This window comes from Cupriavidus sp. BIS7 (genome assembly GCF_000292345.1).
Lineage (GTDB): Bacteria > Pseudomonadota > Gammaproteobacteria > Burkholderiales > Burkholderiaceae > Cupriavidus.
On record NZ_ALOU01000098.1, the window covers coordinates 1 to 44,588 of the forward strand.

39 protein-coding genes are annotated in these 44,588 nt (G+C 63.1%); 19 read left to right on the top strand and 20 right to left on the bottom strand.

The features are described 5' to 3' along the window. From B552_RS0125960 to rpmH, 8 genes are all read right to left on the bottom strand, one after another. A partial coding sequence (locus B552_RS0125960) for a lysophospholipid acyltransferase family protein (protein ID WP_026036059.1) occupies positions 1-899 on the bottom strand: 899 nt, incomplete at its 3' end. 158 nt (positions 900-1,057) lie between these two features. Continuing rightward, positions 1,058-2,485, bottom strand: a complete 1,428-nt coding sequence (gene mnmE / locus B552_RS0125965) for a tRNA uridine-5-carboxymethylaminomethyl(34) synthesis GTPase MnmE (protein ID WP_019451987.1) — start codon at positions 2,483-2,485, stop codon at positions 1,058-1,060. A gap of 52 nt (positions 2,486-2,537) precedes the next feature. After that, a complete protein-coding gene (locus B552_RS0125970) occupies positions 2,538-3,299 on the bottom strand; it encodes a CHAD domain-containing protein (RefSeq protein WP_019451988.1) in 762 nt (253 codons plus the stop codon). 96 nt (positions 3,300-3,395) lie between these two features. Next, entirely contained in the window at positions 3,396-4,166 is a 771-nt protein-coding gene (tam, locus tag B552_RS0125975) for a trans-aconitate 2-methyltransferase (protein ID WP_019451989.1), read from the bottom strand. Between the two features lie 128 nt (positions 4,167-4,294). Then, complete coding sequence (gene yidC / locus B552_RS0125980; protein ID WP_019451990.1) at positions 4,295-5,962, bottom strand: membrane protein insertase YidC; 1,668 nt, start codon at positions 5,960-5,962, stop codon at positions 4,295-4,297. A gap of 22 nt (positions 5,963-5,984) precedes the next feature. Further along, entirely contained in the window at positions 5,985-6,278 is a 294-nt protein-coding gene (gene yidD, locus B552_RS28640) for a membrane protein insertion efficiency factor YidD (RefSeq protein ID WP_083860360.1), read from the bottom strand. Positions 6,279-6,286: 8 nt separating this feature from the next. After that, positions 6,287-6,724, bottom strand: coding sequence for a ribonuclease P protein component (gene rnpA, locus B552_RS0125985; RefSeq protein WP_085958804.1), 438 nt, complete (start codon positions 6,722-6,724; stop codon positions 6,287-6,289). 145 nt (positions 6,725-6,869) lie between these two features. Continuing rightward, positions 6,870-7,004, bottom strand: a complete 135-nt coding sequence (rpmH, locus tag B552_RS0125990) for a 50S ribosomal protein L34 (RefSeq protein ID WP_008650850.1) — start codon at positions 7,002-7,004, stop codon at positions 6,870-6,872. Between the two features lie 844 nt (positions 7,005-7,848). On the opposite strand from rpmH, the gene dnaA reads away from it, so the two are divergent. The 3 genes from dnaA (at position 7,849) to gyrB (ending at position 13,828) form a co-directional block, all read left to right on the top strand. Continuing rightward, positions 7,849-9,591 carry a chromosomal replication initiator protein DnaA gene (dnaA, locus tag B552_RS0125995; RefSeq protein ID WP_019451992.1) on the top strand — a complete coding sequence of 581 codons (1,743 nt, stop codon included), beginning with the start codon at positions 7,849-7,851 and terminating at the stop codon, positions 9,589-9,591. A 412-nt stretch (positions 9,592-10,003) separates the two neighbouring features. Beyond that, positions 10,004-11,119 (top strand): DNA polymerase III subunit beta, encoded by a 1,116-nt coding sequence (gene dnaN / locus B552_RS0126000; RefSeq protein ID WP_019451993.1) that lies wholly within the window; start codon positions 10,004-10,006, stop codon positions 11,117-11,119. 183 nt (positions 11,120-11,302) lie between these two features. Continuing rightward, on the top strand, positions 11,303-13,828 hold the full coding sequence (gene gyrB / locus B552_RS0126005; RefSeq protein WP_019451994.1) for a DNA topoisomerase (ATP-hydrolyzing) subunit B: 2,526 nt from the start codon (positions 11,303-11,305) through the stop codon (positions 13,826-13,828). Positions 13,829-14,012: 184 nt separating this feature from the next. Here gyrB and B552_RS0126010 read toward each other — a convergent pair whose 3' ends face one another. From B552_RS0126010 to B552_RS0126025, 4 genes are read right to left on the bottom strand one after another with little or no spacing between them, the layout of a single operon-like run. Further along, positions 14,013-15,269 carry a DUF3322 and DUF2220 domain-containing protein gene (locus B552_RS0126010; RefSeq protein WP_019451995.1) on the bottom strand — a complete coding sequence of 419 codons (1,257 nt, stop codon included), beginning with the start codon at positions 15,267-15,269 and terminating at the stop codon, positions 14,013-14,015. Further along, positions 15,244-18,600: an SbcC/MukB-like Walker B domain-containing protein gene (locus tag B552_RS0126015; RefSeq protein WP_019451996.1), complete on the bottom strand. Its 3,357-nt coding sequence runs from the start codon at positions 18,598-18,600 to the stop codon at positions 15,244-15,246. The genes B552_RS0126010 and B552_RS0126015 overlap by 26 nt, the downstream gene beginning before the upstream one ends. After that, complete coding sequence (locus B552_RS0126020) at positions 18,597-19,343, bottom strand: DUF4194 domain-containing protein (RefSeq protein WP_019451997.1); 747 nt, start codon at positions 19,341-19,343, stop codon at positions 18,597-18,599. The genes B552_RS0126015 and B552_RS0126020 overlap by 4 nt, the downstream gene beginning before the upstream one ends. Beyond that, on the bottom strand, positions 19,327-20,790 hold the full coding sequence (locus tag B552_RS0126025) for a DUF3375 domain-containing protein (protein ID WP_019451998.1): 1,464 nt from the start codon (positions 20,788-20,790) through the stop codon (positions 19,327-19,329). Before B552_RS0126025 ends, B552_RS0126020 begins: the two co-directional genes overlap by 17 nt. Before the next feature lie 134 nt (positions 20,791-20,924). Here B552_RS0126025 and B552_RS29410 point away from each other — a divergent pair, with 134 nt between their 5' ends. Then, positions 20,925-21,833 carry a WYL domain-containing protein gene (locus B552_RS29410; RefSeq protein ID WP_026036062.1) on the top strand — a complete coding sequence of 303 codons (909 nt, stop codon included), beginning with the start codon at positions 20,925-20,927 and terminating at the stop codon, positions 21,831-21,833. A gap of 235 nt (positions 21,834-22,068) precedes the next feature. Continuing rightward, on the top strand, positions 22,069-23,307 hold the full coding sequence (locus B552_RS0126035; RefSeq protein ID WP_019452000.1) for a restriction endonuclease: 1,239 nt from the start codon (positions 22,069-22,071) through the stop codon (positions 23,305-23,307). A 97-nt stretch (positions 23,308-23,404) separates the two neighbouring features. On the opposite strand, the gene B552_RS0126040 is transcribed toward B552_RS0126035, so the two are convergent. After that, positions 23,405-24,064: an isoprenylcysteine carboxylmethyltransferase family protein gene (locus B552_RS0126040; RefSeq protein WP_026036063.1), complete on the bottom strand. Its 660-nt coding sequence runs from the start codon at positions 24,062-24,064 to the stop codon at positions 23,405-23,407. 126 nt (positions 24,065-24,190) lie between these two features. On the opposite strand from B552_RS0126040, the gene B552_RS0126045 reads away from it, so the two are divergent. From B552_RS0126045 to B552_RS0126090, 9 genes are all read left to right on the top strand, one after another. After that, positions 24,191-24,517 carry a nucleotide pyrophosphohydrolase gene (locus B552_RS0126045; protein WP_019452002.1) on the top strand — a complete coding sequence of 109 codons (327 nt, stop codon included), beginning with the start codon at positions 24,191-24,193 and terminating at the stop codon, positions 24,515-24,517. 127 nt (positions 24,518-24,644) lie between these two features. Then, positions 24,645-25,643: a DUF72 domain-containing protein gene (locus B552_RS27940; protein WP_085958805.1), complete on the top strand. Its 999-nt coding sequence runs from the start codon at positions 24,645-24,647 to the stop codon at positions 25,641-25,643. A 13-nt stretch (positions 25,644-25,656) separates the two neighbouring features. Next, positions 25,657-26,340 carry a DEAD/DEAH box helicase gene (locus tag B552_RS0126055; protein ID WP_019452004.1) on the top strand — a complete coding sequence of 228 codons (684 nt, stop codon included), beginning with the start codon at positions 25,657-25,659 and terminating at the stop codon, positions 26,338-26,340. Positions 26,341-26,529: 189 nt separating this feature from the next. Next, positions 26,530-26,970: a CBS domain-containing protein gene (locus B552_RS0126060; RefSeq protein ID WP_019452005.1), complete on the top strand. Its 441-nt coding sequence runs from the start codon at positions 26,530-26,532 to the stop codon at positions 26,968-26,970. A 213-nt stretch (positions 26,971-27,183) separates the two neighbouring features. Beyond that, positions 27,184-28,761, top strand: a complete 1,578-nt coding sequence (locus B552_RS0126070; protein WP_157160349.1) for an MFS transporter — start codon at positions 27,184-27,186, stop codon at positions 28,759-28,761. Positions 28,762-28,855: 94 nt separating this feature from the next. Next, complete coding sequence (locus B552_RS0126075) at positions 28,856-29,482, top strand: glutathione peroxidase (protein WP_026036064.1); 627 nt, start codon at positions 28,856-28,858, stop codon at positions 29,480-29,482. Between the two features lie 140 nt (positions 29,483-29,622). Continuing rightward, positions 29,623-30,405 carry an MBL fold metallo-hydrolase gene (locus tag B552_RS0126080; RefSeq protein ID WP_019452009.1) on the top strand — a complete coding sequence of 261 codons (783 nt, stop codon included), beginning with the start codon at positions 29,623-29,625 and terminating at the stop codon, positions 30,403-30,405. Positions 30,406-30,472: 67 nt separating this feature from the next. Then, positions 30,473-31,339 (top strand): fumarylacetoacetate hydrolase family protein, encoded by an 867-nt coding sequence (locus B552_RS0126085; RefSeq protein WP_019452010.1) that lies wholly within the window; start codon positions 30,473-30,475, stop codon positions 31,337-31,339. Between the two features lie 213 nt (positions 31,340-31,552). Continuing rightward, the gene (locus B552_RS0126090) at positions 31,553-32,830 is read left to right on the top strand and encodes a M20 aminoacylase family protein (RefSeq protein ID WP_019452011.1); all 1,278 of its coding nucleotides are present in this window, start codon (positions 31,553-31,555) and stop codon (positions 32,828-32,830) included. A gap of 30 nt (positions 32,831-32,860) precedes the next feature. Here the strand turns inward: B552_RS0126090 and B552_RS0126095 are convergent, their stop codons facing one another. After that, complete coding sequence (locus tag B552_RS0126095; RefSeq protein ID WP_019452012.1) at positions 32,861-33,679, bottom strand: helix-turn-helix transcriptional regulator; 819 nt, start codon at positions 33,677-33,679, stop codon at positions 32,861-32,863. A gap of 144 nt (positions 33,680-33,823) precedes the next feature. Here B552_RS0126095 and B552_RS0126100 point away from each other — a divergent pair, with 144 nt between their 5' ends. Continuing rightward, positions 33,824-35,038 carry an MFS transporter gene (locus tag B552_RS0126100; RefSeq protein WP_019452013.1) on the top strand — a complete coding sequence of 405 codons (1,215 nt, stop codon included), beginning with the start codon at positions 33,824-33,826 and terminating at the stop codon, positions 35,036-35,038. Positions 35,039-35,095: 57 nt separating this feature from the next. Here B552_RS0126100 and B552_RS0126105 read toward each other — a convergent pair whose 3' ends face one another. Continuing rightward, entirely contained in the window at positions 35,096-36,403 is a 1,308-nt protein-coding gene (locus B552_RS0126105) for a M20/M25/M40 family metallo-hydrolase (RefSeq protein WP_019452014.1), read from the bottom strand. A gap of 199 nt (positions 36,404-36,602) precedes the next feature. Between B552_RS0126105 and B552_RS0126110 the strand changes: the two genes are divergently transcribed. Both B552_RS0126110 and B552_RS0126115 read left to right on the top strand, forming a co-directional pair. Then, a complete protein-coding gene (locus tag B552_RS0126110) occupies positions 36,603-36,866 on the top strand; it encodes a hypothetical protein (RefSeq protein ID WP_019452015.1) in 264 nt (87 codons plus the stop codon). Between the two features lie 135 nt (positions 36,867-37,001). Continuing rightward, positions 37,002-37,997 carry a tripartite tricarboxylate transporter substrate binding protein gene (locus tag B552_RS0126115; protein ID WP_019452016.1) on the top strand — a complete coding sequence of 332 codons (996 nt, stop codon included), beginning with the start codon at positions 37,002-37,004 and terminating at the stop codon, positions 37,995-37,997. Positions 37,998-38,075: 78 nt separating this feature from the next. On the opposite strand, the gene B552_RS0126120 is transcribed toward B552_RS0126115, so the two are convergent. Next, complete coding sequence (locus tag B552_RS0126120; RefSeq protein ID WP_026036066.1) at positions 38,076-38,798, bottom strand: response regulator transcription factor; 723 nt, start codon at positions 38,796-38,798, stop codon at positions 38,076-38,078. A 182-nt stretch (positions 38,799-38,980) separates the two neighbouring features. Between B552_RS0126120 and B552_RS0126125 the strand changes: the two genes are divergently transcribed. Further along, a complete protein-coding gene (locus tag B552_RS0126125) occupies positions 38,981-39,763 on the top strand; it encodes a response regulator transcription factor (RefSeq protein WP_019452018.1) in 783 nt (260 codons plus the stop codon). A gap of 12 nt (positions 39,764-39,775) precedes the next feature. Here the strand turns inward: B552_RS0126125 and B552_RS0126130 are convergent, their stop codons facing one another. From B552_RS0126130 to minC, 4 genes are all read right to left on the bottom strand, one after another. Then, positions 39,776-40,918 carry a porin gene (locus B552_RS0126130; protein WP_019452019.1) on the bottom strand — a complete coding sequence of 381 codons (1,143 nt, stop codon included), beginning with the start codon at positions 40,916-40,918 and terminating at the stop codon, positions 39,776-39,778. Between the two features lie 422 nt (positions 40,919-41,340). After that, positions 41,341-41,595 (bottom strand): cell division topological specificity factor MinE, encoded by a 255-nt coding sequence (gene minE, locus B552_RS0126135; protein WP_008645119.1) that lies wholly within the window; start codon positions 41,593-41,595, stop codon positions 41,341-41,343. A 15-nt stretch (positions 41,596-41,610) separates the two neighbouring features. Beyond that, entirely contained in the window at positions 41,611-42,426 is an 816-nt protein-coding gene (gene minD, locus B552_RS0126140) for a septum site-determining protein MinD (RefSeq protein WP_019452020.1), read from the bottom strand. A 46-nt stretch (positions 42,427-42,472) separates the two neighbouring features. Continuing rightward, positions 42,473-43,357, bottom strand: coding sequence for a septum site-determining protein MinC (gene minC, locus B552_RS0126145; RefSeq protein WP_026036067.1), 885 nt, complete (start codon positions 43,355-43,357; stop codon positions 42,473-42,475). Positions 43,358-43,563: 206 nt separating this feature from the next. On the opposite strand from minC, the gene B552_RS0126150 reads away from it, so the two are divergent. Then, positions 43,564-44,535: a magnesium and cobalt transport protein CorA gene (locus B552_RS0126150; protein ID WP_019452022.1), complete on the top strand. Its 972-nt coding sequence runs from the start codon at positions 43,564-43,566 to the stop codon at positions 44,533-44,535. Positions 44,536-44,588 lie beyond the last annotated feature (53 nt).

Genomic DNA, 44,588 nt, shown 5'->3' on the forward strand with positions numbered 1-44,588 from the left:
GGGGCCGGCGGGGCCGTCTGCGAGCCGCAACCCGTCGGTGCGGCCGGAGCGCCCGCAGGCACCTTGTACCGGTTGTAGCCCCACAAATATTGCTGCGGGAAGCGCCTCACCATTTCCTCCATCTCCGCATTGATCCACGCGGCCTGCGCTTCGGCGGTCTCCGGTAATGGCCCTTGAAGACGCTTCACATGCATCCGCCAGCCGCGCCCGCCCGGCAGCCGCTCACCGGCGGCGATGATCAGCGGCGCACCGGTCTGCGCGGCGAGCTTGCCTGGCAGAGTAATCGTGTAGGCCATGCGGCCAAAGAACGGCGCCCAGACACCGTCTCCCTTGGGCGCCTGATCCGGCAACAGTCCAACCGCTTCACCCTGGCGCAATGCCCGTACGAAAGCGCGCACTCCCTGCGAGTTTGCCGGCACGGCTTTCAGGTTTGACGTGTCGCGAACCGTTTCCAGTACGTCGCGCAGGAAGGCCTTGCGGTGTGGCCGGAACATGATGGTGAATGGAATCCGCTCCGCCGCATAGCGCGCGGCCAACTCGAAACAGCCCAGATGCGGTGTGAGCATGATGAGGCCACGGCGTTCGGCCAAGGCTTGCTCGATTACCTCAAAGTCATCGCAGGTGACCCGGGCCATGCAGTCGGAACTGCGAAACCAGACGTGGGCCAGTTCACTCATCATTGCACCGGTTTCCGCAGCGGCCTGTCGGGCAAATGCCGGCGCGGCGAAGCCAGCCTGTGCGGCGTTCTCCAGCAGATGCTGCCGATACCGCCCGGGCAAGGCGTAGACCAGCCGGCCAATCATGCGCCCGATCGAGTGCACAACCGGCAAGGGTAACTTGGCAAACACTCTCAAGACGTTGGTGAGGACGTTTCCCCGGGAATCCGACTTACTTTGCATGGTCTCGTAGTCCTCGCCACATATGTCCGTATGTCCGTATGCGGCAGCCTGACGCGCATCCTTAGCGCGTCCAACCGAGACTGTACAAGCAGCGAGCCGGTGGCTCGCCTACTTCCGTCTCGGGGAATACCCTTACAGGCCAGTATGAAGCGTTACCGTTACTTCCCGATACAGAAGCGCGTAAAGATCGTCCCCAGCAGGTCATCGCTCGTGAACTCGCCCGTGATGCTGTTCAGATGGTCCTGGGCCAACCGCAGTTCCTCCGCGAACAGGTCGAGTGCCTGGGCCTGCTGCGAGGCGCGATCCTCGGCCAGTTCAAGGTGAGACTGCGCGTTGCGCAGCGCGGTCAGATGGCGCTCGCGTGCGAGGAATGTGCCTTCGTTGCCTGACTGCCAGCCGATCAGGCGCAGCAGTTCGCGGCGCATCAGGTCGATGCCGGCACCCGAGCGCGCGGAGATCCAGATCTCGGTTGGATTCGGGCCGTTGGCCGCAACGACGTGCGGGCGGTTGCCGCCAAAGCCCATTTCGCCGGCGGCCGGGGCCAGGTCGATCTTGTTGACCACGCGGACGATTGGCGAGCCCGGCGGCAACTGGCCGCTCAGGCGGTCGTCGATCTGATCATCGATCTCGGAGATGCCACGTTCGAGATAGTCGCTTGCGTCGACCAGGTGGAGCACGATGTCCGCGCGGCGAATCGCATCCCACGTGCGCTCGATACCGATGCGTTCGACTTCGTCGGCTGCATCGTCGCGCAGCCCGGCGGTGTCGATAATATGCAGCGGGATGCCGTCGATCTGGATCGTTTCGCGCACGCGGTCCCGCGTGGTGCCCGCGATCGGCGTGACGATGGCAAGTTCGGCGCCGGCCAGTGCATTGAGCAGCGACGACTTGCCGACGTTCGGCTGACCCGCCAGCACCACCGACAATCCCTCGCGCAGCAGCGATCCCTGGCGCGCCTGCTTGAGAACGCCGGCCAGGTCGTCACGAATGCGCGCGAGCTGGCCGCGAGCGTCGGATGCCTCGAGGAAGTCGATCTCCTCCTCGGGAAAATCGAGTGTGGCCTCCACCAGCATGCGCAGGTGAATGACCTTCTCGACGAGTGCGTGGATCGCGTTCGAGAACTCTCCTTCCATCGAGCGCGCTGCCGATCGTGCCGCGGCTTCGGTGCTGGCTTCGATCAGGTCGGCCACCGCTTCGGCCTGGGCCAGGTCGAGCTTGTCGTTGAGAAACGCGCGGCGCGTGAACTCGCCCGGCTCGGCCACTCGCAGGCCGATGTCCTTGCCCGCTTCCAGGCAGCGTGCCAGCAGCATCTGCATGACCACCGGCCCGCCATGGCCCTGCAGTTCGAGTACTTCTTCCCCGGTGTACGAGTTCGGCGCCGCGAAGTAGAGCGCGAGGCCGTGGTCAATCACGTTGCCGCGGGCGTCGAGGAACGGCAGGTAGGTGGCATGGCGCGGCTGCAGCGCGCGGCCGCACACGGCGTGCATGACGGCGCTGACATCGGGGCCGGAAACACGCACGACGCCGATGCCGCCGCGGCCCGGCGCGGTGGCGATTGCGGCGATGGGAGGCTGGGAAACAGTCATGGGCGGTATTGTCGCAGATCGCCTGAATGGCGACCGCGTGGTGCGGCGCGATTCAGCCCTCCAGGCATTCGCACATCAGCCGTCGCGCAACGGCGTCGTCGATGATGGCGCCGAGTTCGGTCTGCTGCGCGATGAGCTTGTGGTGCAGCCGCTTGCGGTAGCGGTCCGGCAAGACGTCCGCCAGCGCTTCGATCGCATAGCGAAGGCGCTTGTTGCCGATACGGAGTTTGTGCACGTGCTCGGTCTGGCCGTCACGAGCGATGCGCGCCAGTTCGCGCACGCGTCCGCGTGCCTTGCGGATCCGCCTGGGCGCGAACGAGACCATGCGGCCGTGATCGCCGTGACGGTGTCGAGGATCGGAGAGATGCAGCAGGTCTCTGTGCAACGTGGGCAGCGGCGCCTGCCTGTACCCGGACAGCCTGGCGATCATCGTCACGCGTGCCTCGGCGCGCCTGGCATACGCGGTGTCGATCAGTGCGGTCAGTACGGGATTGTCGGGCTGAAGGGCCAGGGCCGGCTGGAGCGTTTCGACGATAAATACGTCCCAGTCGCGCACCGCGCCCGCGGCATCGGCAACGTCACGGAGGGCCTGGTTCCAGCGCCCCTTGATGACCTGCGGCAGGATCGGGCCAAAGGCCCAGGTCACCGCGCGCAAGTGACGCACGGCCACGCGCAGCGCGTGCACGTCCTCCACCTGATCGCGGTGCAGCAGGACGTCGAGCCGATCGTTGACGTTGCGCAAGCCTTCGTCGCCCAGCGTGGCAAAGGCGGCCATGGGGCGCATCTTCCGGTGCAGCACGGGCGGGCGGCTCATGGCGGCATCTCTCTGTACGCAGTCGAGAAGACTGCACGACGCCACTGCAGTGTAGGCGATGGCGCATGTGTCGCCAACGCCATCCCCTCTTTCCGCCTAGCGCGTGGCGACGATGAACACGCGCGGAAACGGCAGCAGCACGGTGCCGTCCGGCATCGCCGGGAATACCTTGGCCAGCGCTGCTTCGTACTGCTTCAGGTAGTCGGCCTTTTCGGCTTCGCTGAGCGGCGCCAGGAACGGGCGCAGGCCGCTGCCCTTGAACCATTCGACGATGGCCGCCGGCCCGCCCTTGAGCGGGTGCTGGTAGATCGTGCGCCAGATGTCCACGCGCGTGCAGTGCGGCTTGAGCAGTTCGTAGTACCAGCGCTCCGTGGCCAGCGGCGTGCGCGCTTCGGCAGCCGTGGCCAGCTTGCCGGCCCATGGTCCATTGAGGGCGGTCTCTCGCATCAACTGGTGCGGCGGTTCGTTGAGGTTGTCAGGCATCTGCACGGCCAGGCTCCCGCCGGGCGCAAGCTTGCTGACCAGCGACGGGAACAGGCGCGCGTGGTCGGGCACCCACTGGAACACCGCATTGGCCAGGATCACATCCCAGGGGCCGGCATCGGCCCATTGCGTGACGTCTGCAATGTCGAAGTGCAGGTCCGGCAGGCGCTTGCGCGCGGCGGCGATCATGTCGGCGTCGCTGTCCAGGCCCGTGACCTCGGCCTCGGTGTAGCGCGCGGCCAGCACCTCGGTGGAGTTGGCCGGGCCGCACCCGACATCGACCACGCGGCGGGCGCTGGCGGTGGGGATCGCCCCGACCAGGTCCCGCACCGGGCGGGTCCGTTCATCCTCGAATTGCACATATTGGCTGGCCGACCACGTCATGGCATTCCCCTCCGGTTGTTGGGCGATGTTCAGGTCTTATATAAGACCTGAAACGCGAAGCATACGCCGGAAACAAAAAACCCGGCACGTGGCCGGGTTTTTCGTGGTCGGTCTGGCAACCGTGGCGATCAGGTCTTGGCTACCGCCGCAGTCTTGCCCTTGCCGAGCATGCGGTTGATCTGCCATTGCTGGGCGATCGACAGGATGTTGTTCACAACCCAGTACAGCACCAGGCCGGCCGGGAAGAAGAAGAACATGAACGAGAACACCAGCGGCATGATCATCATGACCTTGGCCTGGACGGGGTCCGGCGGGGTCGGGTTCAGCCTGGTCTGCACGAACATCGACACGGCCATCACGATCGGCAGGATGTAGAACGGGTCCGGCACCGACAGGTCGTGAATCCAGCCCAGCCACGGCGCGCCACGCATTTCCACGGACGACAGCAGCACCCAGTACAGCGCGATGAACACCGGGATCTGGATCACGATCGGCAGGCAGCCGCCGAGCGGATTGACCTTCTCGGTGCGGTACAGCGCCATCATCTCCTGGTTCATCTTCTGCGGGTCGCCCTTGTAGCGCTCGCGGATGGACGTCATGCGCGGCTGCAGGTCCTTCATCTTGCCCATCGACTTGTAGCTGGCAGCCGACAGAGGGAAGAACACCAGCTTGATCAGCACGGTCAGCGCGATGATCGACCAGCCCCAGTTGTCCAGGAAGCCGTGCAGCTTCTCCAGCAGCCAGAACAGCGGCTTGGCCAGGATCGTCAGCCAGCCATAGTCCTTCACCAGTTCCAGGCCCGGGGCGATCTTCTCGAGCATGCGCTCTTCCTGCGGACCGGCAAACAGGCGGGCATCCGTGCTTGCGGTAGCGCCCGGGGCAAGCTGGCCCAGCGGCTGCTGAATACCCACGCGGTACAGGTTCGGGTCGATCTGCTCGGCGTAGAAGCTGTGCTGCTTGCCGGTCTGCGGAATCCAGGCCGAGGCAAAGTAGTGCTGCACCATTGCCACCCAGCCATTGTCCGTGGCGGCCGGCACGCTGGCCTTGCCCTTGGCGATGTCTTCGAACGTGATCTTGTGGTACTTGTCGGCGTTCGTGTAGATGGCCGGGCCGGTGAACGTGCTGTAGAACTGCGACTTCTCGACCTTGCTGCCGTCACGCGCGAGTTCCAGGTACAGCGTCGGCGAGACCGGCGCGGTGCCAGTGTTGGTCACGTCGAAGCGCGTATCCACCACGTAGCTGCCCTTGTGGAACGTGTAAGTCTTTACAAACTTCACACCGTTCTTCTCGGCGGTCAGCGTCACGTCGAGCTTGTCCTGGCCAGGTTCCAGCGTGCGTGCGCCAGGTGCCACCGTGAACATGGTGGTGTGGTTGGGTAGGTCGCCGCCGATCAGGCCGGAGCGGGCCAGATACGTGCGGTTGGCGTCACGTTCGAGCAGCACTACCGGCTTGCCGTCCTTCTCGTGCTCGTTGAGCAGTTCCAGGCGCGACAGGATGCCGCCGGCCGTGTCGATCTCGGCACGCACCTCGTCGGTCGTCACGATGACCTTCTCGCCGGTGGGCTGGGCGGCGGCCTGCGGGGCTGCCGGAACCGCGCCCGGCGCGCTCGCGTTCGTCACGTTCGCCTTGGGCACATCGCCCTGGGGCGTGGCGCCGGAGGCAGGGGTGGCCTGCTGCTGCGTATTGGCGCTCGGGAAGAACATCGACGCGTGGCCGTTGGCGCGCTGCCAGTTGTCGTAGAGCAGCACTAGGGACATCGAGAAGATGACCCACAGGATGGTGCGTTTGATATCCATGTCTAGCTATGGTCGAAGGAAATCATGGTCTGGGAAGCCGGACCGTGACAGGCTGGCGGCCTGGCGCGGCGGATGCTGCGGGCGCCGCGGCGGCAGTCCCGTATGTAGCAGGCACGGGATCATACCCGCCATTTGCGAAAGGATGACAACGGCAGAGTCTGCACGCAGCCATCCAGGTGCCGCGCGCCGGGCCATGCATCACGATTGCGTCGCGGGCATAGTCGGAACACGTCGGCAGGAAGCGGCACTGCGAGCCCAGGTAAGGACTCAGGGCGATCTTGTAGATGCGCAGCAGGGCTAGCAGGATTCGCTTCATGGTGATGGTCAGGCAGGCGCGGCTGGCGTGGCCGGTACATCGGGGGAAGCTGCCGGCGGAGCGGCCGGCGCGGCCGGTAGTGGCTTGGCTGCGACGTCCAGCAAACCGCTGAGTTCGGCATGGCAGGCCTTGCGGATTGCCAACCGGCTGGAGTACTCCGCGCGCGGAAACTTTGCTTGCAGCCGCAGCAGAATGTCGCGGCCAGCGAATTGGGCCTGCCGGCCCCGAAACAGTTCCCGCACCATGCGCTTCACGAGATTTCTCTCGGCTGCGCGTGGCGCGAACTTCTTGCCGACGACAATGCCCAGCCGGGCCTGAGCCAGGCCGTTGGCGCGCACATACAGCACAAAGTGCGTAGTGCGGCGCCGGGGCCGCAAAGCAAAAACGGATGAAAACTCATCCGTCTTTGTGAGCCTCGCGGCTTTGGGAAAGGCATGGGTCGACACGCTTGGCAAAGCTAGCGGGAAGCTGGGCTTCGACGGGCGGCGTTCCGGGCCATCCTGAGTGCGAGGCGGTGGGCCGAAGACGGCTGCATCGGGCAACGCACGAAGGCGTTGCGACGCTTGCCGTCCAGGCCGGCGCGCCCGGCGCTCAGATTGCCAGGCGCTTGCGGCCCTTGGCGCGGCGGGCGTTGATCACGGCGCGGCCGCCGCGGGTCTTCATGCGCACGCGGAAACCATGGGTACGCTTGCGGCGGGTAACGGAAGGTTGATAGGTACGTTTCATGTTGCACTCTCTGGTTGATCCGGGCTTTCCGGGCGCCGGCCGTTGCCGGGGCGCCTTGGCCGCCGCGTATGGTTCGCATGGGGCTGCCGCTTTGCAGACTCTGGGAAAGCTGCGGCCTTGCCGACGATTCTGGTTCTGTCTTGCTGCCGGCCGCCGCTGGCTTCGCCATATTCAGGCGAGGCACTGGCGGGGATCAGGCCGCTTGCCTGATGCCGCACATGTTTACATGCGCCGCACGGGCCAGACCCGGCGATGCGCATACGTGATCCCCTGCCGCATCGCAGAACCCGCCATTTAACCGATTTTCGTTGCGAGTGTCAAGGCGGCAAATGAAGGTGCCCGGCGAGCGCGCCACAGTGCGCCACGGTGCGTCCAGTATCGCCGTGCGCCATTGTCCACAACAGTCGGTGGGTAACTCTGTGGGTATTCCCGGTCACCCATACGTATTAGCGACGGCAATCAAGTCCTTGTTTCCGATGGATTATCAGCCGTTTCTGCCCCATCCGGCGTGGGGCCCCGGGAGTGGTTGTGCACAGCAATCCACTGAATTTTCACAACTTGTCCACAGGGTTATCCTTTGTGGATAACTTGGCCGGGGGGGTACAATCCCGGTCCAAACACCACACGGGCCGCGTGGCGCACGCACAACCCGGACTTCCTGCCACGGTATACCAGCGACGTATACCGATTGATCGACGCCGTTTTCGCTGCCTTGGGCGCGTGAACGGCGTGTTGCCGTTGACGCGTTCGGGCATGACGCGCCGGCGGTCTGGAGGAAGTCCGTGGCGCGAACGCCGCGACACTCGTGACGCACCTGCAAGGGCGCGATCACTTAAAAGAACACATGCAAGATTTCTGGCAGGCGGCAGCCGCGCAACTTGAGCGCGAACTGACGCCGCAACAGTTCAAGACCTGGATCAAGCCGTTGGCGCCCGTGGCCTTCGACGAGGAAGCGCATGCGCTGCGTATTGCTGCGCCCAATCGCTTCAAGCTTGACTGGGTCAAGAGCCAATTCTCGGGCCGTATTACGGCCCTCGCGTGCGAGTACTGGGAAGCGCAAGTTAGCGTTCACTTCGTGCTCGACCCCGCCGCCTCGGGCCGTGCGGCCGCCTATCCCCAACAGGCGATGCAGCCGGGCCAGGATGCGCACGCTGCAATGGGTACGGCCCACGCGCCCTACCCTGGCAATCCCGGCAATGCCAACCCGGGCTACGGCGCGTCGGCCGCGCAGGGTGCCAGCGGACATCCGAACCAGATGGGGGGCTACCCCGAGTATCGCGGCCAGTCGAACGGCGCTCCGGCAGGCTACGCCGGCGCGGCCGGACACTCGCCCTACCCTGCTGCGCAGTCGCCCGCCCCCATGGCTGGCCGCGGCGCGGTGCCGACGGGCCATCCGCTGCAAGGCGGCGCGGGCGCGCACATGCCGGACATGGGCGAGATCGACGTGGCCCAGATGGACCCGGCCGAAGCCAGCGCCCGCTCGTATCGCGTGCCGTCGCCTCAGCCCGCAGGAGCGCCAGGTGCACCCGGCGCGCCCGGTGCGCAACAGAGCGACACGGTGCACGAGCGTTCGCGCCTGAACCCGATCCTGACGTTCGACAACTTCGTGACCGGCAAGGCCAACCAGCTTGCGCGCGCCGCGGCGATCCAGGTCGCCAACAATCCGGGCAAGTCGTACAACCCGCTGTACCTCTACGGCGGCGTTGGCCTGGGCAAGACCCACCTTATCCATGCCATCGGCAACTTCATGCTGATGGAGAATCCGCGCGCACGCATCCGCTATATCCATGCGGAACAGTACGTGTCCGATGTGGTGAAGGCGTACCAGCGCAAGGCGTTCGACGAGTTCAAGCGCTACTACCACTCGCTGGACCTGCTGCTGATCGACGATATTCAATTCTTCTCGGGCAAGAACCGCACGCAGGAAGAGTTCTTCTACGCGTTCGAGGCGCTGATCGCCAACCGCGCCCAGGTGATCATCACCAGCGATACCTATCCGAAGGAAATCACCGGCATCGACGACCGGCTGATTTCGCGCTTCGACTCCGGCCTGACGGTGGCGATCGAGCCGCCCGAGCTGGAGATGCGCGTGGCCATTCTGATGAAGAAGGCGGCCGCCGAAAACGTGAGCGTGCCCGAGGAAGTGGCTTTCTTCGTGGCCAAGCACCTGCGTTCGAACGTTCGCGAGCTGGAAGGCGCATTACGCAAGATCCTCGCTTTCTCGAACTTCCACGGCAAGGACATCACGATCGATGTCACGCGTGAAGCGCTGAAGGACCTGCTGACTGTCCAGAATCGCCAGATCTCCGTGGAGAACATCCAGAAGACCTGTGCCGATTTCTACAACATCAAGGTCGCCGACATGTACTCGAAGAAGCGGCCGGCCAACATTGCAAGGCCGCGCCAGATCGCGATGTACCTGGCGAAGGAACTGACGCAGAAAAGCCTGCCGGAAATCGGCGAGCTGTTCGGCGGCCGTGATCACACCACGGTGCTGCATGCCGTGCGCAAGATCGCCGAAGAACGCAGCAAGGACGCGCAACTCAATCACGAATTGCACGTGCTCGAGCAGACGCTCAAGGGCTGATTCGGGTACGGGTTGCGCGCCTCGATCGGGGCCGCGCAACTGGCCGAGCAATTGGCTGCGTAATTGGCCGCGTAACTGGCCGAAAAGCGATCTATCGCCGATTTTGAAGGCCGGCCTTGCCGGGCTGGCATACTACTGGGTGCGCGTCCGGCGGCAAACGGACGCCGGAAAACTGTTGGATTGCGGGAATCTGGCCTCAGATAAGGCTTTGCGGTGAGTCGGGACGGATTGGCAAGGGTTGGCGACGGAGCGTGGCATTTTGTGCACAACCAGTCGCCGTGCCGAATTCGCCCCGCTTCACCGCAGCGGCTTATCCTTGGTACAATGCGATATTAACTCCTTGATTCCTAAGTGAATTTGGAGTTGCGCCAACCCTGCGGTCGCTAACGACAAACGACGAAGGATAAATTCAATGCAATTGGTCAAAACCTCGCGAGACAATCTGCTGCGTCCGCTGCAAATCGTGAGCGGCATCGTGGAGCGCCGCCACACCCTCCCGATCCTGGCCAACCTGCTGATTCGCAAGTCCGGCTCGAACGTATCCTTCCTCTCGACCGACATCGAGATCCAGATCACGACGCATGCCGAGTGTGGCGTGGGCAATGACACCGTGGCAACCACCGTGGCCGCCCGCAAGCTGCTGGACATCCTGCGTGCGATGCCCGATGGCGACGTGGCGCTGTCGCTGAACGACAAACGCATGTCCGTGCAATCGGGCAAGAGCCGCTTCGCATTGCAGACGCTGGCCGCAGAAGAATTCCCGACCGTTGCAGAGGCAGCCGAGTTCAACGCCAGCGTGAGCCTGCCGCAGAAGACGTTCAAGCATCTGCTGGCGATGGTTCACTTCGCCATGGCGCAGCAGGACATCCGCTATTACCTGAACGGCATGCTGCTGGTGGTGGATGGCAAGAAGGTCATGGCCGTGGCCACCGATGGTCACCGCCTGGCGTATTGCGGCGTGGAACTCGAGAACGAAGCAACCGGTGCCGGTTCGCGCCAGGAAGTGATCATTCCGCGCAAGACCATTCTGGAACTGCAACGCCTGCTGGAAGACACCGACGATCCCGTGCAGGTGCAGCTGGCCGCCAACCAGGTCAAGTTCACGTTCGCCAATATCGAACTGATCAGCAAGCTGGTGGAAGGCAAGTTCCCGGACTTCCAGCGCGTGATCCCGAAGGGCTACAAGAACGCGTTCGCGATCGACCGCGTGCAGTTGCAACAGGCGCTGCAACGCACGGCCATCCTGACCACCGACAAGTTCAAGGGCGTGCGCTGCATTCTCGATACGCACGTGCTGAAGATCAGCTCCACCAACGCCGACCAGGAAGAGGCGCAGGAAGAGCTGGAACTCGATTATTCGGGCGATGCGCTCGATATCGGCTTTAACGTGACCTATCTGCTCGATGTGCTCGCCAACCTGAAGAGCGAGCAGGTTCAGGTCAGCCTCGGCGACTCCAATTCGAGTGCGCTGATTACCGTGCCGGAAGACGACAACTTCAAGTACGTTGTCATGCCGATGCGCATTTGATGGCCACCATCAGACGCCATCCAGAACACAATCGGGCACACACCGCAGCAGGGGCCGGATCCGCGCGATCCGCCCCTTTTGCCGTTTTTAAGTAACCCGCGAAACGCGGACCGGCCGCTACCCACTGCCTTTGGGAGCAGGCCAGGTTTCCGCTTTTGCCGTGAGTATCGTGAGTAGAAAGACATGACCGATCAGCAGACACCGCAGCAGGAAAACTCTTACGGCGCCTCTTCGATCCAGATCCTGGAAGGCCTGGAGGCGGTACGCAAGCGTCCCGGCATGTACATCGGCGATACGTCCGACGGCACCGGCCTGCACCACCTTGTGTTCGAGGTGCTGGACAACTCGATCGACGAAGCCCTGGCAGGCTACTGCACCGAGATCCAGGTCACTATCCATAGCGACAACTCGATCTCGATCGTCGACAACGGCCGCGGCATTCCGCCGGCCGTCAAGTTCGACGACAAGCACGAACCGAAGCGCAGCGCGGCGGAAATCGCCATGACCGAACTGCACGCCGGCGGCAAGTTCAACCAGAACAGCTACAAGGTGTCCGGCGGCCTGCACGGCGTGGGCGTGTCCTGCGTGAATGCACTGTCGAAGTGGCTGCGCCTGACCGTGCGCCGCGATGGCCAGGTCAACCTGATCGAATTCGCCAAGGGCGAGGTGCAGAACCGCATCGTCGAGACCGTGACCGGTCCCGATGGCCAGCCCGTCGAAGTGTCGCCGATGAAGGTGATTGGCGCGACGGACAAGCGCGGCACCGAAGTGCACTTCCTGGCCGATGAGGAAATCTTCACGAACGTCGAGTTCCACTACGAGGTGCTGTCCAAGCGCATCCGTGAACTCTCGTTCCTGAACAACGGCGTGCATATCAAGCTGGTCGACCAGCGCACCGGCAAGGAAGAAGACTTTGCGTTCTCCGGCGGCGTGAAGGGTTTCGTCGAGTACATCAACCGCGCAAAGACCACGCTGCACCAGAACATCTTCTACGGCAACGCCGAGAAGGACGGCATCGCCGTGGAAGTGGCCATGCAGTGGAACGATGGCTACAACGAGCAGGTGCTCTGCTTCACGAACAACATTCCGCAGCGCGATGGCGGCACTCACCTGACCGGCCTGCGTGCGGCAATGACGCGCGTGATCAACAAGTACATCGAAGAGAACGAGATCGCCAAGAAGGCGAAGGTCGAGACCTCCGGCGACGACATGCGCGAAGGCCTGGCCTGCGTGCTGTCCGTGAAGGTGCCCGAGCCGAAGTTCAGCTCGCAGACCAAGGACAAGCTCGTGTCCTCCGAAGTGCGCCTGCCCGTGGAAGAGCTGGTCAGCAAGGCGCTGACCGATTTCCTGCTGGAAACGCCGAACGACGCCAAGATCATCTGCGGCAAGATCGTCGACGCCGCGCGTGCCCGCGAGGCCGCGCGCAAGGCCCGCGAAATGACCCGCCGCAAGGGCGTCATGGACGGCATGGGCCTGCCCGGCAAGCTCGCCGACTGCCAGGAGAAGGATCCGGCCCAGTCCGAACTGTTCCTGGTCGAGGGTGACTCCGCGGGCGGCTCGGCCAAGCAGGGGCGCGACCGCAAGTTCCAGGCGATCCTGCCGCTCAAGGGCAAGATCCTGAACGTGGAGCGCGCGCGCTTCGACAAGATGCTGTCGAGCCAGGAAGTTCTGACGCTGATCACGGCGCTGGGCACCGGCATCGGCAAGGAAGACTACAACCTCGACAAGCTGCGCTACCACCGCATCATCATCATGACCGATGCGGACGTGGACGGCTCGCACATCCGCACGCTGCTGCTGACGTTCTTCTATCGCCAGATGCCGGACATCATCGAGCGCGGCTACGTGTATATCGCCCAGCCGCCGCTCTACAAGATCAAGCACGGCAAGGAAGAGCGCTACATCAAGGACGACAACGAACTCAACGCCTACATGCTGAAGCTGGCAATGGAGAAGGCTTCGCTGAATCGTCCGGACGGCAGCGAGATCGCCGGTGAGGCGCTGACGGAACTGGCACGCCAGTACCAGCTGGCCGAAGGCGTGATCGGCCGCCTGTCGCGTATCGTCGACGTCGACGCACTGCGCGCGATCGCCGACGGCGTGGCGCTCGACCTCGACAGCGCCGCCGCCGCGGAAGCTTCGGCGGTAGCCCTGAAGGCCAAGCTAGCCGAGATGCACGCCAAGACGCTGATCGGTGCCGCGGTCAACGACGACGGCACCGCCGACGTCTACGCGCAGTTCGACGAAAAGACCGACAAGCATCGCCTGATGATCGCGCGCCGCCACCACGGCAACGTGCGGCTGTCCCACCTGGACGCGGACTTTGTCCACGGCGCCGACTACGCAGCACTGGCGCGCGCGGCCACAACGTTCCAGGGCCTGATCCCGGACGGCACCAAGGCTCGACGCGGCGAAGGCGAGAAGATGCGCGAGCAGACCGTGGCGGACTTCCACCAGGCCATGCAGTGGCTGCTGTCCGAAGCCGAACGCGGCGTCTCGCGCCAGCGCTACAAGGGTCTGGGCGAGATGAATCCCGGGCAGCTCTTCGAAACCACCCTGGACGTGACGCAGCGCCGCCTGCTGAAGGTACAGATCGAAGACGCCATCGCCGCCGACCAGATCTTCACGACGCTGATGGGCGACGAGGTGGAGCCGCGCCGCAACTTCATCGAGTCGAATGCACTGGTGGCGCGGAATATTGATGTTTGAGGGCGGCTGTAGATAGCCGCTTAACCTGAGAAAAACGGACCCATAAGTTGAGAAGCTTATGGGTTTTTCTTATTGATAGCCCAGATTTTTTGGTGAATTCTGCAGCAAGAAACGGCGCAGCAAGGCCAAAACTATGCCCAGCGCGAGAGGGATGAAGAAATGGGTGTCAGTCATGGGTTTTTGCTCAATCCTCAAGTTGCTCTTTCATGGCGGCCGACTCATGGGAGCCACTCGGCGGCGCCCTGTCCAGACCATGAGGCATCGCTACGCCCAGCGCCTGCATCAAAGTCTCCATGGCCTCGATCCAACCCAACCGCTCTTGCTCCATGCGCACACGTTGATCCCACGTATGGGCTCTCAGGTTGTCATAGCAGGCCCGTTCCTCGGTAGTCAACGTTTCCAACGGCACGTTGGGGCACTGGGTTGCTTCTTGTACCCAAAGCGCTCGATGGCGAAGAAGCGTCCACTCATCCATCAACACAGACCGCAAATGCGGCACCGCTCTGCGGGCACGGTCTAGGATGGCAAAACCGTGCGTGTCGATGTCGCCCCAGTACACCGCGCCAGCACTCTGTAGCCATGGCAACGTTCCGAGCGCACTGACTGCATTTCCCAGACGCATGACGACGATCACACCCGGCACGTCCGGAAGCGCTAGCCCTGTCTCGAGGTTTTCAACGATGACCACGGCCCTCGGAGCAATCGGCATTCTTGCAAGCTCGCCTACCGGCGCCTCGATGTCGCACAGACCGCCGACGAGTGTGCGCAGGGAGGGGCAAAGCAGTCGGACACGGACGCGATGCGCAGGCTTGCGCAGCCCGCACAGCTCGCGGAAGTCGCTTTGATCATCTGGGACCGCTACGCGTAAAGCCCGAAGAAGCGTGGACACCAAGCCAGTCCGCTTCTCAAGCCACTTTGTGTCCAAGCCTTCCACCGGCAACTGTCGCAGGTAGAGGCCAGACTTCGGATTTGCCTCCAACCACGCCAGTAGCGACATCAAACGCTCGAAGTCCTCAACGGCATAGTCGGCCAGGACGTCGAATCTCGACGCCAGCGCGTTCCCTTGCCCGAGCAAAGGCCAGCGGCTCACCATCCGTTGGTAGCGTTCTGCCGCTGTTGACCAGCGACTGCTTTGGCCAACGGCCGCTGCGACCTGGCCGGCATCGGAGAAAGTCAGGCTGACCGGTAGCCGATGCTTTCCGAGCCGAGCGAACTGCCGCTCTTCAAAAGCGACCTCGCCGGGTCCGGCTCTGGACTGCCATGCGCTCGCCCAGCTTCTGACCGCGCCGGGGTCTTCGGCAATGTCCTTCTCTGTCGGAGCGCCCAAGGAAACATCCAGTGGCCAACTGCCACCCCCAGCTACCCAAGTCTGGTGCTGGTTGTTGAAGCGGCGAACGAGGAAGTCGCGCGCGGCTTCAGGAGACAGAAGCTTCTTCGGCATTGCGCACGTCCTGTGTCAACCTCAGGCGTTGGGTCTCGCCGTCGTACTCGATAGGGATGACGGCGGATTTCTTGCGGTCCTTGATGTGTACGAAGCACGCGCCGCCGATGAAGGGCTCTAGCGTCATCACCGACTTCAAAGGCGTGGCCACAATCATCTGGAACCCGAAGGTCTTGAATATGTTCATAGCCATCGCGGTGAACTCGGCGTCCGCCTTGTCGAAGGCTTCGTCGAGCACAACGGTGGAGTAGCTTGGAAGTGCCCGCTCTTGGCCGCCCAGCTGGTAGCGAAGAGCTGCTGCCAAACAGGTGGCCGCGAGTTTCTGGCGCTGCCCGCCTGACTTCCCGGCGCCGCTGCGGTAGACCTCGACTTCTATGTCATCCTCATCGAGCTCACGGGCCACGAATTCGACGTGCTGCCTGACATCAAGCACAAGGTTGCGCCAGTTTTTGTCTGCGGTTTCCTGGCTTGCGAGGCGCTTGACGAGCGCGGCCAGCGCGTTGAAGCGCTCCTCGGCCAGGTCGCGGTCGTTTGAGAACGAATGGCTGAGAGATTCCCTCAAGCTCGCGCGGAAGAGCCGGACGTCTTCGAGCGACTTGTCGGTCGTGTCGATGACCAGATGGGTGCCCGGGTTGAACGGCGCGGTTCGCAGGCTCTCGTTGACGAGCTCCATTCGAGCCCGAATGGCCGACCGCTCCTCGTCAAGCTTGGTCGCCAGCAGCATGAGGTTTTGGTCACTCTGCTCGCGAAGCAACGCGAAGAACTTGTCCTCGTACGCAGGGAGGTTGTCGTCTTCCAGACGCTTGAGCTTGGCCAGATAGTCCTCGGCGCTTGCGAGAGTGGCATCCAGCCCACCAGCGACCGCAGGCCACAACCGATTGAACTCAGCAAATCGCTGTACGATGGAGCCCTTTAGCTCAGTCAGTCGGGTGTCGAGCGCACGCAGCTCTGTATTGAGCGCGCGCTCGACAGTGCTGGTCACTTGGTCGAGGTTTTCAAGGGTGACTTCCTTACCCGTAGCGACATACCGGGAGGAAATTTGCTCTGCGAACGCCGGTGGCCGCTCACAACCGGGCCACAGGCGCGTGAGTTCGGCGAGCTTGCCGTTCAGCTGGTCGATTTCCTTGGCGATGCCTCGACCCTTGGCATCTTCGTCGTTCTTCTTGCTGACGGCTGTTGAGTGGACGCCTTCCTGTGCCTTGATGCGGTCGCTCAGGACTGCAAGGTCTGGTCTCGCCTCCTGCTCCGCCCTTAGCCGTGCCTTCAGGTCGTCAATGCGAGTCAACAGGGAGCCAACGTCGACATCGTTCCAGGTCAGATTCGACAGATTCTGGCAGTGCAACAGCTGTTCCTGCTGGAGGTCCTCTTCATCTCCAATCTTGTCCAGCCCCACCTTAAGTTCGGTGATGCGTCCACCGAGCTCCGCGGCCCTGTCCTTGTAGAGGGCCAACTTTTCCTTATTGTCGAAGCCCAGCACCCACTGACTGCGATCATTGACGGAGTGACGGTCGTTCTTCTCATGTCGCATGGTGTTGTGTTTGACCGAGCCCTCACGAGTGACAGCACGAGAGGCGTTGCGAAACGCCTGCAACGTGTCAGCGCACTCGAGGTCGAAAGAGTGCTTCAGTTCCTCTCGCACCCAGTCACCAAAGCTTCCACTGGCCAGGTTCAGCTTGCGGACCAGCGAGTTCGGCCCCGGCGTGCGTCCCGAGGGTTGTAGGATGGTCCGGAAGTACACCAGACGCTCGCCGATATTCCGCCCGTTCAGGTACTCCGAAACCGCCGGGTAGTGCTTGTCATCAACGAGGATGGAGCGCGCGAATCCACCGAGAACACGCTCGATGGCTCCGCGCCATTCGGCGGCATCAGAGCGTACCTCGACCAACTCACCGACAAACGGAAGCTTCTCCTCCGGGATCGAAAGGTCGCGGGCCATGCGCTCCCTGAGGTCCACAAGCCGTGCCGGCAAGTTCGACTTCTGGCGCTCGAGGGCTTTGACTTCGGCCACTGTTTTGGTGAACTCTTCGCTGGCCAGCCTTTGGTCGGTCTTGAGCTGGTCCTTGCGGTCCTCGACCTCCTTCTTCAAGTCCCGCGCCTTCAGCATGCGTTGCTTGGCCGCGTCTACACGCTGAACAAACAACACGACGCTGTCAGGCACCGCCCACCCCATGACCTCGCAGGCGGCTGCGGCCTGGTCGCGCTTGGCCATCCGAACAGGCTTCTCTGCTTCCGCTGCCTTGATTTCGTCATCGAGCCGGTCGAGAACATCCGCACCGAGGTTGAGCTTCTGACGCTGAAGGTCCGTCAGCTTGACGAACTCATCGTCCGCAAGCTGCGTCAGGCGCAAGGCTTCCTGCCTTGAGCCTTCCTTGTCCACCTCCAACTCCGCAATCCGTTCATCGACAAGTAACTTGCGCCGATGTTCACGGTACTGGTCAATGGCGGTCTGGATGGCCTGTAGCCCATTGCGTTCGTTGTTGTCGTGGTCAAGCTCCATATGCTCGACGCGCGCTGGTTTGAGCGTCAGAATCTGATTGCGAGCAGCCACCACCTCTTGGTGGGCGTCCTTGAGCTCGCCAAACTCGTTGACGAGGCTAGTAGCGATGCTGAAAGCCTCGGGCTCGTCGAGCATGAAGTCGCGCAAGAACACGTTGAGGTCACCAAGGTTTTTCGCCGACTGAGTCTTGTGCAGCAAACGAAGCGCGCGCTCGTTGTCAATGCCAAGCAGGCGACGAAAGCGTTCCTGGTAGGCGCTGAACTCTGTGTGAACCTTCGCGTCCGGCAAGTCGTGCTTGAAGCGGCGCGCGTCGAACTCGCTTTTCGCGAAGAACTCTAGCTCCTGGACATCGAACTCACGCTCGAACGTCAGGAATAGCCGCTTCGCATCTCCTGGCGCGGTCGAATGCCCTTTGACCCACAGAACCTGCGCGAGGACGACAACGCGCCCCTGCTCGTTGCGGTACGTCTCTGCAATGGCTGACCAGGTCGTGCCGCTGCGCAGGTACTGAGAAACGTACTCGCCACCGTCACCGGTCTGCTGAGCCCAAGCGCCGCGCAGGTACGTCACGACGTTGCGGTCGCGGCCATGCCGCTCGGCCTCCCGTGCGGCGACGTTGAAGTCCACCCACTTCGGTGGCGTCATCAAAGCTGCATGCGCGTCCAGCACCGTTGACTTGCCGGACCCGGACGGGCCGACAAAGAGGTAGCCTTGCGTCGGGATGGGGAAGTCAAAGACGTTGGAGAACGTCCCCCAGTTGAAGGTCTGAATTCGTGTCAGACGGAACTGGTCGCTCGCGCCATCAAGCGCCAATGTCGGTTCAGCGGTATTCACAGGTCCTCCTCGTCTTCATTCCCACCATCGCCAGCCACGACGACCGCGACGGAGTCGTCCGGCTCGCCTGTTGGCTGGGGCGCTTGTGCCAGCCGTTCATAGGTTCGGGAGAGCTGTTGGATCTCCTCGGCCGAGAACAATAGCTTCAGCGTCGGGGCGACTTCGTAGCGCTCGTCTGAGCTACGGATGCGCTGAAGGAGGCTCAGCTTCTTCGCCTTGTCTACCGCGTTGACCACCTGGCGGCCGAACTTGGCGTGGTCAGGGTTGTTGTCACGCTCGAACACTCCCAGGTGCTCCTGCATGTCCGACAGTGACACCACTGCGCGATCCCCTTGGGCATCGGCCTGGGTCAACCGCTGACGCAGGAAAAGAAGTAGAGCCGTTTCCAGGAAGGTCAATGAGGCTTTGCGCAGAAGGATGGGAACTTCGATTTCCTCTGATGCCACCTGACGGGTGAACGCTACCTGCTGCTCGTGGTCGATGACCACCTCAAGGAATAGCTCGTGCATCCGCGAGCGGATGACCGTTTCATCGCGCAGCAGCACCGGCCAAAGCTTCGTTTGGCGCCGTGCGTCGACCGAAGGGCCGAGCAGCAGTTGCACCAGGACTCGGCGCGTGTCAATGGGCAGTGAGCCGGTATCACCAAGGAAGGTGGCCGTTTCTTTGTGTTCCCCAACGGCTGCGGCGTCGCCAAAAGCAGCGCAGCTCCCAGCCGCATCGGCCTCATCAGTCCACGAATTCAAGATAGCGCTCCCTCATGAAATAGATGGCAGGCACTTTGGCGCGGCGCTGCGCGGCGTCCTCGCCCTGCCATTCGACAACTTCGGAATCTTCGGTGACTTCGCCGTGCTTGGCGCCCAGTGCGACGTAGCCGACGACACTGCCAAGTCCTTGTTCGGCGGGAAACTCCGCCAACACCTGGCCGATGGTGGCTTGCGATTGGCGCTCGAGAACCGAGCGCACATGCTGCTTCAAAGTGCGGAAGTCAATTTCCGATTGCCGAACGAGTTCGCTGACGGTATCGAGGTCGAGCTCAGAAGGCTCTGCATCCAGCATTGAAGAGTCGGTGACCCGCTGCGCCGGGTCGTACAGTACCCACTGCGACACCGAGCGAATGCGGCTGCTCGACTGCATCAGCTCAAAGCTCACCTGCTCGTTCGGGCGAACCATGTTCTTGGCTGCTAGCGCCGCCTGTGTAGCCTCCTTGAGCAAACCATGCAGACGCCGATGCTCAAGGAATTCCCTGCTCTGCACGAAGCTCTTCAGGCTGCGCGCGAAATGTTGAAGCACGTCATGCACGCCTCGCCCTTCGTTCAAGAGCGCTCCCGTCAGGCCCAGCAGGAACTTGCGTTCGTGCGATTCCAACTCGCGGGCAAACGGCCGACTCGTCACATCATTCAGCGACTCGCGCAGGGTGGCAGACTGCTCGCTATCCGTGAGCAGGCGCCAGAAGGCGTTGAAAGTTCGTCCAGCGTCGCTCTCGCCGATGAGGTCGACACCGGCGAACAACTGCTCAAGAACATCTCCACGGCTGCCCTCGTTCTCCATGAGGCTCTGACGCAGTCCACGGTTGAGCCGCTCGAACTCGTCGCGCACGCTCCTGAAGTCAGATGCAAGTTCTTGCGCCAGCGCGATGACCTCTCGGGCGCGCTCGATAGCGCGGTCGATGGGTAGCGTCCTCACCCCACCCCGCTGCGCCTCAGCAATCGCCCTGTCGATTCGGTCGCGTTCCGCGTGCAGCGCGGCCAAGCGCGCCGACGGGCTGCTGTTCGTCTCATCTGCAAGCCGCGATAGTTGATGGATGACAACAGACAGCCGACTCTCAGTGGCGGTAGTTCGAGGCTTGAGCAGTCCCATGACGAAGCGAAGCGCAGTCAGCGTGTCAGCTGAGAGCTCATACTCTTCCTCCGGAGCCCCAGCGGGGAATCTGCGTGTGAGCCAGCCCTGATTCAGCCATTCGGTGACGTAGGCCTGTGGTGTCTGCGGAAGGTCTTCTCCTGACGAACGCAGCGAGTCAAGGTCGCGGGCCAGCCTCTCATGCAAAACCGAGTTCGGGAGCGCCTTTTCGGTCTCGGCAAACAGAGACTGCAGCATGGCAATCACCGCCGGCGCCTTTGTGGCAGCCAGCAAGCGCCACAAAGGCTGCTCACGCAGGTTGCGGAGGGCGGCGGCACCGCGCAGGGCTTTCATCGCGCCCTCGCTCGTGACTGTCTTCGATCACCACAGCACATACGGACCTCCCTGGACCGATACTGTCGTTTGCGCCGAGTGTATGTCTATTTTTTAGACTAGTCTAGTTTTTATACTAATGAGACAATCATTCAATGACGGAACGCAAAAGCCCCCTACCGACCTCCCCACTGGACCGTTTGGGTCGCTCACCCGGTCGCTGGAGCCAAGATCGTCGCCTTGAGTTCATCGATTTCCGGCTCCGATGGGACGGTCGCCTCAATCGCGGCGACCTAACTGAATTCTTTGGCATTTCTGTGCCCCAGGCGTCCCTGGACATTGCCAGGTACTTGGAGCTAGCTCCAGGCAATCTAGAGTACGACCGAAGCTCTAGAGCCTACGTCGCTCCTCCGTCGTTTACGCCACTCTTCCCAGCAAGCGACGCTGGGCGCTATCTCAACGAACTACTGGCAAAGTGCTCTGGGCCGGATGCTGCGCAGAGCAGCTTCCTCGCGTGGGCGCCCCCTGTGGCAACCGTTCCGAGCCCTGGTAGAACATTTCGAGTGGATGTTTTGGTTGCCCTGATCCGGGCGATACGAGAGGGTAGGGCTCTCCGAGTGCTGTACCAGTCGATGACAGGCCCTCAGCCCTCGGCTCGCGTGTTGACTCCTCATGCCCTGGCCCACGACGGGTTTCGCTGGCACGCTCGAGCGTATTGCCATAGTCGCAAAGAGTTCCGCGACTTTGTGATTGCACGCATGCTCGAGGTTCACGGATTCGACATAGCTGCGGTCAAGTCGGATGCTGACAAAGAGTGGCACACCATAGTGCCCGTCGTACTGATCCCACATCCGAAGCTATCCGACTCACACAAGCGCGCTATCGAACTCGACTTCGGCATGGAGGATGGACAGGTCGAATTCCAATGCCGTCAGGCCTTCCTCTTTTACGCCCTGCGGCATCTCCGACTGGACCTAGACGGCTCCGCAAAACCAGAGGCGCAGCAGATTGCGTTGAAGAACCGGGCCGCCATCATGGCCTTCATCCTTAAGACAGCAACTTAGGCAAGACGGCGCCGACCGACGCTGAATTCACTTCTCTAAGGTTAGCGAGAGCGCTTCTTGTGGCGCCCTACGGGATGGAAATGGAGAATGGGCTGTCGTAAGCCGCCGTCAGCCATAGCATCTCTTCAAAGAAAAGGCCTCATTCGAGGTCTTTGGGGTTTCGGCATTCTGTTACAGTTTGTTGCATGGCAGCGGCCAAGTAGGCGATGCCACAACCATCTGACGCCCCATTACGATGACCAAAATCATTCCTTTTGATGCCCTCGCGACGGCCGATCTCGTTGTCGATGCGGTTTATCAGAGTCGTGCAGATGGTCAGATTGCCGGTGAGCCAATTGCTAAGCTCTTACCGGGTTCCGGCAACATGGGGGGGTTCCGTGTCACAGGGAAAGGTGAGCAAAAAAGCTGGGTCGTGCTTTTCACGACTGGCGAGGATAAAGACTGGCCAGACACGCTGGATTTAAGTACTGGCAAGTTTGTCTACTTTGGCGATAACAAGACGCCGGGTCATGAATTGCATGAAACGCGTGGTGGCAACAAGGTTCTTCGATATTCGTTCGAGCGACTCCACGCTGCAGTGAATCCGCGAGCGGACGTGGCTCCGTTTTTGGTGTTCAAAAAGTACCCACTCGCACACGGAGCGAGGTCTGTTCAGTTCAAGGGCCTTGCGGTACCGGGCTTCCCAAGCTTGTCATCGACGGAGGACCTGGTTGCTGTCTGGAAGTCCTCTGAGGGCCAGCGATTCCAAAACTATCGCGCTGTCTTTACGATCCTAGACGCGCCTGTGTTGAGCCGTGCTTGGGTTAACGATCTCAAGGCGGGAAATCCAGACTCTTCCAATGCGCCAAGAGCGTGGCGCCAGTGGCGCGAGTCTGGAAAATATTCGCCGCTTGCTGCGGCGCCGAACACCAACATTCGATCTGCGAAAGCGCAGAGTCCAGATACGCCTCTGAAACGTGAGCTGCTCGAATGTATTTGGCAGCACTACAAAGGCGCACCGATTGCTTTTGAAGCGTTTGCCGCCCTCGTCTTTCAAATGACCGATGAGCGTGTGGTCATCGATGAAATCACGAGAGGGGTAGTCGATGGTGGTCGAGACGCAATCGGGAGATATCGGCTTGGCTCAATGGCCGATCCGGTCTATGCAGAATTCTCGCTGGAAGCAAAATGCTATCGTCCGCCACTAAACGGTGATGCGCCGACTACGGTCAGCGTTAGTGATGTTGCGCGCTTAATCTCGCGTATTCGCCATCGGCAGTTTGGCGTTCTAGTCACAACCTCAGTAATTGCCTCTCAGGCTTACAAGGAGGTGCGCGAAGATCGTCACCCGATTGTCTTTATTTCAGGTGGCGATATGGTCAATATCCTCATCGACAAGGGCTACAACACCAGGGCAAAGGTGCAAGAGTTACTTTCCTCGGACTTTGCGCTTGTTGCGAATGCTAGCAATGAGCCGGCTGATAAGCCGCGCTAGTAGTTCTGCAGGCATTCCCGCTCACGAAAGGGACGCTTGTGGCTTTTCTAATCTCATTGGATTTCTACGGTGCAGCAAGGCGTGGGCGCTTACACCGCTAGTACACCCCCGGCACCATCCGCCAAGTGTGCGCGCAGTACCGCTCATACTCGTCCCCAAACTGCCCGCGCAGCAGGGCTTCCTCGGCCCGGATACGCGCGATTAGCGGCGGGAGCATCAGCACGGTTAGCAGGACGCCTACAAGGGATCGGAACACCAGCACCCAGCCAAGTGAGTTCACCACGAATCCGAGGTAGCTTGGGTTGCGAATCACGCCGTAGATGCCGGTTGTCACGAGCGTATGTCCAGGCTGGATGGCTACCAGGCCGCTGAAGCGTCGCCCCAGCACGAACACCGGCCACAGCCGCAGGGTGCCGCCGACGATATACAGCGCCAGGCCGATCCATCGCACCGTGTCGCCATCGATCGTCCACACGCCGATGCGGTCCGTATAGGCGGGCAGGATTCCCGCCAGAAGGCCGAGCACGCCGAACGCCACCAGCACCCATCGGTTGCTGCGGTCTTCGCGCTCGCCGGCGCTGATGTTGCCGCCCGAGAAGATGGCGATGACCGCCATTGCCATTGTTGCAACCACTGCCAGCGTGCGCGCGGGGTCTGCGAAGTATGGGGCGATGCCACCCCAGGCGATGATGGGCAACGCCAGATAGGCCACGGAGCCCACGATGGTGAAGAACGCCATACCGGGTTTGGGTCGCATGAATGCCTCCGTCTGCTGTTGGCTTCACATGACAGCCTATGCTCGCCCGGAGACGGTGTCGAGAGGCCGCCATTCGGTGCGAAAATATGCCCTCTGTTCCGCGAGCGATTTCCACGCCCTTCAGCAATGCCTCTTATCGATATCAAGAACCTCCAGCATGCGGCTGCCGCCTTTGGCGAGGCCCGGGGCTGGGGCAAGTACCACAGTCCCAAGAACCTCGCGATGGCGCTCAGTGTGGAAGTGGCCGAGCTGGTCGAGATCTTCCAGTGGCGGACCGAGGAGGAGTCACGCGGCATCATGTTGACCGATGAGCGTGCGCACGTCGAACAGGAGCTGGCCGACATCACGATCTACCTGACGCAGCTCGTCACTGCACTCGGGGTCGATCTGGACGCGGCCGTGCGCGCGAAGATGGAGATGAACGCGCGGAAGTATCCGCCGCCGCAGAACTAGGCTCTGCTGCTGGCCGAGAGTTTCGGGCAAGTGTCGGATCACGTGTCGGATCACGTGTCCGATGGCGTCTGCCACGTGCGGCAAATCCGGCTAGACTTCCCCAACCACCCCTCGCGGAGAGATGGACATGGCAGCGGGCAGGCAAGGCAAGTCGGCGAGCAACATCCACATCGGTATAGGCGGCTGGAACTATGCGCCGTGGCGGGACAACTTCTATCCGGCAGGGCTCGCGCAGGCGCGTGAACTCGAATACGCAAGCCGGCATCTGACCGCGATCGAGATCAACAGCACGTATCACGGCACGCAGAAGCGCTCGTCGTTTGCCAATTGGCGCGATGCCACGCCAGACGGCTTTGTCTTCTCGGTCAAGGCATCGCGATTCGCCACCAACCGGCGCGTGCTGGCGGAAGCCGGTGATTCGATCAGCCGGTTCGTCGATAGCGGCATTGCGGAACTGCGTGACAAGCTTGGCCCCATCGTCTGGCAGTTCGCGCCAACCAAGCAGTTCGTCCCCGATGATTTCGAGGCCTTCCTGGGCCTGCTGCCCGATTCGGTGGAAGGCGTGAAGCTTCGTCATGTTCTGGAGGTGCGCCATGAGAGCTTCATGTGCGACGCCTACCTGAAGCTCGCGCGCAAGTTCAAGGCGGCCACCGTTTTTACCGACTCACCGAAGTTTCCATCGTTTGCCGATCTCACCTCGGATTTCGTGTATGCACGGCTGATGAATGCCGGGGAGAAGATTGCCACCGGTTACGCGCCGAAGGATCTCGATCAATGGGCGCAGCGGGCATCCGCGTGGGCCGACGGCAAGGCGCCCGATGACCTGCCGCGCGTCGAGGGCGGGCCCGGTGGAAAACTCAAGCCGAAACAGGTGTACCTGTTCTTTATCAACGGCGCCAAGGAACGAGCGCCGGCTGCAGCCGGGGCGTTGCTGAGTCGGCTTGGGTGGGCGCCATCGGAAGAGGTGCCAGTGAAGGCCAGGACGGCGAAGGTGGTGGCTAGTGCGGCACCCAAGGCGGTGGCATCCAAGACGCCTTCCGCGAAAACGCCGACCGCCAGGAAGACGTCGGCAGGGAAGGTGTCGGCAAGGAAGGCGTCGGCAAGGAAGGTTGCGAAGGTCGCGTGAGGGTGTCCAGGCCATGCGCATCAGCAAGCTTGCCCCATCGCTTTCGGTTCCGAACGGGGCGCCGTTTGCCGCGCTCCGGCTGGCCCCTGCCCTGCAGGCAACGCTGACCGAACTCGGCTTGGCCAATGTCACGCCGCTCCAGGCCGCCATGCTGCCCGGCGCGCTGGCGGGCCACGACCTGATCGTGCAGTCGCCCGCCGGAAGTGGAAGGATTCTGGCATTCACCATCGCCCTGCTCCATCGGCTAGACCCGCGCCGGTTCGACGTTCAGGCGCTGGTTCTCTGTCCGACGCGGGATCGTGCGCAGCGGGTCTCACAACGCATCAGGGACTGCGCACGTGCGGCCAGGCACGTCAAGGTTGTGACGCTGAGCCAGGGCTCGGCCATGCGTTCACAGATCGACAGCCTGATCCATGGCGCGCATATCGTTGTGGGCACGCCGGGCCGGGTTCTCGATCACATCGAAAGTGGCAGCCTGGACCTGCGCGCCGTCGGTACACTCGTGCTCGATGAGACCGATACGATGCTCGACATGGGGTTTGCCGATGACATCGTGTACGCCGCAAGCCGTTGTCCGAAGGACAGGCAGACACTGCTGCTCTCGTCGTCCGGCGAAAGCGACCTGCCGCCCGGGATTGCGCGGCTTGCCAGGCATTGGCTCAGGAAGCCGCAGCGCATCTTCCACTTTCCCGCATAGCGCGTCGCATTCGTGCTGCATCGCGGCGACAACCAAATTTCTTACGAAGATTCGTGAAAGTCACCCTGTGAGCGTCGTCATTACTTTGCTAATCTGAATGAACGCTGCCGGAGCACATTGCGTATTGCTCCTGAAGCGGCCCGTCGTGGGCATTGAATGTTTCCAAAACGGCAACAAGGAGTCGGTGTCATGAAAACCGCGCGGCAGGTTCTGGAAAACAAGGCAAGTCATGCGATCTACAGCATCCCGCCCACGGCGACGGTTTATGCCGCGCTGCAACTGATGGCGGAGAAAGGCATAGGTGCGCTGTTGGTGATGGAGCACCAGAAGATCGTCGGCATCATCAGTGAACGGGATTACGCACGCAAAGTGATCCTGATGCAACGTACGTCGCGTGAAACCCTGGTGCGCGAAATCATGACCAGCGCGGTGATCTATGTGCGCGCAGACCAGAGCACCGACGAATGCATGGCCCTGATGACACGGCACCGCCTGCGTCACCTGCCGGTCATGAACGGCGATGACCTGATCGGCATGCTGTCGATCGGCGACCTCGTGAACGACATCATCAGCGAGCAGCGCTTTACGATCGAGCAACTGGAGCATTACATCCACGGCGGCTCGCGCTGAGCGCGCTTTCGTCTCGATCACACCGCTAGTTTCGGCAATCTTGAGGCGATCTCCGGGCAACATCGATGTGATGTTCCCGCGAGACGCCCGTCTGCCTTCGCGCGCCTGAAAACCCGGCATTCGCGCCAGCGCCAAATGCTGAGCATGCATATAATTATGCGGTTACTGAATTAGGCCGCGCCCCCAACATGCGGCCGTACCACCCTGCCCCGCATGTCGTCCCCCGCTCCTGCCAGCCAATCTGCCGTCGAGGCCATTGCCTCCATTTCCCCCGCACCAGTCCACGACCATGCCGCGATCATGCGCGTGATCGGCGGCATCGTGCTCTGCATCCTGCTGGCCGCGCTCGACCAGACCGTGGTGATCCCGGCCGTTACGGCGATTGCGAACGACCTCAACGGGTTCGGGCACCTGTCATGGATCGTGACCGCGTACCTGATCGTGTCGACGGTGACCACGCCGCTGTACGGCAAGTTGTCCGACAGTTTTGGGCGACGGCGCCTGCTGATGGTGGCGATCTCGCTGTTCATCGTCGCCTCGGTGGCATGCGCGCTTGCGCAATCGCTGCCGCAGCTGATCCTGTTCCGGGCGCTGCAGGGCGTTGGCGGTGGCGGGCTGCTGTCGCTGGCGCAGGCCGCCATTGCCGATGTGGTGGCGCCACGCGAGCGTGGCCGCTACCAGGGGTACCTGGCGACGGTCTGGGCCGTTTCGTCGATTGCCGGGCCGCTGGTCGGCGGCTGGGTGTCTGATCACCTGTCGTGGCGCTGGCTGTTCTGGATCAATCTGCCGCTCGGGTTGCTGGCGATGACGATGTGCTATCGCGGACTTGCCCACCTCAAGCCGCGCGGCGGCAAGCCCCAGGTCGACTGGCTGGGCGCCCTGCTGCTCGCCGTGGCCATCGTCGCGTTCCTGCTGGCGATGAGCTGGGGTGGCGAGGCATTCGACTGGATCTCGCCGGAGATGGCCGGGCTGCTGATGCTCACGCTGGTGGCCTTGGCGCTGCTGGCATGGCAGGAGCGCCGGGCCGCCGATCCAATGCTGCCGCCGCGCCTGTTCCGCAATCGTGCCTATGTCATGGGTGTGGGCGCGTCCGCGCTGGCCGCACTCAATATCTTCCTGTGCATCTTCGCCCTGCCGCTGCATTTCCAGCTTGTGCGCGATGCCGATGCATCGATGTCGGGCCTGCTCGTGGTGCCGTTCCTGCTGTCGTCGGTGGGCGGCAACTTCCTGGTGGCCTGGCTTGCGCCGCGCCTGGGCCGCATGCGCATCATCCTGACCGGCGGTTTCATTGCGGCGGCGATCGGCCTGATCTCGCTGGCGGCGGTGACCTCGGCAGTACCCACGGTGTTTGTCCTGATTGCGATGACGATCGGCGGCATGGGTCTGGGCGTGGGGATGGTCGGCACGCTGATCAGCGTGCAGAACGCGCTCGAGCGTCGTGACATGGGCGCCGGCACCGGCGCGCTGCTCGTGCTGCGCTCGCTGGGCAGTTCGATCGGCGGCGCGCTGGCCGGCACGCTCCTGGCGATGGAGTTTCGCGATGCGCTGGCCAGGGCCGGTGTTTCGCAGACGCTGGACCTCGGCGCGCTGCGCCATGGCAGCGATGCGCTGGCGCATCTGTCGCCAGCCGTGCGTCAGCTTCTGGCCGGCGGCGTGGAATCCGGCTTTCATCTGATCTTTGCCGCCGGTGCGCTGGCCGCGATTGCGGCACTGGTCATCGTCCGCCGCATGCCGGATCTGGAACTGCGCAGCAGCGTGACCGAGCACGCGTCCAAGATCCACATGGAATAAGCGCAGGGCGGGCGTGGCCGCCGCATGACGGCATGACGCAAGACAGCCGAAAGCGTAGACTTGCCAGCACCGCAAGCCACCGGAGCGCCGATTCATGTCTCGTCCACGTACCCTGGAACCTGTTCAACGGATCGCGCTGACTGGCGCGTTGGCGCTGGCCGCCGCGGCAGTCATGCTGCCGCCGCCGGCCCGTGGCGCCGAAAAGCCCGCCACGGTGGGCGCGTCGCAATCGGCTGGCAATTGCCCGGCATCCCTGAACTTCCGCTTCCCGCGGCTCCAGGACGAGTCGCCCCAGAACCTGTGCCAGTACGCGGGCAAGGTGGTGCTGGTGGTCAATACAGCCAGCTACTGCGGCTTCACGCCCCAGTACGAAGGGCTGGAGGCGCTCTACGCGAAGTACCGTGACCGTGGGCTCGTGGTGCTTGGCTTCCCGTCGAACGACTTCTCGCAGGAACCGGGCTCGGCCAAGGAAATCTCGGACTTTTGCTACAACACCTACGGGGTCAAGTTCCCGATGCTGGGCAAGAGCCATGTGCGCGGCAGCGATGCCAACCCGATGTACGCACTGCTGGCCCAGCAGACCGGCACCACGCCGAAGTGGAACTTCTACAAGTACCTGATCGACCGCAAGGGCCAGGTGGTCGGCAGTTACAACAGCATGGTCAAGCCTGACGACAAGCAGTTCGTCGCCCGGATCGAGGAATTGCTGAACACGCGATAACTCGCTGACCACGGCCCGGCGCGCCTTCCCGTCCGCTGTTTCCACGCATCGTTGATTTTCGTCAAGAAAGAAACGCCCGCGCATCATTACTTTCGCCCCTTGGCCAATCAACACAAACAACAGGCGGCGAGAGAGGGATCATGGGTAACGTCTTGTACGAAGCGGATGGGCATGTCTGCCTGTCGTTCACGGATCTGGTAGAGGAAGAGCACGGCGAGGTTGTGCAGAGCAACCAGTTCCTGGTGGTGGACAACGGCCATGCGGCGCTGATCGACCCCGGTGGGCAGATGACCTATAGCGAGCTGTATCTGACGATCAGCCGCTACTTTCCGCCCAAGCAGCTTGACTACGTCCTGGCATCGCACGCCGATCCGGATATCGTGGCCTCGGTGGGGCGCTGGCTGACCTCGTCAAATAGCCGCGTGCTGATTTCACAGGTCTGGGCGCGCTTTCTGCCGCATTTCTGCCAGGCGGGCAAGACGGCAGGGCGCATTCTGACAATCCCGGACGCCGGCATGGTGGTGCCGCTCGGGCGCAGCCAGCTCGTCGCGGTTCCCGCGCACTTCCTTCACTCCGAAGGCAATTTCCAGTTCTACGATCCGGTCAGCAAGATCCTGTTTTCGGGCGATCTGGGGGCGTCCATGACGTCCGCCACCGAGGCGGGCGACGTGGTGACCGATTTCGATGCCCATGTGACGCGCATGCTGCCATTCCATCGCCGCTACATGAGCGGCAACAGGGCGTGCAGGCTGTGGGCGGCAATGGCGCGGACGCTCGACATCGAATGGATCGTGCCCCAGCACGGGCCGTCGTTTCGCGGCCGCGAAATGGTGGGGCGCTTCATCGGGTGGGTGGAGCAACTGCAATGCGGGCTGGACCTGCTCGATTCCTCGCATTACCGGGTACCGTCCTACCGGATCTGATTCTGGACCTGAGCCGGCGCGCTTGCGCTATGCTCGCGGGCTGGTGTTACCCGAGGAGACAAGACCCATGAAACTCGTCCGCATTGGAGAGCCCGGCGCCGAGCGCCCGGGCATGCTGGACCGCGATGGCCGCGTGCGCGACCTGTCCGGCGTGATCGGCAATATCGGCCCGCAGGAACTGGCGCCCGGCGTGCTGGCCCGGCTGGCATTGATAGACCCCGAGACGCTGCCGGTGGTAGAGGCCGGACGCTTCGGTGTGCCCTGGAGCGGCGTTGGCAAGATCATCGCCATCGGCCTGAACTACGCCGACCACGCGGCCGAGGCTGGCATGCCGCTGCCGACCGAGCCTATCGTGTTCCTGAAGGCCAACACGTCGCTGAACGGCCCGAACGACAATGTGATGCTGCCGCTCGATTCGCATAAGTCGGACTGGGAAGTCGAACTGGGTGTGGTGATCGGTACCACGGCCCGCAATGTGTGGAAGGAGCAGGCGCTCGACTATGTGGCGGGCTACTGCGTGGTCAACGATGTCTCCGAGCGCGAGTTCCAGCTCGAGCGCGGCGGTACGTGGGACAAGGGCAAGGGCTGCGACACGTTCTGCCCGGCCGGCCCGTGGCTGGTTACGCGCGACGAGGTGCCCGACCCGCAGAACCTGGGGTTGTGGCTCGACGTCAATGGCGAGCGCATGCAGAAGGGCAGCACCGCAACGATGGTTTTCGATGTGGCGACGATCGTCAGCTACGTCAGCCGCTTCATGACGCTGGAACCGGGCGACCTGATTGCCACCGGCACGCCGCCGGGCGTCGGCATGGGCTTCAAGCCGCCGCGCTATCTGAGCGCTGGCGATGTGATGCGCCTGGGTGTCGAAGGTCTTGGCGAACAGAGCCAGAACGTGGTGGCTTACGTCGGGCACGGCGGCGCACTGCGGATCTAGGGCAGGGCAGTCGGGGGTGCCCGCGGCGACGTGCCGTGGGTTCCCCGCTGAAACGTCTTCATACAAAGCGTCGCGATTGCACACAAAGCGTCCGTTAAGGGCAACAGTTTTGTCGCAATTCAGGGTGCTTTCGCACGAAATCGGCATTCCCACTTTCATCTGCATCCCAGGGTGGAATACTGTTCATACATGTCTGCCAGTTAGAGCACTGCCATGTCTGAACACGCCCCCGAAATCGACGACCCAGAAAGCGACGCCCCCGAAGTCGAATCGATCCTGAAGTCTGTTTCCGTCCGCCTCGCCAGAAACACACCCACCCGGTCCTACTGCACGTTGCACGACACGCTCGACTCGCGTGATGAACTGCAGGACATCCGTCGCCACCTCCACCAGCATCCCGAACTCGCATTCAACGAAGTCCGCACGTCCGAACTCGTCGCCAGCAAGCTCGAAAGCTGGGGCTACGCGGTCACGCGTGGCGTGGGCGGCACCGGCCTTGTCGGCACGCTGCAGGCCGGTACGGGCCGGCGCAGCATCGGCATTCGCGCGGACATGGATGCGTTGCCGATTCACGAGCGCTCCGGCCTGCCTTACGCCAGTGTGCACGAAGGCAAGATGCACGCATGCGGGCACGATGGACATACCGCAGTGCTGCTTGGCGCCGCGCGCCAGCTTGCGCGCACCAGGCGCTTCAATGGCACGGTCCATCTGATTTTCCAGCCGGCTGAGGAAATCGGCGCCGGCGGCGGTGCGGAGCGGATGCTGGCCGATGGCCTGTTCGAGCGTTTCCCGTGCGATGCCATTTTCGGCCTGCACAACCACCCGGGTATCGAGGCCGGTACCTTCATGTTCCGGTCGGGCCCGTTCATGGCCGCGTGCGATACGGTTGCGATCACGATCCGTGGCAAGGGCGGGCATGCCGCGCGCCCGCACCAGTCGATCGATCCGATCCTGGTGGCCGGGAGCCTGGTCATGGCGCTGCAGTCCGTGGTGGCGCGCAGCGTCGATCCGAACGAGACCGCCGTGGTAACCATCGGCACGCTACACGCGGGCCATGCGCCCAATGTGATACCTGACAGCGCGCGCATGGAACTCAGCGTGCGCTCGTTCAGCCCGGACGTGCGCGCGTCGATTGAAGCGCGCATCCGCCAGTTGGCGGTTTCGCACGCCGAAGGGTACGGCGCCACCGCCGATATCGAGTACGTGCGTGGCTATCCGGTGCTGGTCAACAGCGAAGCCGAAACCGAGTTCGCGCGCCAGGTAGCCGAGGAACTGGTTGGCCCCGAGCGCGCGATCTCCAATTTCCCGCGCATCGCCGGCAGCGAGGACTTCGCGTACTTCCTGCAGGAACGCCCGGGCTGCTTCGTGCGGATGGGTAACGGCGCCAACCAGCCGCTGCTCCACAACGCCGGCTACGACTTCAACGACGACAACCTGACCGTGGGCGCTGCGTTCTGGACGCGGCTGGTTGAACGTTACCTGGAAGCGTAGCGCTATCTGACTGAGGGTCAGGGGCCAGGGTTACTTGAAGAAGGCGCTCGGCGGCACGCCAAACTGCCGCCGGAACATCGTTGCGAACGCACTCGGGCTGCCGTAGCCCATGTCGAGCGCGACATCCACCACCTTGTCCCCGGCTGCAAGCCTTTCCAGCGCGGCCAGCAGCCTGGCCTGCTGGCGCCATTGGCCGAATGTCATCCCCGTTTCGCGCGCAAAGCGGCGCTGGATGGTCTTGGGGTCCACGCCGAGTTTGCCGCCCCAGTCGGCCAGCGTCAGTTCGGAGTCCGGGCTGGCAACGATCAGGTCGCAGATCTCGCGCAGGCCATGGTCGGTTGGACGCGGCAGATGCAGCGGCAGTGTCGGCACCAGCGTGACTTCATCGAGCAGCAGCCGCATCAGGCGGCCTTCGCGCGAATCGGGCGAATAGGGCAGGGGGATGTCGATGGCGGCCAGGATCAGTTCGCGCAGCAGCGGCGAGATGCCGAGCACGGTGCAACGCGTGGGCAGGTTCGGCGCGGCGTCCGGGCGGATATAGGCGGTGCGCATCTGCACGTGGCCAACCATGCGGATCCAGTGCACCGTGCCTCCGGGCATCCACATGCCGCGCGTGGGCGGCACGATCCATTGGCCGTCGGCCGTGGACACCACCATCACGCCGTGCACGGCATGGATTAGCTGCGCGTGCGGATGCTGGTGGGGCTTCGTGACATGGGTGGGCAGGTAGTCGGCCGCCATGGCCGCAACCGGCATCGGGCCGCGGTCATACCGCAGATAGGCCGGCTGTTCGGAGTAGGTATCTGGGCGCCCGTCGGCATGGGCAGCGCGTGGGGCATCGGCTGGCATGTCCTTTTCTCCAAAGTTGCGGCCCCATTCTCGCAGGACAGGCGATTGATTGCCAATTAGGATCGTTGCACATTCCCCAGGTGCCGCACATTTGTGGCGCCGGGGCATCGCCAGAGAACCATCGGCCAATGCGCCCCCCGCACCATGAGCACAACCGCCCATCCGGCCCAGACGGCCGGCCGTGAGGAAGGCACGCGCTTTCGCGTGCTGTACGCGATCAGCTTCGCGCACTTCCTCAACGACATGATCCAGTCGCTGATTCTTGCCATCTATCCGATGCTCAAGGGCGGCTTCAACCTGAACTTCACGCAGATCGGCCTGCTGACGCTGACGTACCAGATCACGGCATCGCTGCTGCAGCCCGTGGTTGGCCTGTACACGGACAAGCATCCGAAGCCGCACTCGCTGGCCATCGGCATGGGCTTCACGCTGTGTGGCCTGTTGCTGCTGTCAGTAGCGCCAAGCTACGGCGTGCTGCTGGTGGCGGCGGCGCTGGTGGGCACGGGTTCTTCGATCTTCCATCCTGAATCGTCGCGCGTGGCGCGCCTGGCATCGGGCGGTCAGCACGGGCTGGCCCAGTCGATCTTCCAGGTTGGCGGAAATGGCGGCAGCGCGATGGGGCCGTTGCTTGCCGCGTGGATCGTTCACACGCAAGGCAGCGTGGCGTGGTTCTCGCTGGCCGCGCTGCTGGCCATCACGGTGTTGTGGCAGATCGGCGGCTGGTACGGCCGTCACCTGGCCGAGCGGGCGGCAAAGAAGAAGAGCGCCGGCGCAGTGGCCAAACGGCTGCCGACTTCGACGGTCGTGCGCGCCATTGTCGTGCTGCTGCTGCTGATTTTCTCGAAGTACTTCTACATGGCCAGCCTGAACACGTATTACACGTTCTATCTGATGGAGAAGTTCGGCCTGCCGCGCCAGAGCGCGCAGATCTACCTGTTCCTGTTCCTGTTTGCCGTGGCCGCCGGCACCATCCTTGGCGGCCCGATCGGCGACCGCATCGGCCGCAAGCGCGTGATCTGGGCGTCGATTCTTGGCGTGGCACCGTTCACGCTGATGCTGCCGCACGCCAACCTGTTCTGGACCGCCGTGCTGTCCGTGGTGATCGGCTTCATCCTGGCTTCCGCCTTCTCGGCAATCCTCGTGTTCGCGCAGGAACTGATTCCGGGCAAGGTCGGCATGGTGTCTGGCCTGTTCTTCGGGTTTGCCTTCGGCATGGGCGGCATCGGCGCCGCCGTGCTTGGCCGGCTGGCCGACGCGCACGGTATCGAATCCGTGTACCAGCTTTGCGCATTCCTGCCGCTGCTGGGGCTGCTGGCGGTGTTCCTGCCCGATCTGAGGGAACGGGCGAAAGCGGCCTGAAGGCCTGATGGTTTTCTCCCCTCTCCCGCGCGCGGGAGAGGGGAGCGACACATATCCTCACTTCGCCGTCTTGTCCTGCGACACATCCATGATCATCCGCGTCAACAGGTACAGGCGCGGCGTGATCGAGTTCAGGTCCACGTACTCGGCATCGTTCGAATGCGCGCCGAAGCCGCGCAGGCCGAAGCGCTCGATGACCGGCGCCTTGGTGGCGGCCGCGGCGAATGCCGCGTCGGTGCCGCCGCCTTCGGCGGTATCGTAGACGGCCAGCTTCTCGCCGATCTCGGCATAGATGCCTTGCGCATGTGCGGCCAGCGCACGGGAGGCCGGCGTGGCCTCCAGCGGCGGGCGGCGGCGCTCGAACTTCACCTCGACCTTGGTATCGGGGATCAGCTTCTTCTGAATGCGTTCCTGAAGCGTGCGCTCCAGGCCGTCGTAGTCGGCCGTACGCAGCACGCGCACGTCGGCCTGCGCGGTGGCAGCGGCGGGAATCACATTGCGGTTGGTGCCGGCCTGGGCCAGCGTCCAGTTGACCTTGAGGCCGGTAGCGGGATTCGACAGGTCGCGCATCTGCAGGACCTGGTGCGACATCTCGTAGAGCGCGTTGCGGCCCAGTTCGGGCGAGTTGCCCGCGTGTGACGACTTGCCCTCGACCTTCAGCGAGATCGCCCCGATGCCGCTGGTGGCCAGCGACAGCCTGTCGCCCGTCACGCGCGTGGCCTCGCACGAGAACACCGCATCCTGTTCCGCGCCAAGCTTCGTCAGCGTGGCCCGTGCGCCCGGCGAACTGATCTCCTCGTCACCGTTGATCAGCACGGTCAGCGTGCCGTAATCCTTGAAGTTCATCTTCTGCAGGATCGCCACGGTATGCAGGATCACGGCAATGCCGTTCTTGTCGTCGGCGATGCCCAGCCCGTAGGCGCGGTCTCCGTCGACGCGGAACGGCTGCTGCGCGAGCATGCCGCGCAGGTACACCGTGTCCATGTGCGCGATCAGCATGATCTTGCGGTGACCAGTGCCCTTGAACTGCGCCATGACCATCTTGCCGACTTTCGGGGGCGTGTCTTCCATGCGATAGACCTCGGTCGGCTCCACCAGCTTCGCGTCGCCACCAAGCGCGGCCAGGCGATCACGAATCAGGGTGGCAATGCGGTCCAGGCCTTCGAGATCCTTGCTGCCGGATTCGATCGAGACCAGGTCCTTGAGCGAATCGATCAGCGCGGGCTTTTCCTGCTGTGCGAGCTGGTAGACCGGCTGCACCGGCTCGGCCTGCGCGGGCAGCGCGCAGATTGCACCGGCCAGCGCGAGCGCGGCGGGGAGCAGGGTGAAACGGGTTCGCAGGGCAGGGCGGGCGGTGACGTGCATGCGTGAAACACTCCTTCTTGTGTTTTCTGTGGGCAAAGCGGAATGTTGCGGAATTGGCGTGCCGCGGTAAAGGGGCAATTGCGGGGCAAATGCGGGGCAACTGCGGGGCAACTGCGGGACATCGGTCACCCGACATTGAATTTGCGGCATCATGGCGGTCATGAAGTCCGCCGTACCCCAGCCCCCCGGAACCCCACCCATGCCCGCCGCCACGCCTCCCCGGGCGCCAGCGCGCCCCGCCTGCGCCCATTGCCTGGCGCTCGCCGACGATCCGCGCCGGCGTGAGCCGCATCCGTGCCTGGCACTGCGCGATACCGCACCGCTGGTCAGCCAGAGCGCTGCCGGCGTGCCCTTCAGCATGATGTCGTTCACGTGCCGCGAGTGCGGCACTGCCTGGCGGCTCTACGACCGCGCAAACGAGTTGTTTGTGTCGTGGGTGCCCGAACATCCGCTGGTGCGATAACCGCCCGGAGGCATCGGGCGCGGGCGGCGGATCGGCTAAGATGACGCCTGTCCGGATGCCGCAGGGTTCTGTCTGCCGGTGTCGTCGCGACGCCATTTCTTCGTGATTCCCGCCAGCCCCCGCCCACGCCCGACCATGGCCGCCTTCCGTTCCCTGCCGCTGCATGCCGCGTGCATCGCCGCAACCCTGACCGCCGCCGTTACCGTTGCCGCCCCGGCGTACGCCGCCGACAACTATCCGAGCCGCCCGATCCGCATGATCGTTGCCTACCCGACTGGCGGCATCAGCGACACCGTGGCGCGTGCGCTGGGCGAAAAACTCTCCGCACAGATGGGCACATCGGTCGTGGTCGAGAACAAGGCCGGCGCCGGTGGCAGCATCGGCATCGATGCGGTGGCCAAGGCAGCGCCCGACGGATACACGCTTGGCTTTGCCTCCACCAGCCCGCTCACGCTCAATCCGCATGTGTCGCACGTCAACTACGACCCCCAGCATGATGTGGCGCCGGTGATGAGCGTGATGTACTCGCCGGTGCTCGTGGTTGCCACGCACAGCTTCACAGGCAAGTCGTTTCAGGACCTGATTGCACAGGCCAAGGCCAGGCCGGGCTCGGTGCGATGGGCAACGTCGGGCCTTGGTACCGTGGGCCACGTGATGCTTGAGCAGATCAAGGCGAAGTCGAAGGCCGAGGTCACGATGATTCCGTACAAGGGCGCAGGCCAGCAACTGAACGACGCACTGGGCGGTCAGTTCGAGGTGATGAGCACCAATGCCAGCCCCATGCTGACGCAGCACATGCAGGCAGGGCGCCTGCGGGCCATCGCCGTGGGCGCGCCAAAGCGGATCGATTCGCTGCCCAACGTGCCGACCTTCGATGAACTCGGCTATCCCAAGGCCAACCTGACCTCGACATTCGGCATCTTCGCGCCGGGCAAGACGCCGCCGGCGATCATCAACCGGCTCAACGCGGAACTGAACAAGGCACTGGCCGAACCTGACGTGCGCGATCGCCTGATGCGCGGCGGCGAGGTTCCCACGGGGGGCGCGGCCGCGCAGTTTGGCGCCGCCATTCGCGCGGAATCGGCCGAGAACGCCCGCATCGTCAAGGAAGCCGGCATCAAGGCGGACTGATTTGGTCAACGCCATTGGGCGATACAGGGCGCGACTACAGGGCGACTACAGGGCGACTACAGGGCGACTACAGGGCGACTACAGGGCGTCCAGGCGGCTGCCAAGACGATAGACCGATCGCAGCATGACGCCGTTGAATGGCCAGAGCGCAAGCTTGGTGCGCACGCGCGACAGATGACTGTCGATGGTGCGCGCCTGCTCATCCATGCGCATGCCTGCCCAGACCTGCTCGATCATCGTGCTGCGCGCCACCACGGCGCCAAGGTTGCGGAACAGCAACAGCGCCAGCGCATACTCCTTCGGTGACAGCGTCACAGGCACGCCATTGACCCATACCCGGCGCTCCGCCACCGCAAAGCGGAACGCACCACAGACCAGTTGGTCGGGCGCATCGCTCAAGGCGCCCTGCGGCGTGGGCGTGGCCGTCATGCCCGGCATCGCGGCACGCCGGGACAGCGCCTCGATGCGCGCCCGCAACTCGTCGCAGCGCGCGGGCTGCGGCACATAGGCGTCCGCGCCAGCCGCGAGGCAGCCAACGATATCTTCCTCCGCATTGCTCTGGCCCAGCATCATCACCGGCAGACCATGTCCTAGCGTGCGCCGGATCCAGTCGAGCATCTCGTCTGCGCTGGTGTCCGCGACATCGCGGTCAAGCAGCAACAGGTCATATGGCTCGCTGCGGATCGCCTCGATCATCGGCTGGGCACAGCGGAAGCGCGCGAGGGTATGCCCGCCCGGATGCAACGCGTGTTCCAGCACCATGGCGCGGGCCGGATTGTCTTCTAGCGCGGCGATTCTCACGATGCGTGTCCTTCCTCTCTGGTTCAGATCGTGCGGGCCATGGTAGGCCGATGAACCGCGCGGAAGAAGTAAACATTTGTGGCCGACAAAATGAGCATCGTCTCATATGGTTTTATCGCGCAAGCGCATCTAATGGTCGTCTGAGACTTCACTGGATGCCCCGCAAGGGTGCATGACGACGCATGACAAGGGTGGGACTGAGGATTGCATCGCTGGAAGACGATGCCGCACAGGCCGCGTGGATCCGCGAGATCGTGAGAGCCGAAGGCCACGAGTGCGTGACGTTCGCAGACGGCCGGCGCATGCTGGTGACGCTGCGCAAGGTCACGTTCGATCTGCTGGTGCTCGACTGGCACGTGCCGCACGTCACCGGCAGGGAGGTGCTGGCCTGGGTGCGCGCGCATCTGGACCCGCGCGTGCCGGTCATGTTCCTGAGCCGGCGTGCCAGCGAGGAAGACGTCGTTGCCACGCTGAACGCCGGTGCGGACGACTACATGATCAAGCCGATCCGGCCGCGCGAACTGGGCGCGCGCATCACGGCACTATTGCGGCGTACCTATCCCGATACGCGTCAGCCCGAAGAAGGCCGGCTGGCGTGGGGCTGTTTCACCTTTGACACGGTCACGCGCATCGCCACGTGCCACGGGCAGGAGGTGCGGCTGACACCGAAGGAGTTCGAACTCGCGCTGCTGCTGTTTCGCAGCGAGGGCAGGGCAGTGCCGCGCGAGCACATGCTGGTGGCGGTTTGGGGCAAGGAGCTTCCGCCGCTGTCGCGCACCGTCGACACCCACATCTCGCGCGTGCGCAACAAGCTGGGCCTGTGGGAGCGCAACGGCGTGCGCCTGCTGCCCGTCTATACGCACGGCTACCGGCTGGAGATGGTGGGCGAGCCGGTTGTGGAAGCACCTGTGGAAGCGCCACCGAAAAAAAAGAAAGGCACCCGAAGGTGCCTTTCCGACAACTGATCAAACCAACAATCAGAAGATGTGGCGGATGCCAGCGCCGAAGCTGGTCTGGTTGTTGCGGCCCGGCAGTTCGGTCGTGGTGGCGCCCGAAACCTTGTTGAAGTCCGCAGCACCGTAGACTTGCGTGCGCTTCGACAGCGAGTACTCGGCGATGAACGCGCCGGTATAGCGGCGGCCGCTGTTGTTGGCGATACCGTTCTTGTTCTCGACGTAGTCGCCGTAGAACGCGCCGGTCAGCGCCCAGGCCGGGGTGACCTGGTAGGTCACGCCGATGTAGCCCAGCGTGTCCTTGCGCGGGTTGGCGTTGGCGCCGGCGGTGCCGAGGGTGGCCGGTGCCGGATTGGCGGTCGTGGTGACGACGGCGGCGTTGTTCAGGATGTTGTCCATCTGGCCGGTGTGGTCACGACCACCGATGTAGCCCAGGAAGATCTTCGCCGGTCCGATCGAGTACTTACCAGCGGCGCCCCACATTTGCTGCTTGTTGCTATTGGCGTCGCGGATTTCCTGGTACACACCACCGACGGCAAACGGGCCGTACGTGTAGGCTGCGCGCACGCCGAAGTACGGCGTGTTGGTGGCGTTGTTCACGCTGGCGGCTGTGCCGCTAGCCTTCGTGAAGCTGCCCGGGACTTCGCCGAAGCCGTAGCTGGCGCCGAAGTCGAAGCCGCTGAACGAACCACCGTAGCTGACCACGTTGTTCCGGCGCAGCTGCGTCAGGCTGTAGTACATCCACGAGTTGCCGGTGTAGTTACCGATGGTCAGCGGATCGTAGTCGCCGAAGAAATTAAACCCTTCGGTGTACTGGCGGCCCAGCTTCACGGCGCCGAAATCACCAGCCAGGCCAACGTAGGCTTGACGATTGAAGAGCTGACCCGTGCTGGCGCCATTCATCTTGCCATTGTCGAGGCTGTAGCCGTTTTCCAGTTGGAAGATGGCCTTCAGGTTGTTGCCCAGGGCTTCAGCGCCCTTCATGCCCCAGCGGCTCTGCGTGATGGCACCATCGTCCATCGCGGTCAGGCCGTGGTTCTGGGCATCGGCGTTGGTCGTGTAGTGGATGCTGGCATCGGCGATGCCGTACAGCGTGACCGACGTTTGCGCATAGGCGCCGCCGGCAAACAACGAACCGAGTGCGAGGGTCAGTAGCGATTTCTTCATGGTGCTCCTTTTCTGTCTTGTGGTTGTCCGCTGCCGGATCACGGCGCGTCCATTTGAATAACGTTTGCTGTAAACGCCGCGAAAATTTAACAAAAGGCGGATCGTTCGGACATAAAAGTAAGCAGGAGCATCGCTTCAGGAGGACATTTGGTGCAATTCCGTTGGTTTGCCGCTACACAATGCCTAAATGCCCTGAAAATGGTGCGCGGCAGCACGCGCCGTTCGGGTGCATGCGCACGAACGGGCGAAGCGTAGGGCGGGGATTAGCGGAAGTGCAGGATTCAGCGCAGTAGTCGTCGAGCGAGACTGCTGCGCCGCAATAATCCCTGCGAAAGAGGGGCGGGTTTTCCCTTAGAAAATAATTCCGAGAAATTGCCGCGAATTTATCGCGAAATTACTAGGGTAATTACCCACCCGCTAGATCAGGCTTGTGGAATTTCGATCTTGACCTCGAGAACCTCGAGGTTGTCCTGGCGCTCCAGACTGACGCGCAGGTCCTGATCGCTAATCTTTACGTATTTGGAAATCACGGCCACCAGCTCGCGCTGCAAGGCTGGCAGATAGTCGGCCGGTGCCGAATGGCCCGAACGTTCATGGGCGAGAATGATCTGCAGGCGCTCCTTGGCGACAGATGCGGATTTCTTCTTCTCTCCCAGCAGGAAGGACAGGATCGACATGTTGATGAGCCCCCCTTACTTGTTGCCGAAGATGCGCGAGAGCAGCCCCGGTTTTTGATAATCGGTGAAACGCAGCGGCTTTTCCTTGCCCAGGAAGCGGTCAACCACGTCGCCATAGGCGTCTGCCACGTCGGTGCCGTCCAGGTGGATCGCCGGCGTGCCCTGGTTAGAGGCATGCAGCACGGCTTCCGATTCGGGGACCACGCCGATCAGCTTGATGCGCAGGATTTCCTGGATATCGGTCAGCGACAGCATCTCGCCGCCATGCACGCGCTTGGGGTTGTAGCGCGTGATCAGCAGGTGCTCCTTGATCGGGTCGCCGCCCTCGCTGGCGCGCTTGGTTTTCGAGGCCAGGATGCCGAGGATGCGGTCCGAGTCGCGCACCGACGACACCTCGGGGTTGGTCACCACGAGCGCCTCGTCGGCAAAGTACATGGCCATCAGCGCGCCGGTCTCGATGCCCGCGGGCGAATCGCAGACGATGTACTCGAAGCCCATCTCCTTCAGGTTGTTGATGACCTTTTCCACGCCATCGCGCGTCAGCGCTTCCTTGTCACGCGTCTGGGAGGCCGGCAGGATGAACAGGTTCTCGCACTTCTTGTCCTTGATCAGCGCCTGGTGCAGGTTCGCTTCGCCCTGCACCACGTTGATCAGGTCATACACCACGCGGCGCTCGCAGCCCATGATCAGGTCGAGGTTGCGCAGGCCGACGTCGAAATCGATCACGACGGTCTTGTGGCCGCGCAGGGCCAGGCCAGCGGCGAAGCTTGCGCTGGTGGTGGTCTTGCCAACGCCCCCCTTGCCGGAGGTCACTACGATGATTTTTGCCATGGCTCTATGGTCCGGATGAGTGGAATTCGTTCGGTATGTGCTGCCGTTACTTCATTCGCAGCGGTTCAAGGATCAGCTTTTCATTGGCCAGGCGAACCTGCGCCGACTTGCCGAGCACATCGGCCGGGAGCGTCTGCTCCGCGGTCCGGTAGATGCCGGCGATGGAAATCAGTTCGGGTTCCAGGCACGTGCAGAAGATGCGCGCATCGGGATTACCCTTGACGCCCGCCAGCGCACGGCCGCGCAGCGGGGCGTAGATGTGGATGTTGCCTTCGGCGATCACCTCGGCGCCGTAGCTGACGAGGTCCAGGATCACCACGTCGCCCTGGGCGTAAACCTGCTGCCCCGAGCGCAGCGGCTTGTCGATCAGCAGCGTGGGAATTGCGCGCGGGCCGGAAGCCGCGCTGGCGGCCGCCATGATGTCGGCAATGTCCGAGGCCGTGCCGTTGGCAGTGGCGTCGGCCGCTCCGGAATCGGCGCTCGCCGCTGCGCCCGCCTTGGCGTCGCCTTCGGCATCCACCCCGGCGGCTGGCGCCACGGCTGCCGCGCCGGTTTCGGCGCTTCCGGCCTTCTCCTTCTCCTTCTCCTTCGGCGTCTCGTCCTTGCCGCCGCGCCGGCTCTGGCTGTCCAGCAGCGGCAGGCCGAAGGCGCCCGCCCAGGCACGCTGGTCGGCACGCGCGACCACGCCGATGGCGCGGGCCTTGAGCGTGGCAAGGGTGTCGATCACGCGGTCCAGCGCCAGCGCGCTATCGCCTTCCAGGCGGCGCAGGTCCAGCGCGACAACGTCATCGGAGAAAAAATCGGGGGTCGATTCGAATCGGGAGAGGAGGTCGTCCCGCAGCGCGTCCAGGTCGGCGGTGTTGAGGGCGAGGAGGAGGGCGTCAACATTGCCACTGCGCAGCTCGAAGCGTGGCGATTTCTTCTGAGACATAGCCGGGTGACCGTGGAAATGCCACATTCTAACGTCGGATTTCCGGGGAACTGTAACAAAAATCAGCCCACCGGCCTCAGGTGCCCGATGCGGACCATCAGGGCGCGCTCGCATGCCGGAAGTCGCGGCCGGGGGTATGGTTCACACCGATTGCATCGGCTTGATACGATTGCGCGTCCTCAAAAAGTGGAGCGTGTGGAGAGTCTATGGGAGCTATCGTCAACTGCGCGGCGTATCGCGATGGCAAGAAACTGGGCAAGGTCGAGTTCGAGGGCATCGCGGGCGCGCTGGCCGAGGCGGGCACTTTTGTCTGGCTGGGCCTGCACGAGCCGGACCTGCCGCTGCTGCGCAAGGTTCAGCAGGCGTTCGGCCTGCACGACCTGGCGGTGGAGGACGCGCTGGACGCCCATCAGCGGCCCAAGCTGGAGACCTATGGCGATTCGGTGTTCGTGGTGCTGAACACCGCGCAACTGGTGGATGACGAAGTTGTGGTGGGCGAGACGCACCTGTTCGTCGGCCCGAACTACGTGGTCTCCGTGCGTCACGGCGCCAGTTCCACCTATACGCCGGTGCGCGACCGCTGCGAACAGGACCCGCACGGCCTGGCCAACGGCACCGGCTACGTGCTGTATGCGCTGATGGACTTTGTCGTCGACCAGTACCTGCCGATCGTCAACCGCCTCGAGGACGCGTTCGAGGCGCTGGAGCAGAACATCTTCCGCGACGAGTTCGATCGCGCCGCCATCGAGCGGCTCTACAAGATCAAGCACCAGGTCCTGCGCCTGCGCAACGCGGTCTATCCGGTCGAGGACATCTGCGGCCAGTTGATCCGGCTGCACGAGGACCTCGTGCCGAAGGAGCTGCGCGCGTATTTCCGCGATATCGAGGATCATTGCAGCCGCATCGTGCGCTCGCTCGACGTCGTACGCGAAATGCTGACCACGGCGGTGCAGGTCAACCTGGCGCTGGTCACCGTGACGCAGAACGAGGTGGTCAAGCGGCTGGCCGGCTGGGGCGCGATCCTGGCGGTGCCGACGGTGGTGTTCTCGCTCTATGGCATGAACTTCAACTTCATGCCGGAACTGAAGTTCCACTACGCCTATCCGGTGGTGATCGGCGTGACAGGAACACTGTGCGGATTTCTCTGGCGGAAGCTGCACAGGGCCGGCTGGATCTGACACGAGGTTTGCTCCCCTCTCCCGCACGGCGGGAGAGGGGCCGGGGGAGAGGG

What these genes read in the sequence shown, in the direction of transcription:
- B552_RS0125970 (WP_019451988.1), bottom strand. Translation starts at nt 3,299, where the DNA reads ATGAGCCGCCCGCCCGTGCTGCACCGGAAGATGCGCCCCATGGCCGCC.
- B552_RS0126100 (WP_019452013.1), top strand. Translation starts at nt 33,824, where the DNA reads ATGAGCACAACCGCCCATCCGGCCCAGACGGCCGGCCGTGAGGAAGGC.
- B552_RS27940 (WP_085958805.1), top strand. Translation starts at nt 24,645, where the DNA reads ATGGCAGCGGGCAGGCAAGGCAAGTCGGCGAGCAACATCCACATCGGT.
- B552_RS0126010 (WP_019451995.1), bottom strand. Translation starts at nt 15,269, where the DNA reads ATGCCGAAGAAGCTTCTGTCTCCTGAAGCCGCGCGCGACTTCCTCGTT.
- B552_RS0126070 (WP_157160349.1), top strand. Translation starts at nt 27,184, where the DNA reads ATGTCGTCCCCCGCTCCTGCCAGCCAATCTGCCGTCGAGGCCATTGCC.
- B552_RS0126095 (WP_019452012.1), bottom strand. Translation starts at nt 33,679, where the DNA reads ATGCCAGCCGATGCCCCACGCGCTGCCCATGCCGACGGGCGCCCAGAT.
- B552_RS0126040 (WP_026036063.1), bottom strand. Translation starts at nt 24,064, where the DNA reads ATGCGACCCAAACCCGGTATGGCGTTCTTCACCATCGTGGGCTCCGTG.
- B552_RS0126125 (WP_019452018.1), top strand. Translation starts at nt 38,981, where the DNA reads ATGACAAGGGTGGGACTGAGGATTGCATCGCTGGAAGACGATGCCGCA.
- B552_RS0126025 (WP_019451998.1), bottom strand. Translation starts at nt 20,790, where the DNA reads ATGAAAGCCCTGCGCGGTGCCGCCGCCCTCCGCAACCTGCGTGAGCAG.
- tam (WP_019451989.1), bottom strand. Translation starts at nt 4,166, where the DNA reads ATGACGTGGTCGGCCAGCCAATATGTGCAATTCGAGGATGAACGGACC.
- yidC (WP_019451990.1), bottom strand. Translation starts at nt 5,962, where the DNA reads ATGGATATCAAACGCACCATCCTGTGGGTCATCTTCTCGATGTCCCTA.
- B552_RS0126060 (WP_019452005.1), top strand. Translation starts at nt 26,530, where the DNA reads ATGAAAACCGCGCGGCAGGTTCTGGAAAACAAGGCAAGTCATGCGATC.
- B552_RS0126080 (WP_019452009.1), top strand. Translation starts at nt 29,623, where the DNA reads ATGGGTAACGTCTTGTACGAAGCGGATGGGCATGTCTGCCTGTCGTTC.
- minC (WP_026036067.1), bottom strand. Translation starts at nt 43,357, where the DNA reads ATGTCTCAGAAGAAATCGCCACGCTTCGAGCTGCGCAGTGGCAATGTT.
- dnaN (WP_019451993.1), top strand. Translation starts at nt 10,004, where the DNA reads ATGCAATTGGTCAAAACCTCGCGAGACAATCTGCTGCGTCCGCTGCAA.
- B552_RS0126035 (WP_019452000.1), top strand. Translation starts at nt 22,069, where the DNA reads ATGACCAAAATCATTCCTTTTGATGCCCTCGCGACGGCCGATCTCGTT.
- B552_RS29410 (WP_026036062.1), top strand. Translation starts at nt 20,925, where the DNA reads ATGACGGAACGCAAAAGCCCCCTACCGACCTCCCCACTGGACCGTTTG.
- minD (WP_019452020.1), bottom strand. Translation starts at nt 42,426, where the DNA reads ATGGCAAAAATCATCGTAGTGACCTCCGGCAAGGGGGGCGTTGGCAAG.
- B552_RS0126130 (WP_019452019.1), bottom strand. Translation starts at nt 40,918, where the DNA reads ATGAAGAAATCGCTACTGACCCTCGCACTCGGTTCGTTGTTTGCCGGC.
- B552_RS0126150 (WP_019452022.1), top strand. Translation starts at nt 43,564, where the DNA reads ATGGGAGCTATCGTCAACTGCGCGGCGTATCGCGATGGCAAGAAACTG.
- B552_RS0126045 (WP_019452002.1), top strand. Translation starts at nt 24,191, where the DNA reads ATGCCTCTTATCGATATCAAGAACCTCCAGCATGCGGCTGCCGCCTTT.
- B552_RS0126085 (WP_019452010.1), top strand. Translation starts at nt 30,473, where the DNA reads ATGAAACTCGTCCGCATTGGAGAGCCCGGCGCCGAGCGCCCGGGCATG.
- B552_RS0126110 (WP_019452015.1), top strand. Translation starts at nt 36,603, where the DNA reads ATGCCCGCCGCCACGCCTCCCCGGGCGCCAGCGCGCCCCGCCTGCGCC.
- dnaA (WP_019451992.1), top strand. Translation starts at nt 7,849, where the DNA reads ATGCAAGATTTCTGGCAGGCGGCAGCCGCGCAACTTGAGCGCGAACTG.
- rpmH (WP_008650850.1), bottom strand. Translation starts at nt 7,004, where the DNA reads ATGAAACGTACCTATCAACCTTCCGTTACCCGCCGCAAGCGTACCCAT.
- B552_RS0126115 (WP_019452016.1), top strand. Translation starts at nt 37,002, where the DNA reads ATGGCCGCCTTCCGTTCCCTGCCGCTGCATGCCGCGTGCATCGCCGCA.
- B552_RS0126055 (WP_019452004.1), top strand. Translation starts at nt 25,657, where the DNA reads ATGCGCATCAGCAAGCTTGCCCCATCGCTTTCGGTTCCGAACGGGGCG.
- B552_RS0126075 (WP_026036064.1), top strand. Translation starts at nt 28,856, where the DNA reads ATGTCTCGTCCACGTACCCTGGAACCTGTTCAACGGATCGCGCTGACT.
- mnmE (WP_019451987.1), bottom strand. Translation starts at nt 2,485, where the DNA reads ATGACTGTTTCCCAGCCTCCCATCGCCGCAATCGCCACCGCGCCGGGC.
- minE (WP_008645119.1), bottom strand. Translation starts at nt 41,595, where the DNA reads ATGTCGATCCTGTCCTTCCTGCTGGGAGAGAAGAAGAAATCCGCATCT.
- gyrB (WP_019451994.1), top strand. Translation starts at nt 11,303, where the DNA reads ATGACCGATCAGCAGACACCGCAGCAGGAAAACTCTTACGGCGCCTCT.
- B552_RS0126105 (WP_019452014.1), bottom strand. Translation starts at nt 36,403, where the DNA reads ATGCACGTCACCGCCCGCCCTGCCCTGCGAACCCGTTTCACCCTGCTC.
- yidD (WP_083860360.1), bottom strand. Translation starts at nt 6,278, where the DNA reads ATGAAGCGAATCCTGCTAGCCCTGCTGCGCATCTACAAGATCGCCCTG.
- B552_RS0126090 (WP_019452011.1), top strand. Translation starts at nt 31,553, where the DNA reads ATGTCTGAACACGCCCCCGAAATCGACGACCCAGAAAGCGACGCCCCC.